The 57,052-nt window shown below is 59.3% G+C and carries 51 protein-coding genes (1 of these 51 cut by a window edge); 32 read left to right on the top strand and 19 right to left on the bottom strand.

Annotated features, from left to right (window positions below; all coding sequences use genetic code 11):
- From DSM110093_RS00255 to DSM110093_RS00230, 6 genes are all read left to right on the top strand, one after another.
- Positions 1–157: the 3' end of a CoA pyrophosphatase gene (locus tag DSM110093_RS00255; RefSeq protein WP_243266173.1), read on the top strand. The gene continues 440 nt to the left of window position 1, outside the view; 157 of the gene's 597 nt are visible here — the last part of the coding sequence; its start codon lies beyond the left edge, outside the window; its stop codon occupies positions 155–157.
- Complete coding sequence (locus DSM110093_RS00250; protein WP_243266172.1) at positions 154–1,317, top strand: CCA tRNA nucleotidyltransferase; 1,164 nt, start codon at positions 154–156, stop codon at positions 1,315–1,317. The genes DSM110093_RS00255 and DSM110093_RS00250 overlap by 4 nt, the downstream gene beginning before the upstream one ends.
- 136 nt (positions 1,318–1,453) lie before the next feature.
- Complete coding sequence (locus tag DSM110093_RS00245) at positions 1,454–3,292, top strand: ABC transporter ATP-binding protein (RefSeq protein WP_243266171.1); 1,839 nt, start codon at positions 1,454–1,456, stop codon at positions 3,290–3,292.
- Entirely contained in the window at positions 3,289–5,121 is a 1,833-nt protein-coding gene (locus DSM110093_RS00240) for an ABC transporter ATP-binding protein (protein WP_243266170.1), read from the top strand. The genes DSM110093_RS00245 and DSM110093_RS00240 overlap by 4 nt, the downstream gene beginning before the upstream one ends.
- Positions 5,122–5,158: 37 nt before the next feature.
- The gene (locus DSM110093_RS00235) at positions 5,159–6,382 is read left to right on the top strand and encodes a class I SAM-dependent RNA methyltransferase (RefSeq protein WP_243266169.1); all 1,224 of its coding nucleotides are present in this window, start codon (positions 5,159–5,161) and stop codon (positions 6,380–6,382) included.
- A gap of 114 nt (positions 6,383–6,496) precedes the next feature.
- Positions 6,497–6,994: a L,D-transpeptidase family protein gene (locus DSM110093_RS00230; RefSeq protein WP_243266168.1), complete on the top strand. Its 498-nt coding sequence runs from the start codon at positions 6,497–6,499 to the stop codon at positions 6,992–6,994.
- A gap of 67 nt (positions 6,995–7,061) precedes the next feature.
- Here DSM110093_RS00230 and DSM110093_RS00225 read toward each other — a convergent pair whose 3' ends face one another.
- Positions 7,062–7,559: a CAP domain-containing protein gene (locus DSM110093_RS00225; protein WP_243266167.1), complete on the bottom strand. Its 498-nt coding sequence runs from the start codon at positions 7,557–7,559 to the stop codon at positions 7,062–7,064.
- 167 nt (positions 7,560–7,726) lie between these two features.
- Between DSM110093_RS00225 and DSM110093_RS00220 the strand changes: the two genes are divergently transcribed.
- The gene (locus tag DSM110093_RS00220; protein ID WP_093927573.1) at positions 7,727–8,338 is read left to right on the top strand and encodes a L,D-transpeptidase; all 612 of its coding nucleotides are present in this window, start codon (positions 7,727–7,729) and stop codon (positions 8,336–8,338) included.
- A 141-nt stretch (positions 8,339–8,479) separates the two neighbouring features.
- A complete protein-coding gene (locus DSM110093_RS00215; RefSeq protein ID WP_067261136.1) occupies positions 8,480–8,662 on the top strand; it encodes a hypothetical protein in 183 nt (60 codons plus the stop codon).
- A gap of 103 nt (positions 8,663–8,765) precedes the next feature.
- Here DSM110093_RS00215 and hemH read toward each other — a convergent pair whose 3' ends face one another.
- Together hemH and DSM110093_RS00205 are read right to left on the bottom strand one after the other, a co-directional pair.
- Positions 8,766–9,854 (bottom strand): ferrochelatase, encoded by a 1,089-nt coding sequence (gene hemH / locus DSM110093_RS00210; protein ID WP_243266166.1) that lies wholly within the window; start codon positions 9,852–9,854, stop codon positions 8,766–8,768.
- Positions 9,855–9,907: 53 nt separating this feature from the next.
- Complete coding sequence (locus DSM110093_RS00205) at positions 9,908–10,726, bottom strand: SAM-dependent methyltransferase (RefSeq protein ID WP_243266165.1); 819 nt, start codon at positions 10,724–10,726, stop codon at positions 9,908–9,910.
- A gap of 14 nt (positions 10,727–10,740) precedes the next feature.
- Between DSM110093_RS00205 and DSM110093_RS00200 the strand changes: the two genes are divergently transcribed.
- Genes DSM110093_RS00200 through DSM110093_RS00185 form a run of 4 tightly spaced genes read left to right on the top strand, consistent with a single transcriptional unit; the run spans position 10,741 to position 13,048 of the window.
- Positions 10,741–11,472: a ComF family protein gene (locus DSM110093_RS00200; protein WP_243266164.1), complete on the top strand. Its 732-nt coding sequence runs from the start codon at positions 10,741–10,743 to the stop codon at positions 11,470–11,472.
- A 36-nt stretch (positions 11,473–11,508) separates the two neighbouring features.
- On the top strand, positions 11,509–11,769 hold the full coding sequence (gene grxC, locus DSM110093_RS00195) for a glutaredoxin 3 (RefSeq protein ID WP_243266163.1): 261 nt from the start codon (positions 11,509–11,511) through the stop codon (positions 11,767–11,769).
- Positions 11,766–12,596, top strand: a complete 831-nt coding sequence (locus DSM110093_RS00190) for a carbon-nitrogen hydrolase family protein (RefSeq protein ID WP_243266162.1) — start codon at positions 11,766–11,768, stop codon at positions 12,594–12,596. Before grxC ends, DSM110093_RS00190 begins: the two co-directional genes overlap by 4 nt.
- 11 nt (positions 12,597–12,607) lie before the next feature.
- Complete coding sequence (locus tag DSM110093_RS00185) at positions 12,608–13,048, top strand: MarR family winged helix-turn-helix transcriptional regulator (RefSeq protein WP_067627893.1); 441 nt, start codon at positions 12,608–12,610, stop codon at positions 13,046–13,048.
- On the opposite strand, the gene ubiG is transcribed toward DSM110093_RS00185, so the two are convergent.
- Positions 13,023–13,793, bottom strand: a complete 771-nt coding sequence (ubiG, locus tag DSM110093_RS00180; RefSeq protein ID WP_243266161.1) for a bifunctional 2-polyprenyl-6-hydroxyphenol methylase/3-demethylubiquinol 3-O-methyltransferase UbiG — start codon at positions 13,791–13,793, stop codon at positions 13,023–13,025. The genes DSM110093_RS00185 and ubiG overlap by 26 nt on opposite strands.
- A 48-nt stretch (positions 13,794–13,841) precedes the next feature.
- Between ubiG and pip the strand changes: the two genes are divergently transcribed.
- The 6 genes from pip (at position 13,842) to infB (ending at position 21,151) form a co-directional block, all read left to right on the top strand.
- Positions 13,842–14,810, top strand: a complete 969-nt coding sequence (gene pip, locus DSM110093_RS00175) for a prolyl aminopeptidase (protein WP_243266160.1) — start codon at positions 13,842–13,844, stop codon at positions 14,808–14,810.
- Positions 14,807–15,673 (top strand): ABC transporter substrate-binding protein, encoded by an 867-nt coding sequence (locus DSM110093_RS00170; RefSeq protein WP_243266159.1) that lies wholly within the window; start codon positions 14,807–14,809, stop codon positions 15,671–15,673. The genes pip and DSM110093_RS00170 overlap by 4 nt, the downstream gene beginning before the upstream one ends.
- Positions 15,674–15,825: 152 nt before the next feature.
- Entirely contained in the window at positions 15,826–16,404 is a 579-nt protein-coding gene (gene rimP, locus DSM110093_RS00165; protein ID WP_243266158.1) for a ribosome maturation factor RimP, read from the top strand.
- On the top strand, positions 16,404–18,032 hold the full coding sequence (nusA, locus tag DSM110093_RS00160; protein WP_243266157.1) for a transcription termination factor NusA: 1,629 nt from the start codon (positions 16,404–16,406) through the stop codon (positions 18,030–18,032). The genes rimP and nusA overlap by 1 nt, the downstream gene beginning before the upstream one ends.
- Before the next feature lie 20 nt (positions 18,033–18,052).
- Positions 18,053–18,673 (top strand): RNA-binding protein, encoded by a 621-nt coding sequence (locus tag DSM110093_RS00155; RefSeq protein ID WP_243266156.1) that lies wholly within the window; start codon positions 18,053–18,055, stop codon positions 18,671–18,673.
- 9 nt (positions 18,674–18,682) lie between these two features.
- On the top strand, positions 18,683–21,151 hold the full coding sequence (gene infB, locus DSM110093_RS00150) for a translation initiation factor IF-2 (protein WP_243266155.1): 2,469 nt from the start codon (positions 18,683–18,685) through the stop codon (positions 21,149–21,151).
- 9 nt (positions 21,152–21,160) lie between these two features.
- Here infB and DSM110093_RS00145 read toward each other — a convergent pair whose 3' ends face one another.
- From DSM110093_RS00145 to DSM110093_RS00125, 5 genes are all read right to left on the bottom strand, one after another.
- Positions 21,161–21,967 carry a metallophosphoesterase gene (locus tag DSM110093_RS00145; protein WP_243266154.1) on the bottom strand — a complete coding sequence of 269 codons (807 nt, stop codon included), beginning with the start codon at positions 21,965–21,967 and terminating at the stop codon, positions 21,161–21,163.
- The gene (locus DSM110093_RS00140; protein WP_243266153.1) at positions 21,964–22,881 is read right to left on the bottom strand and encodes a diacylglycerol kinase family protein; all 918 of its coding nucleotides are present in this window, start codon (positions 22,879–22,881) and stop codon (positions 21,964–21,966) included. The genes DSM110093_RS00145 and DSM110093_RS00140 overlap by 4 nt, the downstream gene beginning before the upstream one ends.
- Positions 22,882–23,201: 320 nt before the next feature.
- On the bottom strand, positions 23,202–23,600 hold the full coding sequence (mutT, locus tag DSM110093_RS00135) for an 8-oxo-dGTP diphosphatase MutT (RefSeq protein ID WP_243266152.1): 399 nt from the start codon (positions 23,598–23,600) through the stop codon (positions 23,202–23,204).
- Between the two features lie 4 nt (positions 23,601–23,604).
- Entirely contained in the window at positions 23,605–24,831 is a 1,227-nt protein-coding gene (gene argJ, locus DSM110093_RS00130; protein WP_243266151.1) for a bifunctional glutamate N-acetyltransferase/amino-acid acetyltransferase ArgJ, read from the bottom strand.
- Positions 24,832–24,834: 3 nt separating this feature from the next.
- Positions 24,835–25,683, bottom strand: coding sequence for a peptidylprolyl isomerase (locus DSM110093_RS00125; RefSeq protein WP_243266150.1), 849 nt, complete (start codon positions 25,681–25,683; stop codon positions 24,835–24,837).
- Between the two features lie 173 nt (positions 25,684–25,856).
- On the opposite strand from DSM110093_RS00125, the gene secA reads away from it, so the two are divergent.
- The 3 genes from secA to DSM110093_RS00110 all read left to right on the top strand — a co-directional run bounded on the left by secA (position 25,857) and on the right by DSM110093_RS00110 (position 31,211).
- A complete protein-coding gene (gene secA, locus DSM110093_RS00120) occupies positions 25,857–28,559 on the top strand; it encodes a preprotein translocase subunit SecA (protein WP_243266149.1) in 2,703 nt (900 codons plus the stop codon).
- Positions 28,560–28,660: 101 nt separating this feature from the next.
- Complete coding sequence (locus DSM110093_RS00115; RefSeq protein ID WP_243266148.1) at positions 28,661–29,632, top strand: hypothetical protein; 972 nt, start codon at positions 28,661–28,663, stop codon at positions 29,630–29,632.
- Positions 29,633–29,651: 19 nt separating this feature from the next.
- Positions 29,652–31,211 carry a phosphate ABC transporter substrate-binding/OmpA family protein gene (locus tag DSM110093_RS00110; protein WP_243266147.1) on the top strand — a complete coding sequence of 520 codons (1,560 nt, stop codon included), beginning with the start codon at positions 29,652–29,654 and terminating at the stop codon, positions 31,209–31,211.
- 20 nt (positions 31,212–31,231) lie between these two features.
- Here the strand turns inward: DSM110093_RS00110 and radC are convergent, their stop codons facing one another.
- The 3 genes from radC to dnaK all read right to left on the bottom strand — a co-directional run bounded on the left by radC (position 31,232) and on the right by dnaK (position 35,257).
- On the bottom strand, positions 31,232–31,993 hold the full coding sequence (gene radC / locus DSM110093_RS00105; protein ID WP_243266146.1) for a DNA repair protein RadC: 762 nt from the start codon (positions 31,991–31,993) through the stop codon (positions 31,232–31,234).
- Between the two features lie 115 nt (positions 31,994–32,108).
- On the bottom strand, positions 32,109–33,257 hold the full coding sequence (dnaJ, locus tag DSM110093_RS00100) for a molecular chaperone DnaJ (RefSeq protein ID WP_243266145.1): 1,149 nt from the start codon (positions 33,255–33,257) through the stop codon (positions 32,109–32,111).
- Between the two features lie 80 nt (positions 33,258–33,337).
- Positions 33,338–35,257: a molecular chaperone DnaK gene (dnaK, locus tag DSM110093_RS00095; RefSeq protein WP_243266144.1), complete on the bottom strand. Its 1,920-nt coding sequence runs from the start codon at positions 35,255–35,257 to the stop codon at positions 33,338–33,340.
- A 207-nt stretch (positions 35,258–35,464) separates the two neighbouring features.
- On the opposite strand from dnaK, the gene DSM110093_RS00090 reads away from it, so the two are divergent.
- The gene (locus DSM110093_RS00090; RefSeq protein WP_243266143.1) at positions 35,465–36,067 is read left to right on the top strand and encodes an alpha-ketoglutarate-dependent dioxygenase AlkB; all 603 of its coding nucleotides are present in this window, start codon (positions 35,465–35,467) and stop codon (positions 36,065–36,067) included.
- Positions 36,068–36,118: 51 nt separating this feature from the next.
- Here DSM110093_RS00090 and DSM110093_RS00085 read toward each other — a convergent pair whose 3' ends face one another.
- Positions 36,119–36,727, bottom strand: coding sequence for an SH3 domain-containing protein (locus tag DSM110093_RS00085; RefSeq protein ID WP_243266142.1), 609 nt, complete (start codon positions 36,725–36,727; stop codon positions 36,119–36,121).
- Complete coding sequence (locus DSM110093_RS00080) at positions 36,724–37,548, bottom strand: ABC transporter permease (protein WP_243266141.1); 825 nt, start codon at positions 37,546–37,548, stop codon at positions 36,724–36,726. The genes DSM110093_RS00085 and DSM110093_RS00080 overlap by 4 nt, the downstream gene beginning before the upstream one ends.
- Positions 37,549–37,664: 116 nt before the next feature.
- On the opposite strand from DSM110093_RS00080, the gene cysQ reads away from it, so the two are divergent.
- From cysQ to DSM110093_RS00030, 10 genes are all read left to right on the top strand, one after another.
- Positions 37,665–38,462 (top strand): 3'(2'),5'-bisphosphate nucleotidase CysQ, encoded by a 798-nt coding sequence (cysQ, locus tag DSM110093_RS00075; RefSeq protein WP_243266140.1) that lies wholly within the window; start codon positions 37,665–37,667, stop codon positions 38,460–38,462.
- On the top strand, positions 38,462–39,262 hold the full coding sequence (locus DSM110093_RS00070) for a manno-octulosonate cytidylyltransferase (protein WP_243266139.1): 801 nt from the start codon (positions 38,462–38,464) through the stop codon (positions 39,260–39,262). The genes cysQ and DSM110093_RS00070 overlap by 1 nt, the downstream gene beginning before the upstream one ends.
- Entirely contained in the window at positions 39,259–40,536 is a 1,278-nt protein-coding gene (locus DSM110093_RS00065; RefSeq protein WP_243266138.1) for a glycosyltransferase, read from the top strand. Before DSM110093_RS00070 ends, DSM110093_RS00065 begins: the two co-directional genes overlap by 4 nt.
- Before the next feature lie 63 nt (positions 40,537–40,599).
- A complete protein-coding gene (galU, locus tag DSM110093_RS00060) occupies positions 40,600–41,493 on the top strand; it encodes a UTP--glucose-1-phosphate uridylyltransferase GalU (protein ID WP_243266137.1) in 894 nt (297 codons plus the stop codon).
- A 20-nt stretch (positions 41,494–41,513) separates the two neighbouring features.
- The gene (locus DSM110093_RS00055) at positions 41,514–42,710 is read left to right on the top strand and encodes a glycosyltransferase family 1 protein (RefSeq protein ID WP_243266136.1); all 1,197 of its coding nucleotides are present in this window, start codon (positions 41,514–41,516) and stop codon (positions 42,708–42,710) included.
- A gap of 69 nt (positions 42,711–42,779) precedes the next feature.
- A complete protein-coding gene (locus DSM110093_RS00050; protein WP_243267741.1) occupies positions 42,780–43,766 on the top strand; it encodes a glycosyltransferase family 2 protein in 987 nt (328 codons plus the stop codon).
- A complete protein-coding gene (locus tag DSM110093_RS00045) occupies positions 43,763–45,460 on the top strand; it encodes a beta-1,6-N-acetylglucosaminyltransferase (RefSeq protein WP_243266135.1) in 1,698 nt (565 codons plus the stop codon). Before DSM110093_RS00050 ends, DSM110093_RS00045 begins: the two co-directional genes overlap by 4 nt.
- A 3-nt stretch (positions 45,461–45,463) precedes the next feature.
- A complete protein-coding gene (locus DSM110093_RS00040; RefSeq protein ID WP_243266134.1) occupies positions 45,464–46,891 on the top strand; it encodes a nodulation protein NodH in 1,428 nt (475 codons plus the stop codon).
- 84 nt (positions 46,892–46,975) lie between these two features.
- Positions 46,976–47,632, top strand: a complete 657-nt coding sequence (locus DSM110093_RS00035; protein ID WP_243266133.1) for a hypothetical protein — start codon at positions 46,976–46,978, stop codon at positions 47,630–47,632.
- A gap of 162 nt (positions 47,633–47,794) precedes the next feature.
- The gene (locus DSM110093_RS00030; RefSeq protein WP_243266132.1) at positions 47,795–49,984 is read left to right on the top strand and encodes an NADP-dependent isocitrate dehydrogenase; all 2,190 of its coding nucleotides are present in this window, start codon (positions 47,795–47,797) and stop codon (positions 49,982–49,984) included.
- Positions 49,985–50,143: 159 nt separating this feature from the next.
- Here the strand turns inward: DSM110093_RS00030 and gyrB are convergent, their stop codons facing one another.
- From gyrB to dnaA, 5 genes are all read right to left on the bottom strand, one after another.
- The gene (gene gyrB / locus DSM110093_RS00025; protein ID WP_243266131.1) at positions 50,144–52,558 is read right to left on the bottom strand and encodes a DNA topoisomerase (ATP-hydrolyzing) subunit B; all 2,415 of its coding nucleotides are present in this window, start codon (positions 52,556–52,558) and stop codon (positions 50,144–50,146) included.
- 79 nt (positions 52,559–52,637) lie between these two features.
- On the bottom strand, positions 52,638–53,258 hold the full coding sequence (locus tag DSM110093_RS00020; protein ID WP_243266130.1) for a LysE family translocator: 621 nt from the start codon (positions 53,256–53,258) through the stop codon (positions 52,638–52,640).
- Positions 53,255–54,352 (bottom strand): DNA replication/repair protein RecF, encoded by a 1,098-nt coding sequence (gene recF / locus DSM110093_RS00015; protein WP_243266129.1) that lies wholly within the window; start codon positions 54,350–54,352, stop codon positions 53,255–53,257. The genes DSM110093_RS00020 and recF overlap by 4 nt, the downstream gene beginning before the upstream one ends.
- A gap of 59 nt (positions 54,353–54,411) precedes the next feature.
- Positions 54,412–55,530, bottom strand: a complete 1,119-nt coding sequence (dnaN, locus tag DSM110093_RS00010) for a DNA polymerase III subunit beta (protein ID WP_243266128.1) — start codon at positions 55,528–55,530, stop codon at positions 54,412–54,414.
- A gap of 163 nt (positions 55,531–55,693) precedes the next feature.
- Positions 55,694–57,052: a chromosomal replication initiator protein DnaA gene (dnaA, locus tag DSM110093_RS00005; RefSeq protein ID WP_243266127.1), complete on the bottom strand. Its 1,359-nt coding sequence runs from the start codon at positions 57,050–57,052 to the stop codon at positions 55,694–55,696.

Here is a 57,052-nt window from a genome sequence, read left to right as displayed (position 1 = left end):
GCTAGACCATGTGCTGAACCCCAGCAATTATCTTGTCCATTCACGGCGTTGGCGGGGCCAGCGGCGGTATTATTACGCTGTTCCCTATGGCCCCTATTACATCTGGGGCGCGACCGCGCGTATGTTGCGGGCATGGGCGACTCGCATGAACACATGATTCCAACCACGACACGCTGGTTACATGACGCAGACGCACAGCGGGTTTGCCGCGTGGTGCGGGATGGCGGGCACCGTATCTATTTCGTCGGGGGCTGTGTGCGCGATGCACTGTTGGGCCTGCCGGACAGCGATGTTGACCTTTCCACCGATGCAACACCTGAGACTGTGATGACGCTGGCCAAGGCTGCCGGGGTCAAGGCTGTGCCGACAGGGATCGACCATGGTACGGTGACGTTGGTTTCTGGCGGCAAGCCGTTCGAGATCACCACCTTTCGCCGTGATGTCGAAACCGATGGCCGCCGTGCTGTTGTGGCCTTTTCCACCGATATCGCCGAAGATGCCCGCCGCCGTGATTTCACGATGAACGCGCTCTATGCCACGCCCGAGGGCCGTGTGATCGACCCGTTGGGCGGCCTGCTTGACCTGTACGCGCGACGGCTGCGTTTCATTGAGGATGCAGGTCAGCGTATCCGCGAGGATTATCTGCGCACCCTGCGCTATTTTCGCTTCATGGCGTGGTATGGCGACCCGGAGGCGGGGCCGGAGCCGGAGGCGCTGGATGCCATCGCGTCGAACTTGGATGGGTTAGAAACGCTTTCGGCAGAGCGGGTCGGGCAGGAGTTCAAAAAGCTGCTCCGCGCGCCGGATCCCGCCCCGGCCTTGGCGTTGATGCGGCAAACCGGTGCCTTGCCGGTGCTTTTGCCGGGGAGTGATGACCGCTGGCTATCCATGCTGGTTCATTTTGAACAAATGTTGGGGCTTGAGCCTGACTGGCTGGTTCGGCTGGCCGCGCTGGGCGGGGAAGCCTTGGCGGATCATCGTCTGCGGTTGAGCAAGGCAGAGGCCAAGCGCCTGACGGTGCTGCAAGAGCAAGGCTTTGCCGGGCCACCGCTGGCCGAACTTGCCTATCGTCATGGGGCAGGGATCGCCCGTGGCGCTGCATTGCTACGCGGCGTTATGGCAGAACAGATGCCCGAAACCACCGTGTTAGAGACGATTTCAAACGCCGCCACTGCCCGTTTTCCGGTAACGGCCAAAGACCTGATGCCAGCGGTCAAAGGCCCGGCCTTGGGGCAAGAGCTTGCCCGGTTGGAGCAAATCTGGATCAACTCCGGCTTCACTGTGGCCCGCGCGGAGTTGCTGCGAAAGCCCAGCTAGGTCGACATCGCGCGGAAATTCGGCTATCCAAACCGCATTACAAGGGAGATGGGCGAGCTGTACCGCGGGATCTGGTTTAGCTAAGCTGGCATAACCATTGCCGCGTATTTTGCACGTCTATTTCCAAGGTCTCCCCATGTTTCGCTTTTTCGAAAACCTCGTTGATCCCTATGTTGCCTATCGGGAAAAGGATCATCCGCCGCAGGGGCTTTGGCCCTTTTTGCGGGACTACGCGCAGCCCTTTAAAAAGGTCTTTGTCCTCGCCGGGGTGATGGCGATCCTTGTCGCGGCGATTGAGATTGGTCTGATCTACTATATGGGCCGTATCGTTGACCTGTTGGGCAGCGACCCTGCGCAGATGTGGGAGAATTACGGGACCGAATTGATCCTTGTCGCAGTCGCGGTGCTGTTCCTGCGGCCCTTGGTGCAAGCCTTTGACGTGATGCTGCTGAACAACGCCATCCTGCCGAACTTTGGCACCCTGATCCGCTGGCGGGCGCATCGGCATGTCTTGCGACAATCGGTCGGCTGGTTCGAGAATGATTTCGCCGGGCGTATCGCCAACCGGATCATGCAGACACCCCCGGCAGCGGGGGAGGTGGTCTTTCAGGTTTTCGATGCGATCTCTTACTCGCTAGCCTATATGATCGGCGCGGCGATCCTGCTTTCTACCTCCGATATCCGTTTGTTAGTGCCGCTTTTGGGCTGGTTTGTGCTCTACGGCGGCTTGGTGGCTTGGACGATTAAACGGGTCGGACCAGCGTCCAAAGCGGCGTCGGACGCGCGTTCGCAAGTGACCGGGCGCGTGGTGGATGCCTATACGAATATCCATTCAGTCAAGATGTTCGCGCACCATGATCTAGAGGTCGATTTTGCCGGAGAGGCCATCGAAGAGGCGCGGCGCACCTTCCAAGGCGAGATGCGCATCTTCACCATCATGGACGTGGTACTGACTATTTTGAATGGGATGCTGATCGTTGGCGTCGTTGGCTGGGCGTTGGTGCTTTGGATGGGCGGCGAAGCGAGTGTCGGTGTTGTGGCCGCTGCCGCAGCACTGGCGCTGCGCCTGAATTCGATGACCGGCTGGATCATGTGGGCGCTGTCGAGCTTTTTCCGTGAATTGGGTGTTGTGGCCGAGGGGATGGAGACCATTGCCCAGCCTCTCGCCCTGACCGACCGCCACGACGCGCCGTCGCTGAAGTTGACGGATGGGGAGATCGAGATGGCAGATCTAAGCCACCACTACGGGCGCGAAAGCGGCGGGCTCCAAGGCATCAATATCACCGTACAACCGGGCGAGAAGATTGGCCTTGTTGGCCGCTCCGGCGCGGGGAAATCGACCCTCGTGAAGCTGATGCTGCGGTTCTATGACGCCGAAGCGGGGCAGATCCGGATCGACGGGCAGGACATCTCCCAATTCCGGCAAGACAGTCTGCGGCGGCATATCGGTGTCGTGCAGCAGGATTCATCGCTGCTGCACCGCTCGGTGCGGGAAAACATCCTTTATGGCCGTCCCGACGCAACCGAGGCTGAGATGATCGCGGCTGCGAAACAGGCGCAGGCGCATGAGTTCATCCTTGATCTGACAGATCCGGAGGGGCGCTCGGGCTATGACGCGCGTGTAGGCGAGAGGGGCGTGAAGCTGTCCGGCGGGCAGCGTCAGCGCATCACGCTCGCGCGGGTGATCCTCAAGGACGCGCCGATCTTGCTGCTGGATGAGGCGACGAGCGCGCTCGACAGTGAGGTGGAGGCGGTGATTCAGGAAACGCTCTATGGCATGATGGCGGGTAAAACGGTCATCGCCATCGCGCACCGGCTGTCGACGATTGCCGAGATGGACCGAATTCTTGTTCTGGATCAGGGACGTATCGTCGAAGAAGGCACCCATGACGCGCTTTTGCAGAAAGCTGGCCTATATGCAGCCTTCTGGCACCGTCAGTCGGGCGGTTTTCTCGCATTGGATGACAAGACGTGAGCATTTCGAACTGGATCAACCCGTTTCACCCCGCCGATGGCCCGCCGCCGCAAACGCTGGGGGCTTTCATGCGCTGGTGCCTGTCGGGCGCTTGGCCGGTGCTCTGGCTCGCGGCTTTTCTGTCGGCAGCCGCCGGCGCGATGGAGGCGGGCACGGCGTGGATTTTGGGCAAGGTCATCGATGCCACGGTCAGCGCGGGCCCTGAGCGGTTCTTCGAAGGCAGCAGTCTGGTGTTGGTACTGGGCGCGGTGGCGTTCTTTCTGGTGGCGCGGCCCGTGCTGTTCGGTCTGTCCTCGGCCTCGAACGCGATCATGGTGCAACCCAATGTGAATCCGCTGGTGTTGTCGCGTTTGCACCGTTGGACGCTGGGGCAGAACGTCAATTTCTTTGACGAAGACTTCGCCGGCCGCATCGCGCAAAAGCAGATGCAGGCGGCGCGGGCGGTGACGGATGTGGCGGCTGAGGTGATCAACGTGGTGGCTTTTGCGCTGGCGTCCCTCGTGGGGTCGGTGGCGCTACTTTTGGCGATCGATTGGCGCGTGGCGGTTGGGTTTTCGGTCTGGCTGGTCATGTATCTGGCGCTGATCAACTGGTTCTTGCCGCGCGTGCGTAAGCGGGCGGCGGGCCGTGCCGGGGCGCGGGCGTTGGTGTCGGGGCAGGTGGTGGATACGATTACCAATATCAAGACGGTGAAGCTCTTTGCCCATGCCGATCACGAGGACCGCGCAGCGCTTTCCGCGATGCAAAGCTTTCGTGCCCGGGCGCTGGAGTTTGGCTATCTCGCCGCAGGGTTCCGTTTGGCGCTGATGAGCCTTGCGGGGCTTTTGCCGGTGCTTCTGCTTGGCGGGACGATCCTGCTGTGGCAGCGCGGTATGGCAAGCGAGGGGGATATCGTGGCCTCCGGTGCCATCGCGATCCGTATCGCACAGATGACCGGTTGGGTGTCTTTCACGCTGATGGCGATCTATTCCAACATTGGTGAGGTCGAAGACGGCATGCGCACCCTGACGCCGCGCGTGCGGTTGGACGACGGGCCTGATGCGCAAGAGTTGGTGGTGAAGGCCGGGCAGATCGAACTGCGCGACCTCGGTTTTGCCTATGGCCGCCAGACCGGCGGGATCGACCGGATTTCACTGACCATCAAACCAGGTGAGAAGCTGGGGATCGTTGGCGCTTCGGGGGCAGGGAAATCGACCCTCGTGGCGCTGCTTTTGCGGCTCTATGAACCGGAACAGGGCAAGATCGTGATTGACGGGATGGATACATCGGAAGTCACGCAAGAGAGCCTGCGGCGAAATATCGGTATGGTCACGCAAGAAACGGCGATGTTCAACCGCTCGGCCCGGGACAACATCCTTTACGGGCGACCCGACGCGACAGAGGCCGAGGTCATCGCGGCGGCGCAGCGTGCCGAGGCGCATGACTTCATTCAAGAGCTTGAAGATCACAAAGGCCGCCGTGGCTATGACGCGCACCTGGGGGAGCGGGGGGTGAAGCTTTCCGGCGGGCAGCGTCAGCGTATCGCCTTGGCCCGCGCCATTTTGAAAGACGCGCCTATTCTAGTGCTGGACGAGGCGACAAGCGCGCTGGATAGCGAAGTGGAGGCCGCCATTCAGCAGACCCTAGACCGTGTGATGGAGGGGAAAACCGTGCTTGCCATCGCGCACCGTCTGTCGACCCTGACAGAAATGGACCGCATCATGGTGTTGGACGCAGGCCGCATCGCAGAGATCGGCAGCCATGCTGATCTGCTTGCCCAAGACGGGCTTTATGCGCGCTATTGGCACCGTCAGTCGGGCGGGTTTCTGGATGTGAGGGCGGCGGAATAGGCTTTCGCTGTGGCGGTTGCCGCGCTATGGGCAGGCTATGACAGAACATCACATCTTGCGCCTTGGCCACCACGGCGACGGCATCGCCGAAGGTCCGATCTTTGCTCCGATGACCCTGCCGGGGGAAACCGTCAGCGGTGAAGTCGAGGGCCAACAGCTGCGCGACGTGCGGATTGTTACGCCGTCCGAACAGCGGGTCGCGCCGCCGTGCCGCCATTTCAAATCCTGCGGGGGCTGCCAGTTGCAGCATGCCGGAGATGATTTCGTGGCCGGGTGGAAGGTCGATGTGGTCCGCAATGCGCTGTCGGCGCATGGGTTAGAGACAGAATTTCGCCCCATCCAAACCTCGCCTGCGCAATCGCGCCGCCGGGCCACCTTTGCTGCGCGCCGCACGAAAAAGGGCGCCATGGCCGGGTTCCATGGCCGCGCTTCTGACGTGTTGATCGAGGTGCCGGGCTGTCAGTTGGTCGATCCCGCGCTCTTGCCGGGGTTGAAGGTTGCAGAGGAACTGGCGCTGATCGGCACCAGCCGCAAGGCCGAATTGGCCGTGACCGTGACGCTGTCGGAAGAGGGGCTGGACGTGTCGGTTGCCAATGGCAAACCGCTCGACGGGCCGCTGAGGCAGCAGTTGGCGCAGACCTGTGAGGCTTTGGCACTGGCACGGCTGACGTGGGATGGCGAGGTGATCGCGATGCGCGCACCGCCCGCGCAGCGCTTTGGCAACGCAGCGGTCACGCCCCCGCCGGGCGCTTTCCTACAAGCGACGCGCCATGGGGAGGCAGCCCTGCTTGCCGCAGTGACCGAAGCCGTTGGCGATGCCGATACCGTTGTCGATCTCTTCGCGGGCTGCGGTACTTTTGCTTTGCCCCTTGCACAAAAGGCGCGAGTACATGCGGTTGAGGGCGATGCCGAGATGATCGCCGCCTTGGAGGGTGGCTGGCGTCGCGCCAAGGGCGCCAAACCGGTCACTACGGCGACGCGCGATCTGTTTCGCCGCCCCCTTTTGCCAGATGAGTTGGCCAAGGTTGATGCCGTTGTGCTTGACCCGCCGCGCGCCGGAGCAGAGGCGCAGGTGGCCGAGATCATCCGTGCGCAGGTGTCTCGGGTGGCCTATGTGTCCTGCAATCCGGTAAGCTTTGCCCGTGACGTGCAAAACATGGTGTCAGCGGGGTATCGTCTCGACTGGGTTCAAGTCGTGGATCAGTTCCGTTGGTCCTCTCATGTTGAGCTTGCTGCCTGTCTGACCGCGCCTGAGAGCTAAGGCAAAGATGCCTTTTTTGATGCGGGTCATCACCTTTTTTTGAATGAAATGAATCGCTCTCTGTGCTACCGCGAGTAAAAAGGCCGGAATGGCCATGGCTTCGAGGGCACAGTGATGAAACGCAGGACAATGATACTTGGCGGCACCGCTATGGTGGCGCTTGGCGCATGCAGCAGCAGTAAATTCAAACGCTACAATGGTCCTGAAGTGACCTATGTGGTTGTGAACAAAAGCCAACGTCGCATGATGTTGCTGCATCATAACCGCGTTTTGGAAGACTACCCGATCAAGTTGGGCTTCGCTCCGGTAGGCCATAAAGTGGTCGAAGGCGACGGGCGTACGCCCGAAGGGCTATATCGAATCGACCGTCGCAATCCGAACAGCCGTTTTCATCTTTCGATTGGTATCGATTACCCGAACCAGTTGGATGCCGAATATGCACGTTCGATGGGCAAGAGCCCCGGAGGCGACATCTTTATTCACGGGCAGAAAGACCCGCGGAAGAAGGAAAAGCACGATTGGACTTGGGGCTGTATCGCCGTCACCAACAAAGAGATCGAAGATGTCTATGCGATGGTGCGCGATGGCACGCCGATTCTGATTACGCCCTAATAATCATATCGGCAGAAACGAAACCGGCCCCCGCAGGGGCCGGAAGAACCGCTAAATCATTGCAAGATCAGTTGCCGACAACCAGTGTCCACCAGATCTTGCCACCGTTTTCCTGATACCAAGAGAAACCCATCTGGCGGCCATCTGGCGCCATCAAGATGCGGCGGGTGTCTGGCTGCTCCATCCAAGCGGCGAGGGTCTCAAGCTCGGTCTCATAGGTTTCCGAGATCACTTCGCCGACGAGGCCACCGGTATAGCCAACGCGCTGGATGCGGTCGATTGGCGACGATCCATCAGAGCCAAAGTGCCAAGGACGGTTTTGCACCGACATATCGCGCGAGTGTGTCGCGGCGGCGGCGTTCAGTTTGGCATCCAGCGCCAAAGGCGTGACCCCGGCCGAGCTGCGCAGCGCATTCACCGAGTCGAGCATACGGAATTGGATTGTACCCGCGTCGGAACGGCTGATGCGGTAAGAGCCGCTGGCTTTGCCACCGGTCGTGCTGGACGGGGCACAGGCAGACAGCGCAACCGTCAGCGCCAGCAGGATGGACAGGATACGGATCATATGAGCGCTCCACGCAATTAAATTTTTCCTGCCTTACATCGGGGTGCGTTGCAGTTCAAACGCACATCGGCGTGAGTCTGCCATCAAACAGCGGTTTCAATTGAAACTGCGACTTTCAAGCCATATATGTGGCATTAATTAGCATAATTTCAGTTTGGAGACGCTCCATGTCCGCTCACCGTTTTTCGTTTCAGAGCCGTCGTGGCTTCCTTGCTGGCAGTGCTGCGATGCTTGCCACGCCGGCACTGGCGCAAGATACCTCTTCTTTTAACTCAGACGCGACCACCGAAGCAGAGCGCGATTTGACTGAATCGGTCAAACGCAATGTCTCTAGCTTTCGCATGTTGGATTGGCGGCCTTATTTCAGCGACACGCGCAACGGTGCGGTGCTGGTAGATATTGACAGCCGCGCGGTGCATTACTGGTCCGAAGATCAAAGCGTTTATAAGCTTTACCCTTCGTCCGTGCCCCTGACCGAAGACCTGACCCGTCGTGGCCGTACCCGGATCATCAAGAAAGTAGAGGGGCCAAGCTGGCGCCCGACGCCTTCGATGCTAAAGCGAAATCCTGAGTGGCCGCCCTATGTCGGCCCCGGCCCGGACAACCCCTTGGGCTCCCACGCGCTATACCTCAGCTGGACCTATTATCGTATCCACGGAACCCACGACACAAGAAAAATTGGACGTAAGTCTTCCAATGGTTGTATCGGGCTCTATAACGAACATATCGCCGAACTTTTTGCCTTCACAAAGGTCGGCACCCAAGTGTTGCTTATTTGACGACATTTTCCTGATTCCTTGATGCAATAGCTGATTCCGGGTTTGCAAACTTTTGCCGATACTGTTTAGAACGGAGTCACGAGGTAAGTCTTGGGCGCGTGTATGTACATGATACTGCACGCCTATTCTGGAGGTTATGTTATGAAGAAACTCGTTCTCGCCGCTGCTCTGTCCGCTGCTGCATCGACTGCTTTTGCTGGTTCGCTGGCCGAGCCAATCGTCGAAGCACCGGTTATCGTGGAAGAAACAACAGGTTCGTCCTCGGGCATCCTGGTTCCCCTGATCCTGTTGGCACTGGTTGCCGCAGCTGTTGCTTCCGACTAATCGGAACTGACGATCAAACGGAAAAGGCGGTGCAGTGCACCGCCTTTTTTGTATTCTGCGTATGGTTTTGAAAAGGGGCCGCCGCAGCGACCCCCGGATCGGCTTAGATCCAACCGGCTAGATTTTCGCTGATGATCGTGGTCAGTGCCTCGATATGCGCGTCATCATCGTTAAGGCATGGGATATAGGTGAAATCGTCACCGCCCGCCTCTTCAAAGCTCTCCTTGATCTCTTCGTTGATCTCTTCCAGCGTTTCGATGCAATCCGCCGAAAAGGCGGGCGCGCAGACGGCGATGCTTTTCTTGCCAGCTTTGGCCTGCCGGGCAACCTCTTCCACCGTGTAGGGCTGCAACCATTCTTCGGGGCCGAATTGCGATTGGAAGGTCGTCATTATCTCGCTGTCTTGCCAGCCCAAACGCTCTTTCAACAGGCGCGTCGTTTTCTGGCATTGGCAATGATAGGGGTCACCCTCCATCAGATAGCGCTGCGGCAGACCGTGGTAGGAGCAGACCAGCAGGTCGGGCTTCTTGTCCTTCGCGGCATAGGCACGCTCAACCGATTGGGCCAGCGCTTCGATATAGTCAGGGCGGTCGAAGTAGGGGGCAACGGTGCGCGACGCAGGCTGCCATTTCTCTTTGGCCAGCGCGGCAAAGAAAGCGTCATTCGCCGTCGCGGTCGTGGCCCCGGCATATTGCGGGTAAAGCGGGAAAAACAGGATCTTCTGGCATCCTGCGGCGGTCATCGCTTCGACCTTGGACCGGGTCGATGGGTTGCCGTAGCGCATGGCGTAATCGACCATCACATCGGCACCGTAACGCGCCTGCAGCGCCGCCTTGATCTTGGCAGTCTGCGACTTGGTGATCGTTGCCAGCGGGCTTTCGTTTTCGGCTTCGTTCCAGATGGATTTATACGCCGCGCCGCTGGTGAAGGGGCGTTTGGTCAGGATCACCGTTTGCAGCAGTGGTTGCCATTTCCACGGGCTATAGTCGATCACTCGACGGTCCGAGAGGAACTCGCTTAGGTAGCGGCGCATCGACCAATAATCATAACCGTCCGGCGTGCCGAGGTTGGCGAGCAGGACGCCAACCTTGGGACGCGGGACTTTGGGGTGGTCGCTGGGGCCGTGTTGGGGTTGGCCGGAGTCTGGTTGACCGGCGTCGGCTTGGGCGGATTGGGGCTGGGCTGCCTGCATGGGGTTTCCTCGCACATATCATCTGCGCAGAGATAGCCGCTCTGAGGGTCGGGTCAATCGGGGAGGGGCTCTTCGCGACTATTCAGCGCATCTGCAAGCCGCTGTTGTGCGGAACCGGGACGCAGGGGTCTCTGCTGACTATCGTCCGGCGCCCAACCGGCGAGGAAGATCATATCGAAGGTCGCGGTGACCCGGCCAGAGGCAGCGGTGAAATGGGTGGCATAAAGCTCTGCTGCCCGGATCAGAACCGCGCGGCCTGTGGGGCGGCGCAGCCGGGCTTGCAACGCGTTGCCTTCACCCATCTCGCGCAGATCGCGCATCAATGCCCAAGCGTTTTCGTATTCCACGGTCAGCGGTTGGCTATCGGCCACCGGCAGCGCCAGTCCGGCGCGTTGCAATAGCGCACCCAAATCGCGCAGTTCCCCCATCGGGGCAATGCGCGGCGACAGGCCGCCGGTCACTTCGGCTTCGGCTTGGCCAAGACAAGCCCGCAACTCATGCAGAGTCTGCCCGCCAAGCGCCACGGCGTGCAGCAGCCCATCGGGCCGCAGCGCACGGCGGCATTGGATCAATTGGCCGATGGGGTCATTCGCCCAATGCAGCCCCATGGCGTGGATCACCAGATCATGGGCCTGCGGTTCCAGCGCCAATACCTCGGCCTCGGGGATAATCTTGGCGTTGGGGAAGGCGGCCGCCCAGACCTGCGGGAAAGCGGTCACGATGGCTGGAGCGGTAAACGGTTTCTTAACCAGTCCCACCCGATCCTGAACCTCATCGGCGGCTGCCTGTTGCAAGAACATACCCCGCACCGTCGCGCGGGCGCGGCGATGGGCAAGGGCCGTGGGGTCGATCAGGGGAGGCTGTGCTGTCATGAGGAACACATAGAATGCCGCCACGGGGACTTCAAACAGCGGTGTCGTTAATTTACCCGCCGCGCTGTCTGGGCTGTGGCGGGGTGGTGGACGCAGATTTCGGGCTTTGCGGCACCTGTTGGCGTGACATGTCCTTTATCGGCGGCACGGTTTGCGATGCTTGCGGGGTGCCGCTGCCGGGTGGCGGCGATCTGGCTTCACCGCATTGTGATGCTTGTCTTGCCACACCGCGCCCTTGGGCACAGGGCCGTGCGGCGTTGCTCTATCGGGATATGGGGCGCAAACTGGTGCTGGCATTGAAACACGGCGACCGCCAAGAGATCGCTCGCCCCGCAGCCCGTTGGATGGCGCAGGCGGTGCAGGAAATTTTGCCCGAACAGGCGCTGATCGCTCCGGTGCCGTTGCATTGGCTACGGTTGCTGAAGCGGCGCTACAATCAATCGGCCCTGCTGGCCAAGGCGCTGTCGGCGCAGACTGGTCTCAGTTGGTGCCCTGACTTGCTGCAACGCACCCGGAGCACGCCCTCGCTTGATGGGTTGGGGCGGGTGGAACGGTTCGACGTGCTGCATGAGGCGATCCGCGTTCACCCACGACGGCGCCACAGATTGATCGCGCGGCCCGTGATTTTGGTGGATGATGTATTCACGTCGGGGGCCACACTAACGGCCACGACGCAGGCCTGTATTGATGCCGGTTCCGGCCCCGTTTTCGTGCTGGCACTGGCGCGCGTGGCCAAAGAGACCTAGATCACTGTGCAACGTTAACTGTTCAAAGGGTGATCTATGCAACCTGTCGAAATCTATACCTCCCCGCTTTGCGGGTTTTGCCATTCCGCCAAACGTCTGCTGACCCAAAAGGGCGCGGCTTTTGATGAGGTCGATGTTCTGTCCGAACCTGAGCGCAAGAAAGAGATGATCCAACGCGCTGGCGGTGCCCGTACCGTGCCTCAGATCTTTATCGGTGAGGTGCATGTAGGTGGCTGTGATGAGCTTTACGCACTGGACCGCGCTGGTAAACTCGACGCGCTGCTGCAAGACACATGAAAACCGCGCTGCTGCAACTCAACGTCTCGGACGATCCGGCCACCAATCTGATCGAAACCCGCGCCTTATTGCGCGAGGCGGTGGCGGGCGGGGCAGAATTTGTCTTGACGCCCGAGGTGACGAATTGCGTCAGCACCAGCCGGTCCCATCAGCAGGCAGTGCTCGCCTATGAGGAAGACGATGCCACCCTCGCCGCCCTGCGCGAAGAGGCGGCGAAGGCTGGTATCTGGCTGCTGATCGGTTCGCTTGCGCTTAAGACGCGCGGCGGCGACGGGCGTTTTGCTAATCGCTCATTCCTGATCTCTCCGCAGGGAGAGATTGTGGCCCGTTACGACAAGATCCATATGTTCGACGTGGATATCAGCGCGACAGAAACCTACCGAGAGTCCGCAGGCTATCGCCCCGGTGATAAGGCGGTAGTGGCCGAGACGCCCTTTGGTAAGATCGGCATGTCAGTTTGCTATGACATGCGCTTTCCCGCGCTTTATCAGGCACTTGCAGAGGCGGGGGCGCGTATCCTCACGATGCCTGCGGCGTTCTCTCCGGTGACGGGGGCCGCGCATTGGCACAGTCTGCTGCGGGCGCGGGCGATTGAGAATGGCTGCTATGTGCTGGCTCCGGCGCAGACCGGCACCCATGCCAGCACCGAGCATAAGACCCGCGACACCTATGGGCATTCGCTGGTTGTGGCCCCTTGGGGGGAGGTTGTGTTGGATGCCGGGACGGCCCCCGGCGTTTACTTTTGTGACATGGACATGGAAGAATGTGACAAGGCCCGCGCCAAAGTGCCCAGCCTTGCCAACCGCCGCACCTTTGCCGCGCCCTGACCGGACCTAAGATGACCGACGATAAAAATACCCTTGCGATCATGCTGTTCGGTGAATTGCTGGCCGCCGATCAACAGGTGCGCAGTCGCCTAACGCGGGTTCTGCCGCGCGGGATGGAGATCTCGCATTTTTCGGTGCTGAACTCTCTGTCGTGGCACGGCGGCGAACGCTCGCCCGCGCAATTGGCCGAGACATTCAACGTCACCCGCGGGGCGATGACCAACACGCTCAGCAAACTGGAGTGGGCCGGTTATGTTCATATTCGCCCCGATTGGGATGACGCGCGGCGCAAGATGGTTGCGATCAGCCCCGCCGGGCGGCAGGCACGGGATGCCGCGGTGAACGCGATCACGCCGATGATTTCCAACGTGGTGGATGATCTGGGCGAAGAGCAGGTCCGCGCCACGCTGCCGATCCTGCGCGCGCTCAGGCGTCAGTTGAGCCAGGGTTAAGGCCCGGATTAAGGCTGGCGGTCACGTAGTTCACGCTCAGATCCCGATCCGACAGACGCCAAGACCATGCAACGGGGTTAAAGACGAAACCCTTGCGGTCCACAGGCTCCAGCCCGGCGCGGTTCAGCAGCTCATAAAGCTCATCGGGGGTGATGAACTTGTTCCAGTCATGTGTGCCCTTAGGCAGCCAGCGCATCACATGCTCTGCGCCCACAATCGCCATCATGAAGGATTTGGGATTGCGGTTCAGGGTCGAACAGATGTGCAGCCCGCCGGGTTTCAGCAGGCGGCGGCAGGCGATCAGGTAGTCGATGGGGGAGGCAACGTGTTCAACGACCTCCATATTCAGCACGACGTCAAATTTCTCACCGGCCTCGGCCATATCCTCGGCGGTGGTGTGGCGATAATCAATCTCCAGCCCCGACTGCTGCGCGTGAATTTGCGCGACGGGGATGTTGCCCGCCGCCGCATCCGCGCCGACCACCTCGGCCCCCAGCCGGGCCATCGGTTCCGACAGCAGCCCGCCGCCGCACCCGATGTCGAGAATGCGCAGACCCTTAAACGGCGCGTCGGCAGTTAGATCGCGGTCAAACTCCCCGGCGATTTGGCTGGTGATATAATCCAATCGGCAGGGGTTCAGCATATGCAGCGGCTTGAACTTGCCGTTCAAATCCCACCATTCGGCGGCCATCGCCTCGAATTTGGCGATCTCGGCGGGGTCGATGGTTGATTGATCCGCTTGCATTCTGATCTCCCTGTGCTCTTTTGGGTTCAATGACTATATAGGGCGGCAATGGACAAGTATCCCGACCAAAAACGCGACGCAGCGCATCTTTATCCGCCGGTGGAGCCTTTCGACCAGCGGATGTTGTCTGTGGGGCAGGGGCATCAGGTTTATGTAGAGCAATGCGGCAACCCCGATGGTATCCCCGTTGTCGTGCTCCATGGCGGCCCCGGTGGCGGCTGTAGCCCGGCAATGCGGCGTTATTTCGATCCCAAGGTGTACCGGGTGGTACTGTTTGACCAACGCGGCTGCGGACGCTCCACCCCGCATGCGTCGGTCACGGACAACACGACATGGCATTTGGTCGCGGATATCGAGCTGATTCGCAGCACACTCGGCATCGACAAATGGATGGTTTTTGGCGGTTCTTGGGGGGCGACCTTGGCCCTGATCTATGCCCAAGCGCATCCAGAGGCCGTGCGCCATCTGATCCTGCGTGGTGTGTTTCTCATGACGCAAGCCGAGCTTGATTGGTTCTACGGCGGCGGGGCCGGGCGATTCTGGCCCGAACTTTGGGCGCGCTTTGTAAATATGATCCCCGAAGGGGAGCACGCTGATCTAATCGCGGCTTACCACCGACGGCTGTTTTCGGGCGATCTGGGGGTTGAGCAGAACTATGGCCGCGCATGGGCCGCGTGGGAGAATGCGCTGGCGTCGGTGCATTCTGATGGCGTTTCGCACGGTGGGCCATCGGCCTATGCGCGGGCGTTTTCGCGGTTAGAGAACCATTACTTCACCAACAATGGATTTTTGGAGTTCGACGGTCAGATCCTCGAACATATGGGCCGCATCGCGCATATTCCGGGGGTGATCGTGCAGGGGCGCTATGACATGATTTGTCCCCCTTCGGGCGCCTATGCGCTGGCGGAGCGCTGGCCCAATGCCGATCTGCGGATGATCCGCAACGCGGGCCACGCCCTGTCAGAGCCGGGGATCAGTGCAGAACTGGTGCGGACCATGGATAGGATTTGCCAGTGACGCGCGGGCGCAACTCTCTGCTGGATCGCCGGGCGCTTTTCACCACCGGTGCGGCTGCGGCTTTGCTGGCCGCGACAGGTGCGGGCGCCGGAGAGCCACCCCGGCGCGGGGGCCGTTTGCGGCTGGCGCTTTCGGGTGCCACGCGTGACGACACTTGGGTCAAAGGCGACGGTCTGTTCATGCAGGTCGCGCGGCAGGGGCTGATTTTTGACACGCTGACCGAAGTTACGGGCAATGGCATCCTCAAAGGTGAGTTGGCGACTGGCTGGCAAGCCAGCGACGGCGCGCGGCAATGGCAATTCGATCTGCGCCCCGATGTGCGCTTTCACGATGGCAGCCCGCTGACCGCCCGCGATGTTGTGGCCAGTCTGCAATCCGTCCTGACCGAAGCTGAGGTCGCGGTGCAAGACGACCTGAAGGTGCAGGTCACATTGGCCGCGGCGAATCCCGACCTGCCGCTGCTGCTGGCGCAATCGCGCTATGTGATCCGCCCGGCGCATGCCGCAGAGGCCGGGATCGGCACCGGGCTTTACAGTCTGCGGCGCTTTTCCGCCGGGCGTCAGGTTTTGGCCGAGCGGGTGGAGAGCCATTACAAGGACGGCACAGCCGGATGGTTCGATACGGTCGAGCTTGTCTCGATCCCCGCGCGGGAGGTCCGGGCGCAAGCACTGAGCGAAGGGCTTGTGGATGCAGCGGATTTACCCGCGGGGCCCCGCTATCGCGAGCGGGGTGATGTGACACTTCAGGCAGATAGCGCCGGCGGGGTCAGCGCCCTGTCGGACAATCTGCGCCAACCGCCGAACCCCGGACGCCAAGCGCCGATGGACAACCTGCGCGCGGCTGAGCGGTGGTGGTTCGGCTGAGAGGGGTTGCAGTTTCAGGCTTTCCGGCCTATATCCCCTTTCAACAGCGGCGCTTTCGGGTCCAAACCGAAGGCTCCACCGATCTTGAACACGGGCCGCGCGCCCGTTTTTTTATGCCTGAACGAAACTGCCAGATTTAAATTGGATGTCTCATGTCGAATGACCTGATTGCCAAAGCCGCCATTGACCGCCGCCTGGCCGAGATCATCACCCCGGTGATCGAGGACATGGGCTTTGAGTTGGTGCGCGTCCGCCTGATGTCGGGCAAGTCTACCATCCTGCAAGTCATGGCCGACCGGCCTGATGGCGGGATCGAGGTGGACGAATGCGCCAAAATCTCGCAGGCCATCGGCGCGGTCTTGGATGTCGAAGATCCGATTTTGGACGAATATTCGCTTGAGGTTTCCAGCCCCGGCATCGACCGCCCGCTGACGCGGCTTAAGGATTTCGATGCCTTTGAGGGCTATGAGGCCAAGATTGAGACCACCGAACTGATCGATGGCCGCCGCCGCTTTAAGGGTGAGCTGGCTGGCGTTGAAGGTGGCGAAGTGCTGATCAATGTCGAAGAAGGCACCATCGGCTTGCAGTTCGACTGGCTCAGCGATGCCAAGCTGGTGCTGACCGACGACCTGATCAAAGAAATGCTCCGCCAGCGCAAAGCGTCCGGCGCGATCGACGAAAACGAATTTGATGATATCGAGACTGAAGAGTCTGCTGAGGGAGACACCTAATGGCCATTACATCTGCAAACCAGCTTGAGCTGTTGCAAACCGCCGAGGCAGTTGCGCGCGAAAAGATGATCGACCCCGGTCTGGTCGTCGAAGCGATGGAAGAATCCCTCGCCCGTGCCGCCAAGTCCCGCTACGGCGCCGAGATGGACATCCGGGTCGATATCGACCGCAAGACCGGCAAAGCGACCTTCACCCGCGTTCGCACTGTGGTCGAGGACGAAGAGCTTGAGAACTATCAAGCCGAATTTACGGTAGACCAAGCCAAGCAGTATATGGCTGACCCCAAGGTCGGCGACACTTACGTCGAAGAAGTCCCCCCGGTTGAGATGGGCCGCATCGCGGCGCAGTCGGCCAAGCAGGTAATTCTGCAGAAGGTCCGCGAAGCTGAGCGTGATCGCCAGTTCGAAGAATTCAAAGACCGCGCCGGTACAATCATCAACGGTCTGGTCAAGCGCGAGGAGTACGGCAACGTTATCGTCGATGTGGGCGCTGGCGAAGCGATCCTGCGCCGGAACGAAAAGATCGGCCGCGAAAGCTATCGCCCGAACGACCGTATCCGCGTTTACATCAAAGACGTGCGCCGCGAGCAGCGTGGCCCGCAGATTTTCCTGAGCCGCACCGCGCCTGAGTTCATGGCCGAGTTGTTCAAGATGGAAGTGCCGGAAATCTATGACGGCATCATCGAGATCAAAGCCGTCGCCCGTGACCCCGGTTCGCGCGCAAAGATCGCCGTGATTTCGCATGACGGCTCCATCGACCCTGTCGGTGCCTGTGTTGGTATGCGCGGTAGCCGCGTGCAGGCCGTCGTGAACGAGCTTCAGGGCGAGAAAATCGACATCATCCCGTGGAACGAAGACCAGCCGACCTTCCTTGTGAACGCGCTTCAGCCTGCGGAAGTGTCGAAAGTGGTTCTGGACGAAGAAGCCGGTAAAATCGAAGTCGTCGTTCCCGAAGAGCAGCTGTCGCTTGCGATTGGCCGCCGTGGTCAGAACGTGCGTCTGGCCAGCCAGTTGACCGGTCTCGATATCGACATCATGACCGAAGAGCAGGAAAGCCAGCGCCGTCAGGCCGAGTTCGAACTGCGCACCAAGCTGTTCATGGACAACCTCGATCTGGACGAATTCTTTGCCCAGCTTCTGGTTTCCGAAGGCTTTACCAACCTCGAAGAAGTGGCTTATGTCGAAGTTGACGAGCTGCTGGTCATCGACGGTGTGGACGAAGACACCGCTGGCGAGTTGCAGGCCCGTGCCCGTGATGTGCTCGAAGCGCAGAACAAAGCTGCACTTGATAACGCCCGCGCCTTGGGTGTCGAAGACAGCCTGGTTGAATTTGAGGGTCTGACCCCCCAAATGTTAGAAGCGCTGGCAAAAGACGACGTGAAAACCTTGGAAGATTTCGCCACCTGTGCCGATTGGGAACTGGCTGGCGGCTGGACCACGGTCAACGGCGAGCGTGTTAAGGACGATGGTGCGCTTGAGCCCTTTGAGGTCAGCCTTGAAGACGCCCAAGCTATGATCATGACCGCCCGTGTCATGCTGGGCTGGGTCGACCCGACCGAGCTTGAAGCCGACGCGGACGAAGACGACGTAGAAACAGACGGCGAGAACGCCGAGGAGGCCGAGGCCTAATCGGGCCTCGGGGGTTGCACATGGGACGCGGTGGCGCTTCGAATGACCAGCAGACTGGTCCAGAACGCAAGTGCATTGCCACGGGCGACGTGCAGCCAAAACACGGGTTGATCCGTTTTGTGATCGGCCCGGACAATCAGGTTTACCCGGATATTTTGGGTAAACTGCCGGGTCGGGGCATTTATGTCTCGGCTGACCGTGCCGCGCTGGAACTTGCGGTAAAGAAAAAGGCCTTTGCTCGGTCGGCGAAACAGCCGGTCACGCTGCCAGAGGGGTTGATCGACGAAGTCGAGCAACAATTGGCGCGCCGGGTGGTGGACTTGATCTCGCTCCAGCGCAAGGCAGGCAAGGCGGTCGCCGGCTACGAAAAGGTCAAGGGTTGGTTGCAAACCGAAGAGGCCGAAGTATTGATACAGGCCGTAGACGGGTCAGGGCGCGGTAAGTCCAAGCTGAGCACCCCTCATTACGGTCACTACATCGGTTGGTTGACAGCCGATGAATTGGGTTTGGCATTCGGTCGCCAAACTGTGATACATGGGGCGCTCGCCTCTGGCGGACTCACGCAACGTGTTGTAGAGGAAGCCGGACGACTTAAAGGCGTGCGCGTAAACGAGGGTGGCAGCGGCCATCCGAAAGGATAGACGAGCTTCATGAGCGATAGTGACGGCAAGAAAACATTGGGTCTGCGCGGCGGCGCACGTCCGGGGAATGTAAAGCAAAGCTTTAGCCACGGGCGGACCAAGAACGTTGTGGTCGAAACCAAGCGCAAGCGTGTTGTGGTGCCCAAGCCGGGTGGCCAGAAACCAACCGGGCCGGGTGCCGGGCCGATTGGGGATCCCAAGAAACGTCCCGCAGGCATCACCGATGCCGAGATGGAGCGTCGTCTGAAGGCTGTTCAGGCCGCCAAAGCCCGTGAGGTTGAGGAAGCCGCAGCGCGTGAGGCCGAGGAAAAGGCCCGCGCCGAGGAGCGTGAGCGCCGCCGGGCAGAGATCGAAGCCAAGGAACGCGAAGAGCGTGAGCGCGAGGAAAGCCTTAAGGCGAAAGCCGAGGAAGACGCACGCCGCAAAGCAGAGGCCGAAGCGGCAGCTGCCGCTCCCGCGCCAGAACCTGCCGCCGCGCGTGAGCCGGGCAACAAGCCCATGCCCGCCGCAACGCCGCGTAAGACCACAGAGCGTGACCGCGACGACACCAAAAAGCGTAGCAAGGGTGGCGACAGCCGCCGTTCTGGTAAGCTGACAGTAAACCAAGCCCTCAACGGTGGCGAAGGTGGCCGTCAACGCTCCATGGCGCAGATGAAGCGCAAGCAGGAACGTGCGCGTCAAAAAGCCATGGGTGGTCAAGTTGAGCGCGAGAAGATCGTGCGCAATGTCAATCTGCCCCCTGCGATTGTTGTATCCGAGCTTGCCAACCGTATGGCCGAAAAGACTGGCGCTGTTGTAAAAGCGCTGATGCAGAACGGCATGATGGTCACGCAGAATGAAACCATCGACGCGGATACTGCTGAACTCATCATCGAAGAGTTTGGCCACAAGGTTGTGCGCGTCAGCGACTCTGATGTCGAAGATGTCATCAAAGAGATCGTAGACAAGCCCGAAGACCTGCAAGGTCGTCCCCCGGTCATCACGATCATGGGCCACGTCGACCACGGTAAAACATCGCTGCTCGACGCGATCCGTAATGCGAAAGTGGTTGCTGGCGAAGCCGGCGGGATCACCCAGCACATCGGTGCCTATCAGGTCACGACCGACAATGGCGCGGTGCTGTCCTTCCTTGATACGCCCGGACACGCGGCCTTTACCTCCATGCGTTCGCGTGGCGCTCAGGTAACGGATATCGTGGTTCTGGTGGTCGCGGCGGATGACGCCGTGATGCCGCAGACGATCGAAGCGATTGCCCACGCGAAAGCGGCCAAAGTGCCGATGATCGTAGCGATCAACAAGGTCGATAAGCCTGCTGCGAACCCTGATAAGGTCCGGACGGATCTGCTTCAGCACGAAGTCATCGTCGAGAAGATGTCTGGCGATGTGCAGGACGTCGAAGTTTCGGCGGCCACGGGCCAAGGTCTAGACGAGTTGCTCGAAGCGATTGCATTGCAGTCCGAGATCCTCGAACTGAAGGCGAACCCAGACCGGGCCGCTGTTGGTGCGGTGATCGAAGCGCAGCTTGATGTGGGCCGTGGCCCTGTTGCGACTGTTCTGGTTCAGAACGGCACGCTGCGTCAGGGTGATATCTTTGTTGTGGGTGAGCAGTACGGTAAGGTTCGTGCGCTGATCAACGACCAAGGCGAGCGCGTCAAAGAAGCAGGTCCTTCGGTGCCGGTTGAGGTGCTTGGCATCAACGGCACGCCAGAGGCCGGTGACGTATTGAACGTGACCGAGACCGAAGCGCAGGCTCGCGAGATTGCGGAATACCGCGCCAATGCAGCTAAGGACAAACGTGCCGCTGCTGGTGCTGCGACGACGCTGGAACAGCTTATGGCCAATGCCAAGGCGAACGAAGACGTCAGCGAGCTGCCGATCTTGGTCAAAGCCGACGTGCAGGGTTCTGCTGAAGCGATCGTTCAGGCGATGGAGAAAATCGGCAACGACGAAGTCCGCGTTCGGGTTCTGCACTCCGGTGTGGGCGCGATCACCGAGACGGATGTCGGTCTGGCCGAAGCCTCTGGCGCACCGATCATGGGCTTCAACGTCCGTGCCAACGCCTCGGCCCGGAACACGGCCAACCAGAAGGGCGTCGAAATCCGTTACTACTCGGTCATTTATGACCTTGTGGATGACGTAAAAGCGGCTGCAAGCGGTCTGCTGAGCGCCGAGATCAAAGAGAACTTCATTGGCTATGCCAACATCAAAGAAGTCTTCAAGGTCACCGGTGTGGGTAAAGTTGCAGGCTGTCTGGTTACCGAGGGCATCGCCCGCCGCAGCGCGGGTGTGCGTCTGCTGCGCGACAACGTCGTGATCCACGAAGGCACACTGAAAACGCTCAAGCGCTTCAAAGACGAGGTGCCTGAAGTCCAGTCCGGTCAGGAATGCGGCATGGCGTTTGAGAACTACGATGACATCCGTCCCGACGATGTGATCGAGATCTTCGAGCGCGAAGAAGTGACCCGCACATTGGCCTAAGCCAAGCGCTTACAAGACAAATTCCCCAGAGGCCCGGTCAAATTGCCGGGCCTCTGCTTTTGTGAATGCCTTTTTGCTATCGTCAAAGCTGATCCGAGCGAGATTGACGTGCAGGGGCGAGATATCAATCAGGTTGAAATCATTCGGCTCGCCACGCTGCCTGGAGGATAGGCTCGTGCCAGCATGAAGCTGGATCGCGAGATGGCCGTCATGTTCGGGGGCAGGATGGGCAAAGGTGCCTGCGTGCCAGATGTGCAGATGGCCCGATAAGATCAGGTCAGCGCCGCAGTCTAGCAGCCGCCGTAAGGCGCGTTGTGCACCGGGAATAGGCCGTTTCTTTGTCTCTGTAGGGTGATCGAGTGGATGGTGGCACACAGCAATGCGCATGGTGTCTTTCCCCCCGCCTGATAGCGCGCGACAGGCGCGACGCAGCCGATGAAGGCCTAGTTTTCCGGTTTGCCATTTGAACCTGTCGACCGTGTTGATCCCGACAGCAATGAAATCCGCGCCATGATGTACCGGGGTCAGATCGCGGGCGATCCAACGGCGGTAATACCGCCACGGCATCATAAAACGCGTGAATGGGCGGTGCAGTGGAATGTCGTGATTGCCAGGCACGCTTAGAACTGGCGCATTGATGCGATCAATAAATGCCCGCGCCGCGCGATATTCCTTTTCCCGCGCCCGCTGTGTCAGGTCTCCTGAAATGATAACCAAGTCGGGATCATAGCCGTTCACCGCGTTCAGCAAAGGGGTCAAAAGATCGGGGCGATCCTTGCCAAAATGTAGGTCTGATAGATGGATCAAACGGCTCATCTCACGGCCTCCTTCCCAGCAATGGGAGCGTAAATATGGATGGGCGACACCGCACGGGTAAGACGGTAAGGGCCTTTCATAATGGAAACCTCTCCGTCCCGCGCAACATAGCGTTTGCGCTGTTTCATGCGGATTTCGATTTCTGACCCGCAGAGCATTTCATAATCCGTATGGGGTTTGGCTAACCCTGTGGCCAAGGCGATGGCGTGGCGCAGAAGGCCGAAGCGGTAGGTGTCGGGAGCGACCAGCAACACCATGTCGCCGCGTGCAATGCAATCTTGGCCATCAAGCCCCATCTGATCCAATTGGAAAGCGTTGTTTACCACAAAGACCAGCGGCGTGCGCAGTGTGTTTTCCTTGCCGTCTACGACAATGGTTAGCTTTAGCGTCGTCCGGAAGTCGATCAATGCTTTGATGACCGACCAATAGGCGGCGATCCTGCTGCGGCCCCAACGACGATAGATCCCTTCGCGTGTTTTGAGAATCGCGGGATAAGCGCCGATGCTCGCGTTGTTCAGGAACGTCTCCCCATTTATCGTGGCCACATGCACCGAGCGGCTTTCCCCACTGGCGATCAGGTCTACCGCTCGATCAAGGTCTTCGGGGATGCCCATAGAGCGTGCAAAGTAATTAAAGGTACCTTGCGGGATAATCCCAAGTGGCCGATCTTGTTCTACCATCGCCGAGGTCACGCCCGAGATGGTGCCATCCCCGCCGGCCACGGCAATGATGCCATTACCCTTAGACAGCGCCTGATGCGCTGCACTTTTGGGATCGTTACGTTTGTCTATATGAATAAATTCAGCCGTGATACCGTGCCGCGCAAATGCGTTTCGGATCGTTGTTTCGGCTTGGTCACCGTTTTGACGGCCTGAACCGCGGTTAAGAATGACAATAGCGCGCTGCGATGACATAATTTTCCCTACCAAATGGTAGGGTAAAACGCGCCGGAACGCCTATTCGTTCACTCAAATAGGCGTTCCATTGTGATTTTCTTAGACTGGCGTGCCTTCGAAAATCTTTCCGTCAACTCGGACGGCCATGCGGCCCCCGGCTAACATTTTTACAAAAATACCCTGAACGTAAATGGAACTTCCGATAGTGATCGTTTTCAGCATGTCGGCACCCTTTCATACAGATGTTACAAGTCTGCCTCAGTATGGTGCGTTGATGGTTAAATATTTTGCAACATGCTGAGCTAGAGTAATTACTAGGGCATTTATGCAACGATCCGCTAGAGCAAGTCACGCAGAGTTGATATAAGCGGCACGTCTGCTTCGGGCATGGGATAGGCGCGCATTTCGTTTGGGCGGACCCATTTCAACGTCTGCCCCTCACGTGAAACAGGCGTTCCGCCCCATTTGCGACAAGCAAAAAGCGGCATCAGCAGATGAAAATCACTATAGCTATGGCTGGCAAAGGTCAGCGGAGCGAGACAGGATTCCCATGTCTCGATCCCCAGTTCTTCGTGCAGTTCACGGATCAGCGCCGCTTCGGGTGTTTCCCCGGGTTCGATCTTGCCGCCCGGAAACTCCCAGAGGCCAGCCATGGGCTTGCCTTCGGGCCGCTGGGCCAGAAGGACGCGACCATCGATGTCGATCAACGCGGCAGCAGAGACGAGTACTGTCTTCATCGGGTCAAGACCGATAATCGGCGTTGATGTCGATGTAGCCGTGGGTCAGGTCGCAGGTCCAGACCGTGCAAGCGCCTTCGCCGAGGCCTAGGTCAACGCCGATCACGATATTTTCGCCCTGCATATGCGCAGCGGCGTCATCCTCTGAATAATCAGGACTGCGCCAGCCGTCTCGTGCGACTTCAACATCGCCGAACCGGATCGACAGGCGGTCGCGGTCTGCTGCGGCGCCGGATTTGCCGATGGCCATCACGACGCGGCCCCAGTTAGGGTCTTGTCCTGCGATGGCGGTTTTGATCAGCGGAGAGTTCGCGATGGCCATGGCGTGAACCTTGGCTTCGGTATCATTCGACGCACCCGTCACGGCTACTTCGACGAACTTTTGTGCCCCTTCGCCGTCTTTGACGACCTGATGCGCCAGATCAAGCATCACATCGCGCAGCGCTGCGTCAAAGTCTTCGTTGTCGGATACATCGACGCCGGATGCACCCGTAGCGGCCATAATCAGCGCGTCTGACGTTGATGTGTCGCTATCAACGGTGATGCAGTTGAACGTCGTCTCTGTATGGGTCGACAGGCGCTGTTGCAGTTTGTCTTGGGAAATCACAGCGTCAGTAAAGATATACACCAGCATGGTGGCCATATCCGGGGCAATCATGCCCGATCCTTTGGCAATACCGGCGATTGAAACGGTTTCCCCGTCAATCTTGAGCGTGGCGCTGGCGCCTTTCGGGAAAGTGTCGGTGGTCATGATCGCCTGTGCGGCGTCTTCGATGCCTGCAGGGTCAAGTTTCGTGTGAAGGTCTCCCAACACAGCGGTAATACGCTCATGGGGCAGCGGTTCACCGATGACACCAGTAGAGGAGGTGAACACCCGCGATTGTGGCACGCCGCAGGCTTCGGCAGCGGCGGCGGTGATCGCCTCAACCGCGTCGGTGCCGCCGCGCCCGGTAAAGGCGTTGGCATTGCCGGAGTTCACGACGATGGCGGCGCCGTCATCCGAGGCGCCGCCAATTTTTGCCTGGCAGTCCAGAACCGGGGCCGCGCGGGTGGCAGAGCGCGTAAACGCCCCCGCCACTGCGCTGCCCGGCGCCAGTTTCGCCAACATCACATCGGTGCGCCCTTGATAGCGCACGCCAGCGGCGATGGTGGCAAATGTCACGCCGTCGATGACCGGCAGTTCAGGGAAACGGGCCGGGGCGAGCGGCGAGACAGCCAGTGATTTAGCCATGAGTTAGTTCAGCCATTCAGTGTTTTTGAGAACAGTAGGGTCGATGCCTTCTGCGGCGCTGCGGTCAACCTCGGCGGCTTCGGTGAGGCTTTCGATGGCTTCCTGCACCTTGGTCTGGCGCACTTGGGTCTCAAGCTCTTCGCGCACATCTTCCAGCGCGGGCGCTTCGCCTGTGCGAGTTTCGTTCAGCTTGATCACATGCCAGCCAAACTGGGTTTCCACGGGATCAGACACGCTGCCAGCTTCCATGCCAGCCACGGCCTCTTCAAAGGCGGGAACCATCATGCCGGGGCCGAACCAACCAAGCGAACCGCCACCGGGGCCGGAGGGGCCGGTCGATTTCTCTTTCGCCACTTCGGCAAAGTCCGCGCCGCCGTCGAGTTCTTCTTTGATCGCGTCGGCTTCTTCCTTGGTTTCGACGAGGATATGCGAGGCGTTGAATTCCTGCTCAGGCTCTGCGTCTTTGTACTGCGCGTCATAGGCCGCTTGCAGTTCTTCGTCGCTAACATCTTCGGCCATCACGCCTTCGATTGCCTCACCTGCGGTGAGCGAGCGTGTCTCATTCTCGATCGACAGGGTCACGCGCGGCGGCAATTCGCCGGTAAAGCTGTCGGCAAGGGCTGTCTGCTGCACAAGCTGGTCAAGGATGCCTTTGAACAGCACATCATCGGGCAGCTGCTGGTACTGCTGGGGCAGGGTGGCACGTGCCACGAGCATGTGCCCAAGCGTGATTTCAGTGTCGTTGACTGTGGCAACAACCGTGTCGACACCCGGTTCGTCTTGGGCAGCTACAGGCAGCGCCACAGCAGCGGCAAGCGCCAAAGACGACAGAAAAGTGAGGGGTTTTTGCATGGTTGGGTCCAATCGCTTCGTTCGTAGCAGGGCTGCTACATTGACAGTGTATGGCACGCCCCTTACATCGCCTTATGGCGCTGAGAGGCGCGGGCTCATCCACTATCTATGGGCTGCCATGGCGCTCGGCAACCAGATCGGCGCAAGACACCATAACTTCGGCGGGAGATTACATGCTGGGTATCGGAACAATCGCCAAAAAGGTCTTTGGCACGCCAAACGACCGGAAGATCAAGGCGACCCGTCCGCTTGTGGCACGGATCAATGCGCTGGAGCCTGAGTTCGAAAAGCTGAGCGACGAAGAGATCAAGGCGCGCACCGAGGAGCTTGGTAAACGCGCCGACGCGGGTGAAAGCCTTGATGATCTGTTGCCCGAAGCTTTTGCCAACTGCCGCGAGGCTGCGCGCCGCACCTTGGGTCTGCGTGCCTTTGATACGCAGCTTTTGGGCGGGATTTTCCTGCATCAAGGCAATATCGCTGAACAGAAAACCGGTGAGGGCAAGACCCTGACCGCGACCTTTGCCGCCTACCTGAACGGGTTGACGCATAAGGGTGTGCATATCGTTACCGTCAACGAATACCTTGCCCAGCGTGACGCTGAGTGGATGGGAAAAGTCTTTGGCGCGTTGGGGCTGACCACCGGTGTCGCCTATTCCGGCATGCCCGAAGACCAGAAACGCGCGGCCTATGCCTGCGACATCACCTATGCCACCAACAACGAGCTCGGCTTCGATTATCTGCGCGACAACATGAAGTCGAGCCTGTCGGACATGCTGCAACGTGGGCATAACTTTGCCGTTGTAGACGAAGTCGACAGTATTTTGATCGACGAGGCGCGAACGCCGCTGATCATCTCTGGCCCATCTCAGGACCGCTCTGAGATGTATCAGATCATTGATGCGCTGATCCCCTCGCTGACCGAAGAGCATTACGAGCTGGACGAGAAAACCCGCAACGTGACCTTCACCGATGAGGGCAACGAATTCCTCGAAGAACAGTTGCGCGCCCGTGACCTGATCGAAGAGGGCATGACCCTTTATGATCCCGAAAGCACGACCATCGTGCACCACGTTAACCAAGGTTTGCGCGCACATAAGCTGTTTCAGCGCGACAAGGATTACATCGTACGCGATGGCTCGGTCACGCTGATCGACGAATTTACGGGCCGGATGATGCCGGGCCGTCGCCTGTCGGACGGTCTGCACCAAGCGATCGAAGCCAAAGAAGGCGCCGAGATTCAGCCTGAGAACATCACGCTCGCCTCTGTGACTTTCCAGAACTACTTCCGCCTTTATGACAAGCTGGGCGGCATGACTGGTACGGCTCTGACCGAGGCCGAAGAATTTGCCACGATCTATGGTCTTGGCGTTGTCGAAGTGCCGACTAACGTGCCAATCGCCCGTGTCGACGAAGACGATGCCGTCTACCGCACTGCCCGCGAAAAATACGAAGCGATGATCGAAAAGGTTAAGGAAGCTCACGCCAAGGGCCAGCCTTGCCTCGTCGGCACCACCTCGATCGAGAAATCTGAACAGCTGAGCACCATGCTGACGGCCGATGGGATCGAGCATAACGTGCTTAACGCCCGCCAGCATGAGCAAGAAGCACAGATCATCGCCGATGCTGGTAAGCTGGGTGCCGTGACCATCGCCACCAACATGGCGGGCCGCGGGACCGACATTCAGCTGGGCGGCAACGTCGAGTTGAAGGTGTTGGATGCACTGGACGCTGACCCCGAAGCTGACCCGGCGAACATCCGTGCCCAGATCGAAGCCCAGCACGCCGAGGAAAAGCAAAAAGTGCTGGAGGCCGGTGGTCTTTATGTCCTTGCGTCCGAGCGTCACGAGAGCCGCCGGATCGACAACCAGTTGCGGGGCCGTTCGGGCCGTCAGGGCGATCCGGGCCGCACCTCGTTCTTCCTGTCGCTTGAAGATGACCTGATGCGCATCTTCGGCTCTGAACGGCTCGAGAAAGTGCTGACCACGCTGGGCCTCAAAGAAGGCGAAGCGATTGTGCACCCTTGGGTAAACAAGTCGCTTGAGCGCGCGCAAGCAAAGGTCGAAGGTCGCAACTTTGACATCCGTAAGCAGTTGTTGAAGTTCGACGACGTGATGAACGAGCAGCGCAAAGTGATCTTTGGCCAGCGCCGCGAGATCATGGAGGCAGAGAACCTTAATGAGATCGTCACAGACATGCGCGAGCAGGTGATCGACGATTTGATCGACACCTATATGCCGCCCAAGACCTACGCCGATCAGTGGGACACCCAAGGCTTCTATGCCGCGGTGATCGAACAGCTGAACGTCGACGTGCCGATCATCGCATGGTGTGAAGAAGATGGCGTGGATGACGAAGTGATCCGCGAGCGTCTGATGAAGGCCACGGATGAGCTTATGGCCAAGAAGGCCGAAGCCTTTGGCGAAGAGAACATGCGCAACATCGAGAAACAGTTGTTGTTGCAAGCGATCGACACCAAATGGCGCGACCACCTGCTGACGCTGGAACATCTGCGCTCGGTCGTGGGCTTCCGCAGCTACGCGCAGCGTGATCCGTTGAACGAGTATAAGAACGAAGCCTTCCAACTGTTTGAGACGATGCTCGACAGCCTGCGGCAGGACGTGACCCAGAAGCTGGGCCAAATCCAACCGATGAGTGAAGAGCAGCGCCGCGAGATGATGCAGGAAATGGCTGACCGTCAGGCCGCGATGCAAGCCGCCGCGACCGAGGCTGCCGATGAGGCATCTGAGCAGGCAGAGGCGGCCGCACCGGGCTTTGATGAGAATGATCCGTCCACATGGGGCAACCCGGGCCGGAACGATCTGTGTCCCTGTGGCTCGGGCAAAAAGTTCAAACATTGCCACGGCGAAATCAAATAGGTCCGCCACCTTTTCGCCCATAACTTGGCTTTTCAGGGCCATACCCCGGCCCTGATCCTAGCCCATAAAGTCTCCAACGAATCCGTTGAAGGAGACTTGTCATGCGCCGCACCAAAGAAATTCTGACCGCTGTCGGTACTCTGGCCTGCGCCGTGGGCATCGGCTTTGTCATGCAAAGCTCTGACACTGCTGAACAGCGCTATGGTAAGGCCGAGAATCAGCGCCCTGTGGCGAGCAATGGCGCGTTGCTAGAAGTTGAGGGCATCACCCTAACCTCTGCCACCCTTGACAGCGAAATCGCTCTTCCGCTGCCTGACGCGCAGGTGACCAAGGCCGCCGCCCCGCAAGGTCTGCCGCCCGCCCCCGAAAGCCATGGCGCCGCGATTACCGCCGCCTGTGACATCATCGCAGATGCTCAGGCCGTTGCAGCGGCGATGGTAAAGTTGGCGCTGGATGCCGCGTGCCTGCCCAATGAGCGGCTGACCGTGCACCACAACGGGATGATCTTCACCGAAGTAACGGATGACAAAGGGCGGTTGAATGTCACCGTGCCCGCCTTGGCCGAAGAGGCGGTTTTTATCTTGGCCTTCGGCAACGGCGATGGCGCCGTGGCGCAAACCACTGTGCCGGAACTGTCTGACTTCAACCGCGTGGTGTTGCAATGGAAAGGCGCCGCTGGCTTTGAACTGCATGCCCGCGAATTTGGCGCGGATTATGGCGATGCAGGCCATGTTTGGTCGGGTGCGCCCCGCGATATGGCAACCGCCGTGCTGGGCGAAGGTGGCTTCATGATCCGTAATGGCGATACCGATGCGGCTGAGCCGTTGATGGCCGAAATCTATAGCTTTCCGGTCGCCGCAGCGGCGCAGGAGGGTGATGTCGCGCTGAGTGTGGAGGCCGAGGTCAGCAAGTCCAACTGTGGGCTTGAGATCGAAGCACAGGCGCTAGAATTGCGTGGCGCCGATCAGGTGAAAACCCAGAACCTAACCCTCGCGGTGCCGGACTGTGATGCGGTTGGAAACTTTCTGGTGTTGAATAATTTGCTCCAAGACCTGAAAGTCGCGCAGAACTGACGCAACCGGGTAGGTCTAGATGAACGGGTTAAAACGTGCGGCGATCAGCGCCGCACTTTTGCTTTTTACGGCGGTGACGCTGGCGGCACAGGATGTCGCGCTATCATCACGCGATGGCAGCGTCGAACTCAGCGGCACCCTGCTGGGGTTTGACGGGGAATTCTACCGAGTCGAAACCGACTATGGCGAGTTAACTGTCGACAGCAGCGGCGTGTCCTGCGCCGGGCCGGGTTGCCCCAACCTAGAGGATTTCGTGGCCGAGGTGCGCTTCTCGGGCTCCGCCACCATGGGAGCAGTCTTGATGCCCGCGCTGATCGATGCCTTCGCTGCGCGGCAGGGCTATACCGTCGACCGCGAAGACGGCGAAGCGGGGCGTTTTGCGCTGCTGCTGTCGCGTAACGGTGACGGCAAACTTGCCGCCCGGTTTGATTTTCGCGCGACCAATACCAACGAAGGCTTTGCCGATCTATTGGCGGATGAAGCAGACGTGGTGATGGCCCTGCGTGAAGTGCGCCGCGACGAGCGGATCAACGCCCGCGATGCGGGGCTGGGTGATCTGACCGGGACCAACCGCAGTCGGGTCCTAGCACTGGATGCGGTGGTTCCTGTGGTGGCGGCGTCAAATCCGGTGAAACAGATTTCTCCGCTGACATTGGCGCGGGTGTTTGCCGGAGAGATCAAGAACTGGCAGCGCTTAGGTGGTCCCAACGCGCCCATTGAATTGCACTTGCCGACAGCCGACAGCGGGCTGAGCCAAGCGATTGTCGATCAGGTTTTGACCCCCGCAGGTCTGGAGTTAACTGCAAATGTAACCCGCCACGCACTGCCCGATGCCTTAGCCGAGGCTGTCGCGCGTGATGTCTTTGCGCTTGGCATCACCAGTTATGCCGAACAGGGGGGGACCGAAGTGCTGACCCTTGGCGGCAACTGCGGTTTTGCGTTGGATGCCGCGCGGCGTACGATCAAAACCGAAGACTACCCGCTGACCGCGCCGATGTTTCTCTACTTCCCGGCGCGGCGCTTACCGCTGATCACGCGTGAGTTTCTTGCCTTTACCCGTGGCCCATCCGCGCAAATTGTTATCCGCCGTGCTGGTTTCGTGGATCAAACGCCCGAACAAATTCCTGTCGAAGAACAGGGCAACCGCTTTGCTAATGCCATTATCACGGCGGGGGTCGAAACCCCGCTTGAGGAGTTGCAGCGCATGACGGCGACGCTGGTGCCGATGGCGCGGCTGACGACCTCTTTCCGGTTCGAGGCAGGCTCGATCCGGCTTGACGCGCAGTCGCGCTCTAACGTTCAGCAATTGGCGCGGGCGCTGGAGCAGGGGCAATATGACGCGCGGCGGTTGATGTTCGTGGGCTTCAGCGATGGGGAGGGCGCAGCAAAGGCCAACCGAGAGATCGCCCTGCGTCGGGCCGAGGCGGTGCAACGTGCCGTCAGTGCAGCCGCTGTCACCGCCAACCTGTCGCGTATTGATCTGCGGGTAGATGCCTTTGGCGAGGCGATGCCGATTGCCTGCGATGACAGCGAATGGGGCCGTCAGGCCAACCGACGGGTAGAGGTTTGGGTACGTTAACGCCCCCCGCGAAATCACCGCTATAGATGGCCTTCGCTGCGAAAACTCAATTCGCAGGATTTGCCGATGATAAGGTGATCATGCAGGGTAAGGCCAAGCGCATCGCAGGCGGCAGCAACTTGTTGGGTCATGTCGATATCGGCGCGTGACGGGCTAGGGTCCCCCGAGGGGTGGTTGTGCACAAGAATGATGGCGCTGGCGTTCAACTCTAGCGCCCGCTTGGCCACCTCGCGCGGATAGACGGGCACATGATCGACCGTACCCTTCCCCTGCTCCTCATCCGCGATCAGGATGTTTTTGCGGTCAAGGTAGAGAACGCGAAACTGCTCCATTTCCAGATGGGCCATAGTGGTGTGGCAGTAATCCAGCAACGCATCCCACGAAGACACAATATGCCGTTGCAGGACCTTGGCGCGGGCCAGCCGCTGGGCGGCCGCCTCGATGATCTTAAGCTCAACGATCACTGCTTCGCCGATGCCCTTTATATCACGCAAGCGGGCAGGTGGGGCGGTGATGACGCGGTTGAAATCGCCAAAACGATCCAGCAATTCGCGGGCGAGTGGCTTGACGTCGCGTCGAGGAATGGCACGGAAGAGGATCAACTCTAACATCTCATAATCTGGCATCGCCGCCGCGCCACCATCGATAAAGCGACTGCGCAAACGTTGCCGGTGGTCCACGATGTAAGAGGGTTGTTTGCCCGTATTGGACGGCGGCTTGCGCGTTTCGTCTATCAAGAACGGCAGGGGCTGGTCAGCCAAGGTTCGGGGGGTACGTGTCATGCGCCTAGTCTTGCGGCAGCATGGTTAGCATTTGGTTAACAGGCAGTTAAATTACCATTTACCTTGACTATACAGGGTCGGGTGAGGCGCATATGGCACGCCCCACCCCCTTGTCTTAGCCCTTCATCGAATCCCAAAAGGATTTGACGGAAGAGAAGAAGTTGCTGCTTTCCGGGTTGTTGTTCTGGGCTTCGCCCTCAAACTCCCGCAGCAGTTCTTTCTGTCTGTTGGTCAAGTTCACCGGGGTCTCAACCGCCAGTTCGATGATCATATCACCGACGCCACCGCCCCGCAGCGGGGGCATGCCCTTGCCACGCAGACGCATCTGACGGCCCGATTGGCTGCCTGCGGGAATCTGCACGCGGCCACGGCCACCGTCTATGGTGGGCACTTCGATGTTGCCACCCAAGGCGGCTGTGCTCATCGACACGGGAACGCGGCAGAACAGGTTCGGTCCGTCACGCTCAAAGAGCTCATGTTCGGCCACCTCGATAAAGATATAGAGATCACCCGACGGTCCGCCGCGCATGCCTGCTTCGCCCTCACCGGCTAGCCGGATGCGGGTGCCGGTTTCAACGCCTGCGGGAATGTTGACCGAGAGCGTGCGCTCTTTCTCAACACGGCCCGCGCCGCGGCATTTCTTACAAGGGTTCTTGACGATCTGACCCATGCCAGAGCAGGTGGGACAGGTGCGTTCAACAGTGAAGAAACCCTGCTGCGCGCGGACCTTGCCCATGCCCGAACAGGTGGGGCAAGTTGTCGGCTCTGCGCCGCCCTCGGCACCGCTGCCATCGCATGAATCGCACTGGACAGAGGCCGGAACGGTGATCGACTTCTGCATGCCCGAGAAGGCATCTTCGAGGGAGATGCGCAGGTTATAGCGCAAATCGGCACCGCGTGCGGCACGGCGTCCGCCGCCGCCCCCACGTTGGCCCATGAAGTCACCGAAGAGATCGTCGAATACATCGGAAAAGGCCGAAGAGAAGTCGCCCTGACCGCCGCCCATGCCGCCGCCCGGACGCCCGCCGCCCATGCCACCTTCAAAGGCGGCGTGGCCGTAGCGGTCATAGGCCGCTTTCTTGTCATCGCTTTTCAGCACGTCATACGCTTCACCCACCTCTTTGAACTGGGATTCGGCGTTTGGGTTGTCTTTGTTGCGGTCGGGGTGAAGGTCTTTGACCTTGCTGCGGTAGGCCTTCTTGATCTCGTCGGCAGAGGCCCCTTTGGCAACGCCAAGCACCTCGTAGTAGTCACGTTTTGCCATGGGTTATCATGCTCCTGCGCTGGAACGTGATGGGCCGGCCCGTCTGACGGACCGGCCCTTTCACAGGTTCCGTTTCACGCTTACGCGCGCTTGTCGTCGTCCAGATCTTCGAACTCGGCGTCGAGGATGTCATCGTCGCCACCCTGCGATTGCTGAGCATCCGAAGGCTGCGCCGTGTCGTCGTTGCCTTCTTCCTGAGCGTTCTTATAGATCGCTTCGCCCAGTTTCATGGCCGATTCAGTGACGTTCTGGATGCCGGATTTGATCTTGTCGGCGTTGTCGGTTTCCAGTTCGTCTTTCAACGCGGCAATGGCCAGTTCGATCGCTTCGACGGTGGTCGGGTCAACCTTGTCGGAATGCTCTTCCAGCGACTTTTCGGTCGAGTGGATCAGCGATTCCGCTTGGTTTTTCGCTTCGATCAGCTCGCGACGGGATTTGTCCGCCTCGGCATTCTCTTCCGCGTCTTTCACCATCTTGTCGATATCTGCATCCGACAGACCGCCCGAGGCTTGGATCGTGATCTTCTGCTCTTTGCCGGTGCCTTTGTCGAGCGCGCCTACGGACACGATGCCGTTGGCGTCGATGTCAAAGGTCACTTCGATCTGCGGCATACCGCGTGGGGCAGGCGGGATGTTCTCAAGGTTGAAGGCCCCGAGCATCTTGTTGTCGGCTGCCATCTCACGCTCACCTTGGAAAACCCGAATGGTCACAGCGTTCTGGTTGTCTTCGGCGGTCGAGAAGACCTGAGACTTTTTCGTCGGGATCGTGGTGTTACGGTCGATCAGACGGGTGAAGACGCCACCAAGGGTTTCGATGCCCAAGGACAGCGGTGTCACGTCCAGCAGAACAACGTCTTTCACGTCGCCTTGCAGAACACCGGCCTGAATGGCAGCACCAAGGGCCACAACTTCGTCAGGGTTCACACCCTTGTGCGGCTCTTTACCGAAGAACTTCGTCACTTCTTCTGCGACTTTCGGCATACGGGTCATACCACCGACCAGCACGACTTCGTCGATGTCGGAAGCGGACAGACCGGCATCCTTCAGCGCTGCGGCGCAGGGCTTCATCGACGCTTTGATCAGGTCACCCACAAGGCTTTCCAGCTTGGCGCGGGTCAGCTTCATCACCATGTGCAGAGGCGAGCCATCTTTGCCCATCGAGATGAAGGGCTGGTTGATCTCTGTCTGGCTGGAGGAGGAAAGCTCGATCTTCGCCTTCTCGGCAGCTTCTTTCAGACGCTGCAGCGCCATCTTGTCTTGTGTTAGGTCAACGCCGTTGGCCTTTTTGAACTCATCCGCAAGGTAGTTCACGATGCGCATGTCAAAGTCTTCACCGCCGAGGAACGTGTCGCCGTTGGTGGATTTCACTTCGAACAGGCCGTCGTCAATCTCAAGGATGGTCACGTCGAATGTACCGCCGCCAAGGTCATAGACTGCGATGGTTTGCGTGTTCTCTTTGTCGAGGCCATAGGCCAGCGCGGCGGCTGTCGGCTCGTTGATGATCCGCAGCACTTCGAGACCGGCAATCTTGCCGGCGTCTTTGGTCGCCTGACGCTGGGCGTCGTTGAAGTATGCGGGCACGGTGATAACCGCCTGCGTGACTTCCTCACCCAGATAGCTTTCTGCGGTTTCTTTCATCTTACCAAGGATGAAAGCCGAGATTTGGCTAGGGGAGTACTTTTCACCACGGGCTTGAACCCATGCGTCGCCGTTGCCGCCATCAATGACGTTGAACGGCATGTTCTTTTTGTCTTTGGCCAGGTCCGTATCGTCGTTACGGCGGCCGATCAGGCGCTTAACGCCGAAGACTGTGTTTTCTGGGTTGGTGACCGCTTGGCGTTTCGCTGGCTGGCCGACAAGGCGCTCATCGTCGGTGAAAGCAACGATCGACGGCGTTGTGCGCGCGCCTTCAGCGTTTTCGATCACACGGGGCTGGCTGCCATCCATGATGGCGATACAGCTGTTGGTGGTGCCAAGGTCAATACCGATTACTTTGGACATGTTTCGATCCCTCTTTGAATCTAAGGCGATGACACGAGGCGCGGACCCGTTTCGGCATCCTGCCCCGATCTGATGACATCGAAGACCACGTGCCTTCGACGGTTCGGAGCGTATATAGGGAGGGTATTTGCACCCTGCAACCATTGGCTTGTCAGGATGGTCGCGATTCCGTGATGTTTTTGCCAAACGAGTGAGGAAGAACGAAAAATGACTGCTTTGCGCCTTCGGGGCTTCGATATTCACAAGGAATTTCTGGGAAGGTCCGCTCAGCAAGAAGTGCTGGATGCGGTGCGCGGCGTGGTACGACAGGCGCCGTTTTTCCGCCCTGAGGTGCCGCGTGGCGGGCGGATGTCGGTACGAATGAGCGCCGCAGGTCGCTATGGCTGGTTTTCCGACAGGCGCGGTTATCGTTACGTCACCGAACATCCTGATGGGCAGCCATGGCCAGAGATCCCTGCTCCGATTCTGTCGATTTGGGATCGATTGACGGGGCTAGACCGCCGACCCGAGTGCTGTTTGATCAACTACTATGACGCAGATGCCCGGATGGGGCTGCATCAAGACCGGGATGAGGCAGACTTTCAATGGCCCGTGGTTTCGGTATCCTTGGGGGATGATGGGTTGTTCCGCATCGGCAATCTGACGCGCGGCGGCAAGACGGAATCGATTTGGCTGCAATCGGGTGATGTGGTGGTGATGGGGGGTGAGGCGCGGCTGACCTATCACGGGGTGGATCGGATCAAGTCCGGCACATCTACGCTGTTGCCCAAAGGGGGGCGGATCAATTTGACGCTGCGGGTGGTGGAGTGACGTTTTCTTTTAAAGAAAACGGAGACGGACTTTTTTGAAAAGTCCGTCGTTTCAGCGGCTGAGCGAACAGCATCCCGTTTGGTGTTGCCAGCCGTCATTTCCTTGCAAAAGGAGGTCGACAGTAAGCCCATAGGCGCGGTCTGACATGCCGTCACTACAGGTGCGGGTCGACAGCGTGGCGATAGCCGCGCCCTCCGGCCCCTCACCAATCAAATGAAAGCTGTCACGCCGTCCCTGCGCCGCCCCGGACTGCGTGATGCGAAAATCGCGCGGGCTGTCCGCCAATGCATCATAGCTAAGCGTTCCGCCGGTCACGTCGAAGGACCAGAACGGCTCCGTCCCCCCACAGCGCGCGACGGGTGGCATCGCACCAGCCCATTGCCCCGGTTGCCGGGTGAGGTAGCGAAGGGAGACCCAGCCGCGCCCTTCGCCGCTGTTTACCAAGCCCCAGCCGTGGTGGTCATCGGGGCGGATCACTTCGATCCCTTCCGCATCGGGGGCAAGACTGCCGACAATCGGCGCGCCCGCATCAGGCGCTTGCCGGATGTTCAATACATCATTAGAGGCCACGCCGCTCACGTCATACAAGGCGGGCCATGCGTCCTGTGTTGCGGTGGCAGGAAGCGCCCAGAGACAAAGGAGGACGGCCAGCAGTCTCATCGCCGCGCGTTCCAACTGATCGAAGCATGGCGGCGTGTATAGAATTCGCCCATCAACCCGATCATCAGCAAGACAAGCCCCACCCAAAGCGGATACTCCCAATTGCTGTAACGCGGGTTGTAGTTGATGAAGGCAAATCCGCGCGCTTGATCAATGCTGTGGAATAGTGGGTTCCAGTCAAACATCGCCAGCATATAGCCGGGCAGGGAGTTGGCCAGAAACATCTTGCCTGAGGCGATCATATTGGCCCGCTGGTAGACGGTTGAAAAGATCGTCACAAAAGAGGGAAACCACGGTTTAATCGCCAGCATCACCAGCCCAAGCGCGCAGCCAGTAAACCATGCCGTCAGCAACATGCCAAAGGCGGGGATCGGCTGATCAATGGTTATCGGCGTGAAGGCCACATGGTAGATGAACAAGATTACAAAGAGCGACAGCACTTGAATATAAAGCGCCCCCATCGCCGCCGATGCGATGGCAATAATCGTATTCATCGGCGCGTGTTGCATCATCGGGCTGGCCGGCCCTTCAGACCCAACGACGGCCCCCAGTGCCTTTACATGCGTCAAGTAAAGGAAGATTCCCGACATCAGATAAACAAGGAAATCGCCTCGGACCGCCGATCCGCGCATCCCGAGGATCGAAAACATCACGTAAAAGGCCACTACAAACATCACCGTTTGCAGCATGTTCATTACAATCGCGACGAGGGCATTGTTATGCTGTTTGCGGACATTGCGCACGACAGAATGGTAAATCAGCTCTGCCATAGAGAGGGCAGACCCGATGCCTGATTTCCGTTTTCTGTTGGATTGGAACATGCGCGCGTCCTTGACGAAGCCCTAACGTGGCACGGAATTCTTGCTGTTCCGTTAGCTGCACAGCATAAGGGAAACGATTAATTGAAGCAACGATAGCCCGCAGGGCCGGAGGCAAAATGGATTACGAAAAATTGGTCGTAGAGATGCGGCGGTTGGCATTGGAAGCCGGAGATAAGATCATGGAGATCTATGGTCAGGATGATTTTGAGGTGAAGTCAAAGTCTGACGACAGCCCCGTCACCGCCGCCGATGAAGCCGCCGATGCGATCATTTCGGAAGGACTGCGCCGTGCGTTCCCCGACATGATGCTGGTGACAGAAGAGCAATCTGTGACCCATACTGCCAAGGGCGACACGTTTCTAATCGTCGACCCTCTGGACGGAACAAAAGAATTTGTTCACCGCCGGGGGGATTTCACGGTGAATATTGCATTGGTCGAAGGGGGCGTTCCCACACGCGGTGTCGTCTATGCGCCTGCCAAGTCGCGGATGTTCTTCACCCAAGCCGACGGTCAGTCTGTCGAAGAAACAGGCGATTTCGCTAAGGAGCAGTTGGGTGAGACCAAGGCAATTTCCGTCTCTAATCCAGACAATTCCGCCCTGATGGTTGTCGCCTCTAAATCGCACCGCGATCAGGCAACCGACGATTACATCGGCAAATACGGTGTGCGTGATATGACTTCGGCAGGTTCGTCGCTGAAGTTCTGTTTGGTCGCGACCGGAGAGGCCGATCTCTACCCACGCTTGGGCCGCACGATGGAATGGGACACTGCCGCTGGCCATGCGGTTCTGAACGGTGCCGGGGGCGCCGTGGTGCGTTTTGATGATCTCACGCCACTGACCTATGGCAAAGAAGATTTCGCCAACCCCTTCTTTATCGCCCATGCGCCGGGCGTTGATCTGAAGGCGGGCTGATGTCTGTCCTTATCGTCATTCCTGCCCGCTATGCCTCGACCCGCTATCCGGGCAAACCGCTCGTCGCACTTACCGGTGCGTCGGGCAAAAAGCAGTCACTAATTGAGCGAAGCTGGCGGGCGGCCTGCGCCGTGTCTGGTGTGGACCGCGTTGTGGTGGCCACCGATGACGACCGCATCCGCGAAGCTGCCGAAGGTTTTGGCGCTGCGGTGGTGATGACCTCAGAAACCTGCGCCAATGGCACCGAGCGCTGCGCCGAGGCGCATGCCGCGCTAGGCGGGGGCTATGATATAGTGGTGAACCTGCAAGGAGATGCACCGCTGACGCCGCATTGGTTTGTCGAGGGGCTGGTACAGGGTCTGAAAGACATGCCCGAGGCTGAGATCGCCACCCCAGTTTTGCGCTGCGATGGTGCCACGCTCAACAGTCTGCTGGGCGACCGTAAAGCTGGCCGGGTCGGCGGCACGACGGCGGTTTTTGGTGCCGACAACCGGGCGCTCTACTTCTCGAAAGAGGTCGTTCCCTATACCGGAAAGCCCTATACAGAGGCTGAGATGACCCCGGTTTTCCACCATGTCGGTGTCTATGCCTACCGGCCTCAAGCCTTGGCGCAATACCCAAGCTGGCCTGTCGGTCCCTTGGAGCAGTTGGAAGGGCTGGAACAGCTTCGTTTCCTTGAAAATGGCCGTTCGGTGCTTTGTGCCGAGGTTGAAGCGAAAGGGCGCGAGTTCTGGGAGCTGAACAATCCCGAAGATGTGCCAAAGCTCGAAGCCATGATGGCGAAAATGGGATTGGAATGACAGCCCCCCCCGTCAATGGCGCGCTGGGAAACGGTGTGCCGGTCAGCATCGTGATCGTCAGCCGGAATCGGCCTGAAGCATTGCGGCGCTGTTTGGCGGGGGTCGGGCAGCTTCAGTATGCCCCTTTCGAAGTTATCGTTGTAGCCGATCCTGCCGGGATCGCCGCGGTGCGTGATCTGCCCTTTACCGACGCATTGAAATTGGTGGACTTTGATACAGCCAATATCTCTGTCGCGCGTAACCTTGGGATCGCGCAGGCCGCGGGAGAGGTTGTCGCCTTTATCGACGATGATGCCGTGCCAGAGCCACAATGGCTGCGCCACTTGATGGCCCCAGCGGCGCAGCCCGACGTAGCCGCCATGACCGGCTTTGTTCGGGGGCGCAACGGGATCTCCTTTCAGTATCGTGCGCGCCAGCTAAATGCGCTGGGTGAGCCGGAACACTTGGACGTTGACGCCGAAACCCCCAGCGTTCTGCTTCCTTCGCCCAGCCGGGCGATCAAAACCGAAGGCACCAATATGGCCTTTCGGCGCGATGTCTTGGCCGACCTCGGTGGGTTCGACCCCGCCTTTCACTATTTTTTGGATGAGACCGATTTGAACATGCGCCTCGCGCGGGCGGGGCATGCCACGGCAATTGTGCCTTTGGCAGAAGTCCACCACGGGTTTGCGGCTAATCAGATGCGCAGTGCCAACCGTGTGCCGCGCGATCTGTATGATATCGGCGCCAGCTGGGCTGTGTTTCACCGCAAACATCTGCCTGAGCAGGATCGCGCTGCCCAATGGGCGCATTTGCGCGCAGCTGAACGCCGCCGGTTGCTGCGCTATTTGGTGAGCGGCGGGCTTGAACCGCGCGATGTTACCCGGCTGCTGCATAGGCTAGATAGGGGCCACGCCGAAGGAATTGAGCGCGTGATCGGCAACGGCGCCGTGCCACGCGAAGCCCACAGCGCATTTCGCCCATTTCCCGCTTGTCTGCGTCGCAGCGTGGCGATGTTCACGCGGCCTATAAAACTGGCCAAGGACCGAGCGAAAGCCGCAAAGCGCGCCGAATCTGGCGAAATCGTCACGCTATTCAACCTGTCACCCACAGCTCTTTATCACCACGTTGCCTTTGACCCGATCAACGCTATCTGGCTGCAAACTGGTGGAATATATGGAAAATCTTCACGGGATGAGGCGGTTTTTCGCTTAACTCGGCGGGAAGATCGGCTGAAAAAGGAAGTCAGGCGAGTTGCCAGACAGCGCGGTTTCAGCGATGATTATTGTCGGTAGAAAAGCGCAGGTGAGAATTGACCGTGGCGTTCTGTATATTTCGAATAAGTTGTAAGGATTAAAATGCGCAAGAAGGTAACAAAAGCGATCTTTCCCGTAGCAGGAATGGGAACACGCTTTCTGCCCGCCACCAAGTCGGTGCCTAAAGAGATCATGACCCTCGTTGATCGGCCGCTGGTTCAATATGCAATCGATGAAGCGCGGGCTGCCGGTATCAAAGAGTTTATTTTTGTAACCTCGCGCGGCAAGGGAGCGTTGGAGGATTACTTTGACCACGCGCCGCAGCTTGAGCAAGAGTTGCGCAAGAAGGGTAAAACCGAACTTCTCAAGACCCTAGAAGACACCAATATGGACAGCGGTGCGATTGCTTATATCCGCCAACATAAGGCGCTTGGCCTTGGCCATGCCGTCTGGTGTGCGCGCCGTTTGATCGGCAATGAACCCTTTGCGGTGATGTTGCCGGATGACGTGATCGCCGCCGATAAGCCCTGTTTGAAGCAGATGATCGAAGCCTATGAAGAAACCGGCGGCAGCATGGTCGCCGCGATGGAGGTCGAACCCGCGCGGGCGTCCTCATACGGTATTCTGGATACAAGCGAAGAGCAGGGCGATCTGGTCAAAGTCAAAGGCATGGTGGAAAAGCCCGCCGCAGATAAAGCGCCTTCAAACCTTGCTGTGATCGGGCGCTATATCCTTGCGCCGACGGTTCTAAAGAATCTCAACAAGCTCAAGTCTGGTTCAGGCGGAGAAATCCAACTGACCGATGCGATCGCACAGGAAATCGAACAAGAGCGCGATGTTTACGGTTTCCGTTTTAGGGGCCAGCGGTTTGATTGCGGCTCTAAGGCAGGTTTCTTGCAGGCGACGGTGGCCTTTGGCCTTGCACGCGAAGAACTGCGGGATGACCTGTCTGCTTACCTACAAAGCATTGCCCAAGTTGACCGGGCAGCGCAGTAAGCCCTTACAGTGGCATACCAATGATTGAGCCCGCAGTTCGGCTGCTCGACCTGACGCGATCTTTGCGCCGGGTCGGGCGGACGGCCACGGGGGTTGATCGGGTCGAACTGGCCTATCTCTCACATCTTCTGACAGGTGACGCGTCGCTCTTTGGCGTGGCACGCACGGCTTTAGGCTATGTCTTGATTGATCGTGCCGGGTTGCAAGCCTTCTATGATCGGCTAGCAGGCCGACGGCCTTGGGGCCGGGCCGATTTGTTGTCCCGTCTGCCGCGGGGGCGGCAGGTGGCTTTAATGCGGGCGGAAAGCGATTTGCGGCGCTTGGCGCTGGCGCGGTGCTTGCCTGCTAGGTTGCCACGTATGCTGGGGCGCTATTTGCCGCCGAGCTTTGCCTATCTAAATGTGGGGCACAGCAATCTGACAGACCGGGTTTTGGTCGCCGTGAAAGAGGCGCGGGGGCGAATTTCGGTTCTGATACACGATGTGATCCCGCTGGAGTATCCAGCATACCAGCGCCCCGGCACGGTCGCGCCTTTTCGGGCCAAGATTGACCGGGTGTGCGCGCATGCCGATCTGGTAATCTACAATTCTCAAGATACGAAACGTCGCTGTGAGGCGCAAATGCAGGGACGGGTGCCGCCCGCGGTGGTGGCCCATCTGGGGCTTGACGCACCAACACCAGACGCAAGCGCATTGCCCATCGGCCTGCCGCCCAAACGGCCCTACTTCATAATCGTCGGAACGATAGAGCCACGCAAGAACCATGAGTTCTTGCTTGACCTGTGGCAGACCATGGGCCCTGGCGCACCACCATTGTTGATCTGCGGCAGCCGGGGGTGGAATAACGCGGCGGTCTTTGATCGGCTCGACCAACTGCCACCCGATGGCCCGGTCCAAGAACGATCTGGCCTTGGCGACAGTGCAATGGCGGCCTTGGTGCAGGGGGCGGCGGGAATGCTTTTCCCCAGCCATGCCGAAGGCTTTGGCCTGCCTCCCGTCGAAGCACTACACCTAGGAACGCGTGTTTTATGCAACGATTTACCGGTCTTGCACGAGGTCTTGGGTGACAAAGCCGTTTACGCGGCCCTAACGGAGTCCTATTCATGGATTAGAACAATCGAAGAATGGGCCACATCTCCGCCAGACCCGCGCCCTGCGACGACTTTTATCGCGCCAACATGGGCCGAACACTTCAAGACCGTGTTAAAGTCGACGTGATAGCGCAGCTAAAGAGCGGTCAGGTCCGAAAAGGTAAGGGGCGGTTTGGGCTTAATTCAGTCATATCGGTTGCGGCTGCAACGCAAGCGCTGGCGCATCCGCGCTTTCCGCAAGCGGCGGGAGCTGACCCCTGTGGCGAACCGTACCGCTCAGATCAAACGCGACGATATCCTTGTGTTCTGCACGCAGCGCAACGAACGCATTCGGCTACCCTATTTCCTGAAATACTACCGCGATATGGGTGTCGGGCATTTCTTTTTCGTCGATAATGACAGCACGGACGGCTCGCTGGAATACCTTACAGAGCAACCTGATGTTTCGGTCTGGAGCGCCAAGGCCAGCTATAAGCGCTCACGGTTCGGGGTCGATTGGCTGAACTGGCTGCAGATGAAATACGCCCATGGCCACTGGGCGCTGACGGTCGATCCTGATGAGTTTCTGGTCTATCCCTTTTGCGACACACGGCCCCTGCGGGCGCTGACCGATTGGCTTGATGCGTCGTCGATCAAAAGCTTTTCCGCGATGCTGCTGGATATGTATCCTAAAGGGCGGCTTGACGAAGAACCTTACCAAGCTGGGCAGAACCCGATTGAGATTGCGTCGTGGTTTGACAGCGGCAATTACACCATTTCGCGCAATCGGCGGTTTGGGAACCTGTGGATTCAGGGCGGGCCACGGGCGCGGGTGTTCTTCCCCGACGCGCCCGCAAAGGCCCCGGCGCTGAACAAGGTGCCGCTGGTCAAATGGGATCGGCGCTATGCCTATGTCAGCTCGACCCATATGCTGCTGCCGCGCGGGCTTAATCAGGTCTATGACGAATGGGGCGGAGAGAAAGCCTCGGGCGTGCTGCTTCATGCCAAGTTCCTCGACACTTTCGGTGCCAAAGCGGCGGAGGAGTTGGAACGCAGCGAGCATTACGCGGCTTCGGTGGAATACAAAGCCTATGCCGCGCAGCTAAAGGACGATCCGCAGCTTTGGTGCAAGTGGTCAGAGCGCTACATCAATTGGCGGCAGCTTGAGATCCTCGGCCTTATGTCAAAAGGGAACTGGGCATGAGCGTCGGGATCATCATGTTAGTGCACAACGCTTTTGACCGAGCCGAGCAGGTCGCGCGCCATTGGGCCGCTGCGGGCTGCCCGGTGGTGATCCACATCGACAAGGCTGTGCCCCGGCGCGCGCATGATGCTTTCGTGGCGGCGCTCTCTGACGTGAAGGACCTATGCTTCAGCCCCCGCAAACGCTGCGAGTGGGGCACTTGGGGGATCGTTGCTGCCTCGCAGGGGGCGGCGGAATTGATGCTCTCGCGCTTTCCCAGGGTGCGCCATGTCTATCTGGCCTCCGGGTCCTGTCTGCCGCTGCGCCCGGTGCAGGAATTGATCGACTATCTTGAGGACCGCCCGCAGACCGATTTCATCGAAAGCGCCACCACGGCGGATGTGCCCTGGACCGTGGGCGGGCTGGATGCGGAGCGGTTTACCCTACGCTTCCCCTTCTCTTGGCGGCGCAATCGCTATTTGTTTGACCGCGCGGTCGAGGTGCAGCGCCTGCTGCGGCTCAAACGCCGGATGCCGCGCGGGATCGTGCCGCATATGGGCTCGCAATGGTGGTGCCTGACCCGGCGCACCCTGTCGGCGATCCTGCAGGACCCTGACAGGCCGACCTACGACAAGTTCTTTCGCCACGTCTGGATCCCGGATGAGAGCTATTTCCAGACCCTAACGCGGCTCTATTCCAGCAAGATCGAAAGCCGGTCGCTGACCCTGTCGAAGTTCGATTTTCAGGGCAAGCCGCATATCTTTTACGACGATCACCTCCAGCTTTTGCGCCGCTCAGATTGTTTTGTCGCGCGCAAGATTTGGCCCCATGCGGACAGGCTCTATGATGCCTTCCTGACTGACCCCGCAGGGGCGATGAAAAAGACCGAGCCCAACCCCGGCAAGATCGACCGCATCTTTGCCAAGGCGGTAGAGCGGCGGACCCGTGGGCGGGCGGGGCTCTATATGCAAAGCCGTTTTCCTAATGAGGATTGGGAGAATGGTGTCACCGCCGCGCCCTATTCGGTGTTTCAGGGCTTTGCCGAGATTTTTGAGGATTTCGAATATTGGCTTGGCCGCGCAACAGGCGTGCGGGTGCATGGGCATCTCTTTGCGCTTGACCGGGCGCATTTTGCCGATGGGCAGACGGCACTGAACGGGGCGCTGTCGGATAATCCGGTCTTGCGGGACCATAATAGCAGTGCCTTTCTAACCAATCTGATTTGGAACACGCGCGGCGAGCGTCAGTGTTTTCAGTTCGGCCCATTGGACAACCAAGACATCAACTGGCGCGTGGCCAAAGACCCGAACGCGCATATTTCGGTCATAACCGGCGCTTGGGCGGTGCCGCTGTTTCGCTCAAACCTCGATTTTGCCGATATCCGCCGCCTTGCTGCAAAACTGCAACAGGCAGAGAGTGCGCATATGGATATTCTGCGGTCACCCCATGCCAAGGCGCGGGTGCGGATCTGGACCATGGCTGAATTTATCGAAGCACCGATGGAGCCTTTGCAGGGGATATTGGATGAGATTGGCCGCACCCGTCTGCGCCGCCTGTCAGAGGCGCCGCGCATGGTGGACCTGAATGGTTTCGGCCAGTTCCTGCAAAACCTCAAGAACCAAGGCATGCACCCCTATTTGATGGGTGATTTTCCGGTCGCCCAAGCTGTGACTGGTGATGCCAAACCTTCCCCGAAACCTTATCTGGTGAAATAATCCATGAGCGATAAATTCGACAGTTTCGTGGTCTTCGCCGAGATGCGGACCGGGTCTAACTTTCTCGAAGCGAACCTGAACGCTTTTGCGGGGATCGCCTGTCATGGAGAGGCGTTTAACCCTTTTTTCATGGGCTATCCCAAAAGCGAGCCAATCCTTAGCGTGGATCAGGCCTCGCGGGATGAAAACCCCAAAAAGCTGCTCTCCGCGATCCGGGGGCAGCAGGATGCATTGGGCGGTTTCCGTTATTTCCACGACCATGATCCACGTGTGTTTGACCCTATCATAAGCGACACCCGATGCGCCAAGATCGTGCTCACCCGCAATCCGGTCGACAGCTACGTCAGTTGGAAGATCGCGCAGGCGACGGGGCAGTGGAAACTGACCGATATGAAGGCGCAGAAGGTGGCACAGGCGGTTTTTGACGTTGATGAGTTCAGCGCGCATCTGGACGCCTTGCAGCGCTTTCAGATCACGCTGCTGAACCGTTTGCAGACCTCGGGCCAGACGGCGTTTTACGTGGCATACGAAGACCTGCAAAGCGTTGAGGTGATGAACGGTCTTGCGCGCTACCTCGGCGTGGATGAGCAGTTGGAGGCGCTGGACAAGAACCTCAAGAAACAGAACCCCAGCCCGATCTCGGCCAAGGTCAGCAACTATGACGAGATGCTGGAGGAACTGGCGCGGTTGGACCGTTTCGACCTGACCCGTACCCCCAATTTCGAGCCGCGGCGCGGGCCGAATGTGCCCTCCTATGTGGCCGCTGCGACCAGCGGGTTGATCTATCTGCCGATCAAGTCCGGGCCAGAGGATCAGGTGTTGAATTGGCTGGCCGCGCTGGATGGTGTGCCGCGCGAAGCGCTGCGCGATAAAATGTCGCAAAAAGAGCTGCGTCAGTGGAAACGCAAAACGCCGGGGCATCGCGGCTTTACCGTCCTGCGCCATCCGGCCTTGCGGGCACATGATGCCTTTTGCCGTCATATCCTAACCACAGGGGAGGGCAGCTATCGTCAGCTACGCAACACGCTGATGCGCCGCTACAAGATGCCGCTGCCGAAGGACGGCCCTGATGCGGGATATGACCGTGACGCGCATCGCACCGCCTTTGTGGCCTTTCTGAAGTTTCTCAAGGGCAATCTGGCCGGACAAACCTCAATCCGTGTGGATGCCGCGTGGTGCTCGCAGGCCCAAGCCATCGCGGGTTTCGGCGAGTTTTGTCTGCCGGATCGTATCATCCGCGAAGAGGATTTGGCCGCTGAATTGGCCGCACTGGCCGCGACCCAAGGCCATGCGACCAGCCCCGGCGTACCAGCGCCTGTCGAGCCGGGCCCTTTCATGCTTGCCGACATCTATGACAATGAGATCGAAGCATTAGCGGCGGATGCTTATCAGAAAGATTATATGACCTTCGGCTTCGCGCGCTGGCGTTAAATTCATGGGTGGATTGACCTTGCCGGGTCTGGCGTAAACTGGAACAAGTGCGCATCTAGATTGCATCGCCAGAGGTCGCGCCCCGTGAGTTTCCTGTCTGTCACCTCTGTCCCCACGCTGCGGTGGAGTTCGCCCAAGGCCTTCACCCTCAAGCCACCCTTCGTCTCGATGGTGTTTCTGATCCTCGGGCTGGTAATGTTCGGCACGGGTGAAGCGCTTTTGGTCAATGCAGGCGTCGGTGTCAGCCCTTGGACCGTTTTTGCCGAAGGCGTGACCAATATCACGGGTTGGAGCCTTGGGTTCGCGACATTCCTCATCAGTGCGACGGTGCTGCTGCTTTGGATTCCGCTGCGCCAGACGCCGGGCATCGGAACCATTCTGAATGCGGTGATCGTGGCGCTGGTGCTGGAATATGCGCTGCCGATCCTGCCACGGTTTGACAGCTATCTGGCGAATGCCCTGTTGGCTTTGACAGGTGTTTTCGTAACAGGCTTTGGCGGCGCGATTTATCTTGTGGCAAACCTCGGCCCCGGCCCGCGTGATGGGCTGATGACGGGACTGCAGCGGGTCACGGGCAAACCCATCGCGCTGGTGCGCATGAGTATTGAGTTGACCGTGGTCGCGATTGGCTGGGCGTTGGGAGGCACTTTGGGCCTTGGCACGCTGCTGTTTGCGGTGGGCATTGGCCCGGCCATGGCGATTGGGATGCAGATCCTACAGCTGCGCAGCGTGTCTCGCTAAGGTAATCGCCACGCTTTCTGGCCGCTTGGCCCGCCCGATGGCTGGAATCCGCTAAATCACCGCATTTTCCCATGCCGACCCCACCGCATACTGCGGTATACCGTCGACCTTCGCTGTCTGTTCAGCTATCAGGGCAACAAATGCAGCAATTTGGAGCATATCATGTCCGACATCATTTACACTAAAGTTGACGAAGCGCCGGAACTGGCCTCGGCGTCCCTGTTGCCGATCATCCAAAAATTCGCCAAAGCCGCTGGTGTGAGCGTCGGCACGAAAGACATCAGCCTTGCTGGGCGTATTCTGGCGACCTTCCCTGAGGCCTTGAACGAAGACCAGCGTCAGTCCGACGATCTGGCCGAGCTGGGCCGTTTGGTAAAAACACCCGAGGCGAATGTAATCAAGCTGCCGAACATCTCTGCCTCTGTGCCGCAATTGGTCGGCGCCATCAAAGAATTGCAGTCCCAAGGCTTTGCCTTGCCTGATTACCCAGATTCCCCCAGCACCGACGAAGAGAAAGCCGTTCGTGCCAAGTATGACACGATCAAAGGCTCGGCTGTGAACCCGGTTCTGCGCGAAGGCAACTCTGACCGCCGCGCCGCCAAAGCCGTGAAAAGCTTTGCGCAGTCAAACCCGCACCGGATGGGTGATTGGGCATCCGACAGCAAGACGCATGTGTCGTCGATGTCTGGCAATGACTTCTTCTCGAACGAAGTGTCGGCCACGCTCGACAAAGCCTCCGGCGCGAAAATCGTGCTAGAGACCGCGGATGGTGAGAAGGTGTTGAAAGACGGCCTTGATTACCCCGCAGGCACCGTCGTGGACGCGACATTCATGAGCGCTGCGGCCCTCAAAGAATTCCTCGCCACTCAGATCGAAAAGACCAAAGAAGACGGCATCCTTTTCTCGCTGCACCTCAAGGCGACGATGATGAAGGTCTCTGACCCGATCCTGTTCGGTCACGCGGTCGAGGCCTATCTGAAGCCCGTATTTAAAAAACACGGTGAGAAGCTGAAGGAACTGGGCGTGAACCCCAACTCCGGCCTTGGCGACCTGCTGGAGCGCGTGAAGGGCGAGAGCGAGATCATGGCCGACATCAACGCCTGCATGGAGGACCGTCCGCCGATGTATATGGTCGATTCCGACAAGGGCGTCACCAACCTGCATGTCTCCTCGGACGTAATCATCGACGCCTCCATGCCTGCGCTGATCCGCGCTGGCGGCAAGGGTTGGGGTCCGGACGGCAAGGAACACGACGCCAACTGCGTGATCCCCGATAATTCCTATGCACCGGTTTACGACGAGGCGATCAACTTCTTCAAAGAGAACGGCAAGCTGAACCCGGCGACCGCTGGCACCGTGCAGAACATCGGCCTGATGGCGCAAAAGGCCGAGGAATACGGCTCTCACCCGACCACCTTTGAATTGGCTGAGGCGGGTACTGTGAAGATGATTCTCGACGATGGCACTGTGCTGCACCAGCACAAGGTCGACGCCGGTGACATCTGGCGCTCTTCCTCCGCGCGCAAAGCGCCGATTGAAGATTGGGTTAACCTTGCCATCTCGCGCCAAAAGGCCGAAGGCTGCCGGGCGATCTTCTGGCTGGACGAAAGCCGCGCCCATGACGCCGAGCTGATCTCCTACGTGAAGCCGATCCTTGAGGCCCAAGGCGTGGCCGATAAGTTCGAGATCATGGCCCCCCGCGAAGCCACCCGTGCCTCGCTCGAGACCATCACCAAGGGGGAGAACACCATCGCCATCACCGGCAACGTGCTGCGCGATTATCTCACCGATCTCTTCCCGATCTTGGAACTGGCGACCTCCGCCAAGATGCTGTCGATCGTCAAGCTGATGAACGGCGGCGGTCTGTTTGAGACGGGCGCGGGTGGTTCGGCCCCGAAACACGTGCAGCAGCTTGTCGAGCAGAACCACCTGCGGTGGGACAGCCTTGGCGAATTCTGCGCACTTGGCGAGAGCCTGATGTTCTTGGCCGATGCCAAGGGCAACGAAAAGGCCCGCATCTTGGGTGAAGCCGTCGAAGTGGCAACGCAGGGCATCCTCGACAACAGCCGCTCCCCCTCACGCAAAGTGGGTGAGCCGGACAACCGCGACAGCCACTACTGGTTCGCGCGGTATTGGGCCGAAGCGGTTGCCGCACAAGGCAAGGATACAGAGCTTGCCGCCCACTTCGCGCCAATCGCAGAAGCACTGGCAACCGATGAAGCGGCTATTCTAGCCGAGCTTGCAGCGGTTCAGGGGCCAGCGGCTGATCTGGGCGGATACTACCGCACCGACGCGGCCAAGACCGACTCCGTGATGCGCCCATCCAAGACGCTAAACAGCATCATCGGCTAAGTCACCCGATTCATAAAAATGTGCCGCGCAGTTACGGCTGCGCGGCACATATGTCTAAGAGTTACGGTAAAGCGCTAAGGGGTTTGTCATAGGCCGCTATAATTGAGCGGATTATTGTACCTATGCGCAGCGGAGACAGTCCCGCTTCCCTACACTTCCCTAAAAATCCAAGTTCTCCACGCTCAGCGCGTTCTGCTGAATGAATTCGCGCCGTGGTTCGACCACGTCGCCCATCAGCTTGGTAAAGAGATCATCCGCTTCGGCCATGTCCTCCACCCGGACCTGAAGCAGCGTACGCGCGTCAGGGTCTAGCGTGGTCTCCCACAGCTGATCGGGGTTCATCTCGCCCAGACCTTTGTAGCGCTGCAACGACAGGCCCTTCTCACCCTCCGCAAGGATCGCATCTAGCAGGTCCATGGGGCCATAGATCATCTGGCTGCGGTCCTTGCGGATCAGTTTGGCGGGCTGGTCGTAGACCTCTTGCAAGTGCTTGGTGAAGCTGCCGGATTTCTTGGCCTCGCCGGAACGCATCATGCGGCCGTCCAGCGTGCGCACCTCTTCGACGCCGCGCAGGATGCGGGCGAGGCGGATGCCGTGGTCTTGGGTGATGCGGCCCTGCCAGCCACGCTCATATTCCAGCGCGATCAGGTTCAGGCGGTCGGCGACCTTGTCGGCGACGCCTTGCAGGTCACTGTCCACCGCACCATCGACAAAGGCACCTGCGATGGCGGCTTGCTCAACGATATGGCGTGGGTAATGGGTTGGGAAGGCTTCCAACACGCGGCGAAGCTGGCGCGCCATATCGACCACGCGGGTCAGGTCCTGGCCCGAGATTTCCTCGCCATTTCCCTGACGCAGCATCGCGCCGTCGACGCCCTGCTGGATCAGGTAATCATCCATCGCGGCTTGGTCTTTGAGGTACACCTCGGACTTGCCACGCGACACTTTGTAGAGCGGTGGCTGCGCGATGTAGAGGTGACCGTTTTCGATCAGCTCAGGCATCTGGCGGTAGAAGAAGGTCAGCAAGAGCGTCCGGATGTGTGCGCCGTCGACGTCGGCGTCGGTCATGATGACGATCTTGTGGTAGCGCAGCTTGGAGAGGTTGAACTCATCCCGGCCAATCCCGGTGCCAAGTGCCATAACGAGGTTGCCGATCTCTTGGCTGCCCAGCATACGGTCAAACCGCGCACGTTCGACGTTTAGAATCTTACCCTTCAACGGCAGGATCGCTTGAGTTTGACGGTCGCGGCCGGTCTGGGCGGAGCCGCCGGCGCTGTCACCCTCGACGAGGAAGACTTCGGTCTTCGACGGGTCTTTTTCCGAGCAATCCTTGAGCTTACCTGCAAGGAAATTCACATCCATCGCAGATTTGCGGCGGGTCAATTCCCGTGCTTTGCGGGCGGCTTCGCGGGCCTGTGCGGCTTCGACGATCTTGCCGACGATCTGCTTGGCTTCATTGGGGTTTTCTTCAAACCACTCGGCCAGTTTTTCGCTCACCAGACTTTCGACCGCTGGGCGCACTTCGGAGGAGACCAGCTTGTCCTTGGTCTGAGAGGAGAACTTTGGATCCGGCACTTTGACAGACAGCACGCAGGTCAGACCTTCGCGGGCATCGTCGCCAGTAAAGTTGATTTTTTCGCGTTTTGCGATGCCACTGGACTGCGCATAGCCGTTGATTGTCCGGGTCAGCGCGCCACGGAAGCCCGCCATATGGGTGCCCCCATCGCGCTGTGGGATGTTGTTGGTGAAGGGCAGGACGTTCTCATGGTAGCTGTCGTTCCACCACATCGCGACTTCGATGCCGATGTCGTCCCGCTCCCCGGTGATAAAGATCGGCTCGGGCATCACGGATGTCTTGTGCCGGTCGAGGTATTTGACGAACTCCTTAACGCCACCATCATAGTAAAGCTCAGCGCGCAGCGGCTCTACGGGGCGTTCGTCGGTCAGGATGATGCGCACGCCAGAGTTCAGGAAAGCCAGTTCACGCAGGCGCTTTTCCAATGTCTCAAAGCTGTATTCAAGGTTCGAGAACGTGTCGGTCGAGGCCATAAAACGGACTTCGGTACCGGTACGGTCGGTGTCGCCCAATACTTCGAGGTGTTTGGTGGTAAAGCCGCCTTCAAAACGGGCGATATGCTCTTTGCCCTCGCGCCAGATGCGCAGTTCCAGCCAGTCAGACAGGGCGTTCACAACAGAAACGCCGACGCCGTGCAGACCACCGGAGACCTTGTAGGAGTTGCTGTCGAATTTGCCGCCCGCGTGCAGTTGGGTCATGATGACCTCCGCCGCCGAAACGCCTTCTTCCTCGTGTATGCCAACCGGAATGCCGCGCCCGTTGTCGCTGACCGAAACGCTGGAATCCGCGTGGATTGTGACTGTCACCGCGTCGGCGTGACCGGCCAGTGCTTCGTCAATCCCGTTGTCCACGACCTCATAGACCATGTGGTGCAAGCCAGAGCCATCATCGGTGTCACCGATATACATGCCGGGGCGTTTGCGAACGGCCTCCAACCCTTTGAGAACCTTGATGGAATCGGCGCCGTATTCCTGTGGTGTCTGCGCGGTATCGGACATGCGGAAATAACCCTTCTCGTTTGCCCGATTTATAGTGTTTTCGACCGGCATTGTCACGCGAATGACACAAGATTTTGTGTCAGGCGAAGGGGATCACAAGGCCCACGAAAACCAGCATGCCACCCGAGACTAGATTGATCCGCCGCAGCGTGCGCGGCGTGGTCAAAAAGCCGCGCAAACGGCCGACCAAAAGCGCGATCGCAAGGTTGCCGATTAGCGGTACAATGACCGACGCGGCGAGGATTAGGCCAATGTCAGGCCCGGTGACAGCGCGCAGGTCAAAGAACCCCGGCAGCACGCCGATGTAGAACAGCACCGCTTTCGGATTGCCAAGGATCGCGACAATGCCCGCGACGAAACCGGACCACATGCCGGGGCGGGTCAGGCGGCTGTCGCTGCTGATCTTCTCGCCCGCCTGCCGGATCAGGGCCACGCCCATCAGGATAAACACCCCACTGGCGATCCAGCGCAGCACCTCCATCACCGTGTCAAAAACCGAGAGGATCCATGTGATCCCGAGCACCGCCACCAGCGGCCAGAGCATGTCGCCAATCGCGACGCCAAATGCCAGCGGCCATGCGGCCTGAAACCCGCCTGAAAGCGCCCGCGCCATCATCGCCAGCCAGACCGGGCCGGGAGTAAGGAAGAGGATCAGCAACGCGCCGCAATAGAGCAGCAGATCGGCAGGGGAAATGGTCATAGGCTGGCTTCCACCCGAGAGAGGCCGTCCTCTTCGGTCACTTCGACATACTGCGCGCGGTCGCCGAGGTTCTCAAACAGTTCAGGCCCGGTGCCGGTCATCCAAGCTTGGGCGCCAAGCGCGCAGATTTCATCGTAAAGCGCTGCCCGACGGGTGGCATCAAGATGTGCCGCCACCTCATCCAGCAGCAGCAGCGGCGGGGCACCGAAATCGGCGGCGATGGCGCGGGCATTGGCGAGGATCAGCGAGACGAGAAGCGCCTTTTGCTCTCCGGTAGAGCAATCGCGCGCAGCGACCCCCTTGGCGGCATAGGTGCCTTCCAGATCGGCGCGGTGCGGGCCAATCAGTGTACGCCCAGCAGAAAGGTCCCGCATTCGGTTGTCTGACAGGGCACGGCGCAGCGCGTCGGCCTCACTTGGCATGTCGCATTGTAAGGCCAGCGTGGCGATAGGGAAGGCGGTTTGCGCTTCTTCTTGAGCGGCTTCCAGCGCTGCGAGGGCGTGGAGGCGATTGGCATGAATTTGCGCGCCCGTTTCGGCCATGCGGCTTTCAAGCGCGGCATACCACGCAGGCTCGCGCACCATATCTTTTAGCAAGCGATTCCGCTCACGCATGGCCTTTTCATAGCTTAGGGACAATTCAGCATGATCGGGCAGCATCGACAGGGTGACACGATCCAGAAACCGCCGCCGCCCTTCGGCACCTTCGATCCACAGCCGGTCCATCGCGGGGATCAACCAAAGCACCCGGGCGATCCGGCCTAGCGCGGTCTGCGCGGCAGCTTTGCCGTCGATCTTGGTTTGCCGCGCAGCGCCCGCTTCGGACCAGATGTCGACCTCATGCATAACCGACGGGCCGTGCAGCAAGCCGGTCACCTTCCATCCAAGCGCTTCGGGCCGACGCGCCATATCCTGCGCGCTGGTCCGGCGCAGCCCACGGCCCGGCGACAGCAGCGAGATCGCCTCGATGATATTGGTCTTGCCCGCGCCATTGGGGCCATAGAGCGCGACGGGGCGCGCATCTACGTCGATCACCGCCCGGCGGTGCGAGCGGAAATGCGAGAGGCCGAGGTTGGAAAGATACAGCTGCGCCATTCAGACTCCGTTTTCTTTCAAAGAAAACGGTGCGGGAATTTCAAAAATTCCCGCCCAAGTCACACGCGCATCGGCATGACGACATAGACTGCAGACGTATCATTGCCTTCGCGCATCAGGGTCGGATCGCCGGAAGAGTTGAACAGGAACACAGCGTTCTCGCGGTCCACTTGGCTGGCGATTTCCAGCAGGTATTTCGCGTTAAAGCCAATCTCTAACCGCTCATCGGCATAGGCCACGGCAAGCTCTTCTTCGGCAGCACCGCTGTCAGGTGCGTTGACGGAAAGCACCAGACGGTCTTCGTCCAGTTGCAGTTTCACGGCGCGCGAACGCTCGGAACTCACGGTTGCCACACGGTCCACCGCGCGGGCGAAATCGGCGGCGTCGACTTCCATCTTGCGGGTGTTCCCTTGAGGAATCACACGGGTGTAGTCGGGGAAAGTGCCGTCGATCACCTTGGATGTCAGGGTGATGGCGGGGGTGGCGAAACGGATCTTTGTCTCTGACACGGAAACCGCGATTTCCATCTCGTCATCATCCAGTAGCTTGCGCAATTCGCCCACGGTTTTGCGCGGTACGATCACGCCGGGCATCTCGGCCGCGCCCTCGGGCATGGTGGCGTCGATCCGGGCGAGGCGGTGGCCATCGGTCGCCACGCAGCGCAGCGCTTTGCCGCCTTCGGCATCCGCGATGTGCAGGTAGACCCCGTTCAAGTAATAGCGCGTCTCTTCGGTAGAGATGGCGAATTTGGATTTGTCGAACAGGCGGCGCAGCACCGGGGCAGGGGCTGTAAAGTTCGAGGCGTATTCCGACGATGCCATAACCGGGAAATCCTCGCGCGGCAGTGTCGCCAGCGAGAAGTTGGACCGGCCCGCTTCGACAGTCAGGCGGCCAGCGGCGGTATCGGCGGTGAGGCTGATCAACGCACCGTCGGGCAGTTTGCGCACGATTTCATGCAGCAGGGTGGCTGAAACGGTGGTGGCGCCAGCGCGCTCAACTTGGGCGGCGACCTTATCGACCACTTCGATATCCAGATCGGTGGCGCGGAAGGAGACATCGCTGCCCTCGGCTTCGATCAGCACGTTGGCGAGGATCGGAATGGTGTTGCGCCGCTCAACGACGGATTGGGCTTGCGAAACGGCCTTAAGCAGTGCCGCGCGTTCGATGCTGAATTTCATATGCCTTCTCCCATACCGATTGCCGGGAGAGGCAAACTACCCGGTTCCCACGCTTACACAAGAACTTTTGTGGCTTTGTTGAAGTGAATGCAAGAGGGGCGCAAGCTGCGCCCCTGATCGCTGTTTAACCGTGTCCTGAGGACAACCCCTCAAGCAGAGGTGCTTAGGATTCGAGCGCCCGGCGCAGAAGTTCCAGATCCTCGGCGATCTGCCCGTCGGAAACCTTGAGCTCTTCGATCCGGCGCACCCCGTGCATGACGGTGGTGTGGTCGCGCCCGCCAAAGCGACGTCCAATCTCGGGCAAGGAGCGGCTGGTCATCTGTTTGCACAGATACATCGCCACCTGACGCGGGCGGGCATAGCTGCGCAAACGCTTAGGGCCGATCATGTCGCTCAGACGGATGTTGTAGTGATCCGACACCTTACGCTGGATTTCCTCGACCGAGATTTTGCGTTCCGAGGCGCGCAGCACGTCGGCCAGACAATCTTGGGTCAGGCCCATGTCGATCTCACGGCCCACGAGCGAGGCGAAAGCGAACAGACGGGTCAACGCGCCTTCGAGAACACGAACGTTGGAGGTGATGCGGTGGGCCAGAAATTCCAACACGCCATCGGCAACTTCGAGATCGGGGTAGGTCTTGCGCTGCACTTCGACCTTGCTTTGCAGAATGCCGAGGCGGAGTTCATAGTCCGTCGGGTGCAGGTCAACGATCAAGCCGCATTGCAGACGCGACTTCACGCGGTCTTCGAGGTCTTTGATTTCACCCGGTGCGCGGTCGGCCGAAATGATGATCTGTTTGTGCTGATCAACCAGCGCATTGAACGTGTGAAAGAACTCTTCTTGGGTGGAATCCTTGCCCGCGATGAACTGCACGTCATCGACCATCAGCACGTCGACCGAACGGAAGATCTCTTTGAAGTCCATCATCTTGCGGTCGCGCAGCGCCTGCACAAAACGGTACATGAATTGCTCGGCCGAAAGGTAGAGCACATTCATCTCGGGCTTACGCTCATGCAGTTCGCGGGCGATGGCGTGCATGAGGTGCGTTTTACCCAAGCCGACGCCGCCATACAGGAACAGCGGGTTGAACGTGACCGGGCCACCTTCGGCGACACGGCGCGCGGCGGCATGGGCCAGTTCGTTTGGTTTGCCGACAACAAAGTTGTCAAAGCTAAAGCGCGGGTCAAGCGGGGCAGTGCTCAGTTGGCTATTGGCGGGCTTTACAGCGGCGGTGGTCTGTCGCGCAGCCGGGGCGGGCTTGTCGGCGGCATTGGCGGGCTGCTGGTTCAGCGCAAAATTCAGGCGCGTGGCATCGGTGCCAGCGGCGTTGATCTCATGCAAGATCAGATCCGAGAAGTTCTGGCTAACGTAATTGCCAAAGAAGTTCGTGGGCACCTTGAGTGTCACGATTCCATCTTCGACATCGCCGGGCACAAGCGGCTCAATCCAGGTGGTGTAGTTGTTTTGCCCCACGGTCTTCAAAAGCCGCTCTTTGATCTCGCCCCAGTGATCTAATGTCAT

Source organism: Sulfitobacter sp. DSM 110093, assembly GCF_022788715.1.
Lineage (GTDB): Bacteria > Pseudomonadota > Alphaproteobacteria > Rhodobacterales > Rhodobacteraceae > Sulfitobacter.
Note: the sequence above shows the minus strand (reverse complement) of the source record. Positions and strands in the feature narration are given on the sequence as shown.

What these genes read in the sequence shown, in the direction of transcription:
- DSM110093_RS00250 (WP_243266172.1), top strand. Translation starts at nt 154, where the DNA reads ATGATTCCAACCACGACACGCTGGTTACATGACGCAGACGCACAGCGG.
- DSM110093_RS00245 (WP_243266171.1), top strand. Translation starts at nt 1,454, where the DNA reads ATGTTTCGCTTTTTCGAAAACCTCGTTGATCCCTATGTTGCCTATCGG.
- DSM110093_RS00235 (WP_243266169.1), top strand. Translation starts at nt 5,159, where the DNA reads ATGACAGAACATCACATCTTGCGCCTTGGCCACCACGGCGACGGCATC.
- DSM110093_RS00230 (WP_243266168.1), top strand. Translation starts at nt 6,497, where the DNA reads ATGAAACGCAGGACAATGATACTTGGCGGCACCGCTATGGTGGCGCTT.
- DSM110093_RS00225 (WP_243266167.1), bottom strand. Translation starts at nt 7,559, where the DNA reads ATGATCCGTATCCTGTCCATCCTGCTGGCGCTGACGGTTGCGCTGTCT.
- DSM110093_RS00220 (WP_093927573.1), top strand. Translation starts at nt 7,727, where the DNA reads ATGTCCGCTCACCGTTTTTCGTTTCAGAGCCGTCGTGGCTTCCTTGCT.
- DSM110093_RS00215 (WP_067261136.1), top strand. Translation starts at nt 8,480, where the DNA reads ATGAAGAAACTCGTTCTCGCCGCTGCTCTGTCCGCTGCTGCATCGACT.
- hemH (WP_243266166.1), bottom strand. Translation starts at nt 9,854, where the DNA reads ATGCAGGCAGCCCAGCCCCAATCCGCCCAAGCCGACGCCGGTCAACCA.
- DSM110093_RS00205 (WP_243266165.1), bottom strand. Translation starts at nt 10,726, where the DNA reads ATGACAGCACAGCCTCCCCTGATCGACCCCACGGCCCTTGCCCATCGC.
- DSM110093_RS00200 (WP_243266164.1), top strand. Translation starts at nt 10,741, where the DNA reads ATGCCGCCACGGGGACTTCAAACAGCGGTGTCGTTAATTTACCCGCCG.
- grxC (WP_243266163.1), top strand. Translation starts at nt 11,509, where the DNA reads ATGCAACCTGTCGAAATCTATACCTCCCCGCTTTGCGGGTTTTGCCAT.
- DSM110093_RS00190 (WP_243266162.1), top strand. Translation starts at nt 11,766, where the DNA reads ATGAAAACCGCGCTGCTGCAACTCAACGTCTCGGACGATCCGGCCACC.
- DSM110093_RS00185 (WP_067627893.1), top strand. Translation starts at nt 12,608, where the DNA reads ATGACCGACGATAAAAATACCCTTGCGATCATGCTGTTCGGTGAATTG.
- ubiG (WP_243266161.1), bottom strand. Translation starts at nt 13,793, where the DNA reads ATGCAAGCGGATCAATCAACCATCGACCCCGCCGAGATCGCCAAATTC.
- pip (WP_243266160.1), top strand. Translation starts at nt 13,842, where the DNA reads ATGGACAAGTATCCCGACCAAAAACGCGACGCAGCGCATCTTTATCCG.
- rimP (WP_243266158.1), top strand. Translation starts at nt 15,826, where the DNA reads ATGTCGAATGACCTGATTGCCAAAGCCGCCATTGACCGCCGCCTGGCC.
- nusA (WP_243266157.1), top strand. Translation starts at nt 16,404, where the DNA reads ATGGCCATTACATCTGCAAACCAGCTTGAGCTGTTGCAAACCGCCGAG.
- DSM110093_RS00155 (WP_243266156.1), top strand. Translation starts at nt 18,053, where the DNA reads ATGGGACGCGGTGGCGCTTCGAATGACCAGCAGACTGGTCCAGAACGC.
- infB (WP_243266155.1), top strand. Translation starts at nt 18,683, where the DNA reads ATGAGCGATAGTGACGGCAAGAAAACATTGGGTCTGCGCGGCGGCGCA.
- DSM110093_RS00145 (WP_243266154.1), bottom strand. Translation starts at nt 21,967, where the DNA reads ATGAGCCGTTTGATCCATCTATCAGACCTACATTTTGGCAAGGATCGC.
- DSM110093_RS00140 (WP_243266153.1), bottom strand. Translation starts at nt 22,881, where the DNA reads ATGTCATCGCAGCGCGCTATTGTCATTCTTAACCGCGGTTCAGGCCGT.
- mutT (WP_243266152.1), bottom strand. Translation starts at nt 23,600, where the DNA reads ATGAAGACAGTACTCGTCTCTGCTGCCGCGTTGATCGACATCGATGGT.
- argJ (WP_243266151.1), bottom strand. Translation starts at nt 24,831, where the DNA reads ATGGCTAAATCACTGGCTGTCTCGCCGCTCGCCCCGGCCCGTTTCCCT.
- DSM110093_RS00125 (WP_243266150.1), bottom strand. Translation starts at nt 25,683, where the DNA reads ATGCAAAAACCCCTCACTTTTCTGTCGTCTTTGGCGCTTGCCGCTGCT.
- secA (WP_243266149.1), top strand. Translation starts at nt 25,857, where the DNA reads ATGCTGGGTATCGGAACAATCGCCAAAAAGGTCTTTGGCACGCCAAAC.
- DSM110093_RS00115 (WP_243266148.1), top strand. Translation starts at nt 28,661, where the DNA reads ATGCGCCGCACCAAAGAAATTCTGACCGCTGTCGGTACTCTGGCCTGC.
- DSM110093_RS00110 (WP_243266147.1), top strand. Translation starts at nt 29,652, where the DNA reads ATGAACGGGTTAAAACGTGCGGCGATCAGCGCCGCACTTTTGCTTTTT.
- radC (WP_243266146.1), bottom strand. Translation starts at nt 31,993, where the DNA reads ATGACACGTACCCCCCGAACCTTGGCTGACCAGCCCCTGCCGTTCTTG.
- dnaJ (WP_243266145.1), bottom strand. Translation starts at nt 33,257, where the DNA reads ATGGCAAAACGTGACTACTACGAGGTGCTTGGCGTTGCCAAAGGGGCC.
- dnaK (WP_243266144.1), bottom strand. Translation starts at nt 35,257, where the DNA reads ATGTCCAAAGTAATCGGTATTGACCTTGGCACCACCAACAGCTGTATC.
- DSM110093_RS00090 (WP_243266143.1), top strand. Translation starts at nt 35,465, where the DNA reads ATGACTGCTTTGCGCCTTCGGGGCTTCGATATTCACAAGGAATTTCTG.
- DSM110093_RS00085 (WP_243266142.1), bottom strand. Translation starts at nt 36,727, where the DNA reads ATGAGACTGCTGGCCGTCCTCCTTTGTCTCTGGGCGCTTCCTGCCACC.
- DSM110093_RS00080 (WP_243266141.1), bottom strand. Translation starts at nt 37,548, where the DNA reads ATGTTCCAATCCAACAGAAAACGGAAATCAGGCATCGGGTCTGCCCTC.
- cysQ (WP_243266140.1), top strand. Translation starts at nt 37,665, where the DNA reads ATGGATTACGAAAAATTGGTCGTAGAGATGCGGCGGTTGGCATTGGAA.
- DSM110093_RS00070 (WP_243266139.1), top strand. Translation starts at nt 38,462, where the DNA reads ATGTCTGTCCTTATCGTCATTCCTGCCCGCTATGCCTCGACCCGCTAT.
- DSM110093_RS00065 (WP_243266138.1), top strand. Translation starts at nt 39,259, where the DNA reads ATGACAGCCCCCCCCGTCAATGGCGCGCTGGGAAACGGTGTGCCGGTC.
- galU (WP_243266137.1), top strand. Translation starts at nt 40,600, where the DNA reads ATGCGCAAGAAGGTAACAAAAGCGATCTTTCCCGTAGCAGGAATGGGA.
- DSM110093_RS00055 (WP_243266136.1), top strand. Translation starts at nt 41,514, where the DNA reads ATGATTGAGCCCGCAGTTCGGCTGCTCGACCTGACGCGATCTTTGCGC.
- DSM110093_RS00045 (WP_243266135.1), top strand. Translation starts at nt 43,763, where the DNA reads ATGAGCGTCGGGATCATCATGTTAGTGCACAACGCTTTTGACCGAGCC.
- DSM110093_RS00040 (WP_243266134.1), top strand. Translation starts at nt 45,464, where the DNA reads ATGAGCGATAAATTCGACAGTTTCGTGGTCTTCGCCGAGATGCGGACC.
- DSM110093_RS00030 (WP_243266132.1), top strand. Translation starts at nt 47,795, where the DNA reads ATGTCCGACATCATTTACACTAAAGTTGACGAAGCGCCGGAACTGGCC.
- gyrB (WP_243266131.1), bottom strand. Translation starts at nt 52,558, where the DNA reads ATGTCCGATACCGCGCAGACACCACAGGAATACGGCGCCGATTCCATC.
- DSM110093_RS00020 (WP_243266130.1), bottom strand. Translation starts at nt 53,258, where the DNA reads ATGACCATTTCCCCTGCCGATCTGCTGCTCTATTGCGGCGCGTTGCTG.
- recF (WP_243266129.1), bottom strand. Translation starts at nt 54,352, where the DNA reads ATGGCGCAGCTGTATCTTTCCAACCTCGGCCTCTCGCATTTCCGCTCG.
- dnaN (WP_243266128.1), bottom strand. Translation starts at nt 55,530, where the DNA reads ATGAAATTCAGCATCGAACGCGCGGCACTGCTTAAGGCCGTTTCGCAA.
- dnaA (WP_243266127.1), bottom strand. Translation starts at nt 57,052, where the DNA reads ATGACATTAGATCACTGGGGCGAGATCAAAGAGCGGCTTTTGAAGACC.